Annotated in this window: 54 protein-coding genes (2 of these 54 running past the window's edge); 22 read left to right on the top strand and 32 right to left on the bottom strand. The window is 43.3% G+C overall.

Annotation, left to right across the window (positions count from 1 at the left end; genetic code table 11):
- The 6 genes from F0145_RS02805 to F0145_RS02830 form a co-directional block, all read left to right on the top strand.
- On the top strand, nucleotides 1-25 hold the final stretch of the coding sequence (locus F0145_RS02805) for a PD40 domain-containing protein (protein ID WP_150086622.1). The gene continues 1,961 nt to the left of window position 1, outside the view; the window shows 25 of its 1,986 coding nt (coding positions 1,962-1,986); the start codon falls outside the window, past its left edge; its stop codon occupies nucleotides 23-25.
- A gap of 524 nt (nucleotides 26-549) precedes the next feature.
- On the top strand, nucleotides 550-2,544 hold the full coding sequence (locus tag F0145_RS02810) for an OmpA family protein (RefSeq protein WP_150086624.1): 1,995 nt from the start codon (nucleotides 550-552) through the stop codon (nucleotides 2,542-2,544).
- Nucleotides 2,545-2,675: 131 nt separating this feature from the next.
- On the top strand, nucleotides 2,676-3,398 hold the full coding sequence (gene ubiE / locus F0145_RS02815; protein WP_150086626.1) for a bifunctional demethylmenaquinone methyltransferase/2-methoxy-6-polyprenyl-1,4-benzoquinol methylase UbiE: 723 nt from the start codon (nucleotides 2,676-2,678) through the stop codon (nucleotides 3,396-3,398).
- A 20-nt stretch (nucleotides 3,399-3,418) separates the two neighbouring features.
- Nucleotides 3,419-4,090 (top strand): type IX secretion/gliding motility protein PorT/SprT, encoded by a 672-nt coding sequence (porT, locus tag F0145_RS02820; RefSeq protein ID WP_190277455.1) that lies wholly within the window; start codon nucleotides 3,419-3,421, stop codon nucleotides 4,088-4,090.
- A gap of 3 nt (nucleotides 4,091-4,093) precedes the next feature.
- Nucleotides 4,094-4,843, top strand: coding sequence for an SDR family NAD(P)-dependent oxidoreductase (locus tag F0145_RS02825; protein ID WP_150086630.1), 750 nt, complete (start codon nucleotides 4,094-4,096; stop codon nucleotides 4,841-4,843).
- 12 nt (nucleotides 4,844-4,855) lie between these two features.
- Nucleotides 4,856-5,248 (top strand): VOC family protein, encoded by a 393-nt coding sequence (locus F0145_RS02830; protein WP_150086632.1) that lies wholly within the window; start codon nucleotides 4,856-4,858, stop codon nucleotides 5,246-5,248.
- Between the two features lie 165 nt (nucleotides 5,249-5,413).
- On the opposite strand, the gene cdd is transcribed toward F0145_RS02830, so the two are convergent.
- Entirely contained in the window at nucleotides 5,414-5,905 is a 492-nt protein-coding gene (cdd, locus tag F0145_RS02835) for a cytidine deaminase (protein WP_150086634.1), read from the bottom strand.
- Between the two features lie 119 nt (nucleotides 5,906-6,024).
- Here cdd and F0145_RS02840 point away from each other — a divergent pair, with 119 nt between their 5' ends.
- Nucleotides 6,025-7,356, top strand: coding sequence for a saccharopine dehydrogenase C-terminal domain-containing protein (locus tag F0145_RS02840; RefSeq protein WP_150086636.1), 1,332 nt, complete (start codon nucleotides 6,025-6,027; stop codon nucleotides 7,354-7,356).
- A gap of 21 nt (nucleotides 7,357-7,377) precedes the next feature.
- On the opposite strand, the gene F0145_RS02845 is transcribed toward F0145_RS02840, so the two are convergent.
- From F0145_RS02845 to aroQ, 5 genes are all read right to left on the bottom strand, one after another.
- The gene (locus F0145_RS02845) at nucleotides 7,378-8,091 is read right to left on the bottom strand and encodes a tRNA1(Val) (adenine(37)-N6)-methyltransferase (protein WP_150086638.1); all 714 of its coding nucleotides are present in this window, start codon (nucleotides 8,089-8,091) and stop codon (nucleotides 7,378-7,380) included.
- 5 nt (nucleotides 8,092-8,096) lie between these two features.
- Nucleotides 8,097-8,561: a ribonuclease HI gene (gene rnhA / locus F0145_RS02850; RefSeq protein ID WP_150086640.1), complete on the bottom strand. Its 465-nt coding sequence runs from the start codon at nucleotides 8,559-8,561 to the stop codon at nucleotides 8,097-8,099.
- 40 nt (nucleotides 8,562-8,601) lie between these two features.
- Nucleotides 8,602-9,174, bottom strand: a complete 573-nt coding sequence (locus tag F0145_RS02855) for a MarC family protein (RefSeq protein WP_150086642.1) — start codon at nucleotides 9,172-9,174, stop codon at nucleotides 8,602-8,604.
- A 31-nt stretch (nucleotides 9,175-9,205) separates the two neighbouring features.
- Complete coding sequence (locus tag F0145_RS02860; protein WP_150086644.1) at nucleotides 9,206-10,267, bottom strand: aminotransferase class V-fold PLP-dependent enzyme; 1,062 nt, start codon at nucleotides 10,265-10,267, stop codon at nucleotides 9,206-9,208.
- A 64-nt stretch (nucleotides 10,268-10,331) separates the two neighbouring features.
- Nucleotides 10,332-10,787: a type II 3-dehydroquinate dehydratase gene (aroQ, locus tag F0145_RS02865; RefSeq protein WP_150086646.1), complete on the bottom strand. Its 456-nt coding sequence runs from the start codon at nucleotides 10,785-10,787 to the stop codon at nucleotides 10,332-10,334.
- 142 nt (nucleotides 10,788-10,929) lie between these two features.
- Between aroQ and xerD the strand changes: the two genes are divergently transcribed.
- Complete coding sequence (gene xerD / locus F0145_RS02870; RefSeq protein ID WP_150086648.1) at nucleotides 10,930-11,829, top strand: site-specific tyrosine recombinase XerD; 900 nt, start codon at nucleotides 10,930-10,932, stop codon at nucleotides 11,827-11,829.
- 26 nt (nucleotides 11,830-11,855) lie between these two features.
- Here xerD and F0145_RS02875 read toward each other — a convergent pair whose 3' ends face one another.
- From F0145_RS02875 to F0145_RS02885, 3 genes are all read right to left on the bottom strand, one after another.
- A complete protein-coding gene (locus F0145_RS02875) occupies nucleotides 11,856-12,305 on the bottom strand; it encodes a DMT family transporter (protein WP_150086651.1) in 450 nt (149 codons plus the stop codon).
- Nucleotides 12,306-12,360: 55 nt separating this feature from the next.
- Nucleotides 12,361-13,647 carry an outer membrane protein assembly factor BamD gene (locus F0145_RS02880; RefSeq protein ID WP_150086653.1) on the bottom strand — a complete coding sequence of 429 codons (1,287 nt, stop codon included), beginning with the start codon at nucleotides 13,645-13,647 and terminating at the stop codon, nucleotides 12,361-12,363.
- Between the two features lie 161 nt (nucleotides 13,648-13,808).
- Nucleotides 13,809-14,183: a VOC family protein gene (locus F0145_RS02885; protein WP_150086655.1), complete on the bottom strand. Its 375-nt coding sequence runs from the start codon at nucleotides 14,181-14,183 to the stop codon at nucleotides 13,809-13,811.
- 280 nt (nucleotides 14,184-14,463) lie between these two features.
- On the opposite strand from F0145_RS02885, the gene F0145_RS02890 reads away from it, so the two are divergent.
- From F0145_RS02890 to F0145_RS02900, 3 genes are all read left to right on the top strand, one after another.
- Complete coding sequence (locus F0145_RS02890) at nucleotides 14,464-15,486, top strand: ABC transporter substrate-binding protein (protein ID WP_150086657.1); 1,023 nt, start codon at nucleotides 14,464-14,466, stop codon at nucleotides 15,484-15,486.
- Between the two features lie 46 nt (nucleotides 15,487-15,532).
- The gene (locus tag F0145_RS02895) at nucleotides 15,533-17,059 is read left to right on the top strand and encodes a sugar ABC transporter ATP-binding protein (protein WP_150086659.1); all 1,527 of its coding nucleotides are present in this window, start codon (nucleotides 15,533-15,535) and stop codon (nucleotides 17,057-17,059) included.
- Nucleotides 17,060-17,215: 156 nt separating this feature from the next.
- The gene (locus tag F0145_RS02900; protein ID WP_150086661.1) at nucleotides 17,216-18,196 is read left to right on the top strand and encodes an ABC transporter permease; all 981 of its coding nucleotides are present in this window, start codon (nucleotides 17,216-17,218) and stop codon (nucleotides 18,194-18,196) included.
- 179 nt (nucleotides 18,197-18,375) lie between these two features.
- Here F0145_RS02900 and F0145_RS02905 read toward each other — a convergent pair whose 3' ends face one another.
- The 7 genes from F0145_RS02905 to F0145_RS02935 form a co-directional block, all read right to left on the bottom strand.
- Nucleotides 18,376-18,792 carry a DUF2721 domain-containing protein gene (locus F0145_RS02905; RefSeq protein ID WP_150086663.1) on the bottom strand — a complete coding sequence of 139 codons (417 nt, stop codon included), beginning with the start codon at nucleotides 18,790-18,792 and terminating at the stop codon, nucleotides 18,376-18,378.
- 374 nt (nucleotides 18,793-19,166) lie between these two features.
- A complete protein-coding gene (locus F0145_RS02910; protein ID WP_150086665.1) occupies nucleotides 19,167-20,489 on the bottom strand; it encodes a sensor histidine kinase in 1,323 nt (440 codons plus the stop codon).
- A gap of 138 nt (nucleotides 20,490-20,627) precedes the next feature.
- The gene (locus F0145_RS02915; protein WP_150086667.1) at nucleotides 20,628-21,311 is read right to left on the bottom strand and encodes a response regulator transcription factor; all 684 of its coding nucleotides are present in this window, start codon (nucleotides 21,309-21,311) and stop codon (nucleotides 20,628-20,630) included.
- A gap of 27 nt (nucleotides 21,312-21,338) precedes the next feature.
- Nucleotides 21,339-22,487 (bottom strand): hypothetical protein, encoded by a 1,149-nt coding sequence (locus F0145_RS26070; protein ID WP_190277456.1) that lies wholly within the window; start codon nucleotides 22,485-22,487, stop codon nucleotides 21,339-21,341.
- 82 nt (nucleotides 22,488-22,569) lie between these two features.
- Complete coding sequence (locus F0145_RS02925) at nucleotides 22,570-23,151, bottom strand: hypothetical protein (RefSeq protein ID WP_150086669.1); 582 nt, start codon at nucleotides 23,149-23,151, stop codon at nucleotides 22,570-22,572.
- 301 nt (nucleotides 23,152-23,452) lie between these two features.
- On the bottom strand, nucleotides 23,453-23,878 hold the full coding sequence (locus F0145_RS02930) for a hypothetical protein (RefSeq protein WP_150086671.1): 426 nt from the start codon (nucleotides 23,876-23,878) through the stop codon (nucleotides 23,453-23,455).
- An 88-nt stretch (nucleotides 23,879-23,966) separates the two neighbouring features.
- Nucleotides 23,967-24,446, bottom strand: coding sequence for a hypothetical protein (locus F0145_RS02935; RefSeq protein WP_150086673.1), 480 nt, complete (start codon nucleotides 24,444-24,446; stop codon nucleotides 23,967-23,969).
- A gap of 163 nt (nucleotides 24,447-24,609) precedes the next feature.
- On the opposite strand from F0145_RS02935, the gene F0145_RS02940 reads away from it, so the two are divergent.
- Nucleotides 24,610-27,150 (top strand): M14 family metallopeptidase, encoded by a 2,541-nt coding sequence (locus tag F0145_RS02940; RefSeq protein WP_150086675.1) that lies wholly within the window; start codon nucleotides 24,610-24,612, stop codon nucleotides 27,148-27,150.
- Nucleotides 27,151-27,254: 104 nt separating this feature from the next.
- Here F0145_RS02940 and F0145_RS02945 read toward each other — a convergent pair whose 3' ends face one another.
- The gene (locus F0145_RS02945) at nucleotides 27,255-27,575 is read right to left on the bottom strand and encodes a Rieske (2Fe-2S) protein (protein WP_150086677.1); all 321 of its coding nucleotides are present in this window, start codon (nucleotides 27,573-27,575) and stop codon (nucleotides 27,255-27,257) included.
- Between the two features lie 330 nt (nucleotides 27,576-27,905).
- On the opposite strand from F0145_RS02945, the gene F0145_RS02950 reads away from it, so the two are divergent.
- From F0145_RS02950 to F0145_RS02960, 3 genes are all read left to right on the top strand, one after another.
- Nucleotides 27,906-28,688: a prohibitin family protein gene (locus F0145_RS02950; RefSeq protein WP_150086679.1), complete on the top strand. Its 783-nt coding sequence runs from the start codon at nucleotides 27,906-27,908 to the stop codon at nucleotides 28,686-28,688.
- A gap of 271 nt (nucleotides 28,689-28,959) precedes the next feature.
- Nucleotides 28,960-29,487 (top strand): transglycosylase domain-containing protein, encoded by a 528-nt coding sequence (locus F0145_RS02955; protein ID WP_190277457.1) that lies wholly within the window; start codon nucleotides 28,960-28,962, stop codon nucleotides 29,485-29,487.
- Nucleotides 29,488-29,555: 68 nt separating this feature from the next.
- The gene (locus F0145_RS02960; RefSeq protein WP_150086683.1) at nucleotides 29,556-29,918 is read left to right on the top strand and encodes a TfoX/Sxy family protein; all 363 of its coding nucleotides are present in this window, start codon (nucleotides 29,556-29,558) and stop codon (nucleotides 29,916-29,918) included.
- 193 nt (nucleotides 29,919-30,111) lie between these two features.
- Here F0145_RS02960 and F0145_RS02965 read toward each other — a convergent pair whose 3' ends face one another.
- From F0145_RS02965 to F0145_RS02975, 3 genes are all read right to left on the bottom strand, one after another.
- Nucleotides 30,112-31,386, bottom strand: coding sequence for a cation:proton antiporter (locus F0145_RS02965; protein ID WP_150086685.1), 1,275 nt, complete (start codon nucleotides 31,384-31,386; stop codon nucleotides 30,112-30,114).
- A gap of 133 nt (nucleotides 31,387-31,519) precedes the next feature.
- Nucleotides 31,520-32,017, bottom strand: a complete 498-nt coding sequence (locus F0145_RS02970; protein WP_150086687.1) for a hypothetical protein — start codon at nucleotides 32,015-32,017, stop codon at nucleotides 31,520-31,522.
- Between the two features lie 109 nt (nucleotides 32,018-32,126).
- Nucleotides 32,127-32,504 (bottom strand): hypothetical protein, encoded by a 378-nt coding sequence (locus F0145_RS02975; protein WP_150086689.1) that lies wholly within the window; start codon nucleotides 32,502-32,504, stop codon nucleotides 32,127-32,129.
- Nucleotides 32,505-32,857: 353 nt separating this feature from the next.
- On the opposite strand from F0145_RS02975, the gene F0145_RS02980 reads away from it, so the two are divergent.
- A complete protein-coding gene (locus tag F0145_RS02980) occupies nucleotides 32,858-33,535 on the top strand; it encodes a response regulator transcription factor (RefSeq protein WP_150086690.1) in 678 nt (225 codons plus the stop codon).
- 2 nt (nucleotides 33,536-33,537) lie between these two features.
- Nucleotides 33,538-34,905, top strand: a complete 1,368-nt coding sequence (locus F0145_RS02985; protein WP_150086692.1) for a sensor histidine kinase — start codon at nucleotides 33,538-33,540, stop codon at nucleotides 34,903-34,905.
- A gap of 69 nt (nucleotides 34,906-34,974) precedes the next feature.
- Here F0145_RS02985 and F0145_RS02990 read toward each other — a convergent pair whose 3' ends face one another.
- The 3 genes from F0145_RS02990 to F0145_RS03000 form a co-directional block, all read right to left on the bottom strand.
- Nucleotides 34,975-38,121, bottom strand: coding sequence for an efflux RND transporter permease subunit (locus F0145_RS02990; protein WP_150086694.1), 3,147 nt, complete (start codon nucleotides 38,119-38,121; stop codon nucleotides 34,975-34,977).
- A gap of 171 nt (nucleotides 38,122-38,292) precedes the next feature.
- A complete protein-coding gene (locus F0145_RS02995; RefSeq protein WP_150086696.1) occupies nucleotides 38,293-39,399 on the bottom strand; it encodes an efflux RND transporter periplasmic adaptor subunit in 1,107 nt (368 codons plus the stop codon).
- A gap of 11 nt (nucleotides 39,400-39,410) precedes the next feature.
- Nucleotides 39,411-40,709: a TolC family protein gene (locus F0145_RS03000; protein WP_150086698.1), complete on the bottom strand. Its 1,299-nt coding sequence runs from the start codon at nucleotides 40,707-40,709 to the stop codon at nucleotides 39,411-39,413.
- Between the two features lie 269 nt (nucleotides 40,710-40,978).
- Between F0145_RS03000 and F0145_RS03005 the strand changes: the two genes are divergently transcribed.
- Nucleotides 40,979-41,443, top strand: a complete 465-nt coding sequence (locus tag F0145_RS03005) for a hypothetical protein (protein WP_150086700.1) — start codon at nucleotides 40,979-40,981, stop codon at nucleotides 41,441-41,443.
- Nucleotides 41,444-41,553: 110 nt separating this feature from the next.
- Here F0145_RS03005 and F0145_RS03010 read toward each other — a convergent pair whose 3' ends face one another.
- Both F0145_RS03010 and priA read right to left on the bottom strand, forming a co-directional pair.
- Complete coding sequence (locus F0145_RS03010; protein ID WP_223815781.1) at nucleotides 41,554-42,612, bottom strand: glycoside hydrolase family 43 protein; 1,059 nt, start codon at nucleotides 42,610-42,612, stop codon at nucleotides 41,554-41,556.
- Nucleotides 42,613-43,059: 447 nt separating this feature from the next.
- Nucleotides 43,060-45,591, bottom strand: a complete 2,532-nt coding sequence (priA, locus tag F0145_RS03015) for a replication restart helicase PriA (RefSeq protein ID WP_223815782.1) — start codon at nucleotides 45,589-45,591, stop codon at nucleotides 43,060-43,062.
- A gap of 304 nt (nucleotides 45,592-45,895) precedes the next feature.
- Between priA and F0145_RS03020 the strand changes: the two genes are divergently transcribed.
- Nucleotides 45,896-47,329, top strand: coding sequence for a T9SS type A sorting domain-containing protein (locus F0145_RS03020; RefSeq protein ID WP_150086702.1), 1,434 nt, complete (start codon nucleotides 45,896-45,898; stop codon nucleotides 47,327-47,329).
- A 57-nt stretch (nucleotides 47,330-47,386) separates the two neighbouring features.
- Nucleotides 47,387-48,829 (top strand): T9SS type A sorting domain-containing protein, encoded by a 1,443-nt coding sequence (locus F0145_RS03025; RefSeq protein WP_150086703.1) that lies wholly within the window; start codon nucleotides 47,387-47,389, stop codon nucleotides 48,827-48,829.
- Between the two features lie 89 nt (nucleotides 48,830-48,918).
- Here F0145_RS03025 and F0145_RS03030 read toward each other — a convergent pair whose 3' ends face one another.
- The 7 genes from F0145_RS03030 to F0145_RS26460 all read right to left on the bottom strand — a co-directional run bounded on the left by F0145_RS03030 (nucleotide 48,919) and on the right by F0145_RS26460 (nucleotide 55,048).
- On the bottom strand, nucleotides 48,919-50,943 hold the full coding sequence (locus F0145_RS03030) for a thioredoxin domain-containing protein (RefSeq protein WP_150086705.1): 2,025 nt from the start codon (nucleotides 50,941-50,943) through the stop codon (nucleotides 48,919-48,921).
- Between the two features lie 80 nt (nucleotides 50,944-51,023).
- Entirely contained in the window at nucleotides 51,024-52,001 is a 978-nt protein-coding gene (locus F0145_RS03035) for a GSCFA domain-containing protein (RefSeq protein ID WP_150086707.1), read from the bottom strand.
- A 167-nt stretch (nucleotides 52,002-52,168) separates the two neighbouring features.
- A complete protein-coding gene (rplI, locus tag F0145_RS03040; protein ID WP_150086709.1) occupies nucleotides 52,169-52,612 on the bottom strand; it encodes a 50S ribosomal protein L9 in 444 nt (147 codons plus the stop codon).
- Between the two features lie 13 nt (nucleotides 52,613-52,625).
- Complete coding sequence (gene rpsR, locus F0145_RS03045; protein WP_146898756.1) at nucleotides 52,626-52,877, bottom strand: 30S ribosomal protein S18; 252 nt, start codon at nucleotides 52,875-52,877, stop codon at nucleotides 52,626-52,628.
- Nucleotides 52,874-53,254, bottom strand: coding sequence for a 30S ribosomal protein S6 (gene rpsF, locus F0145_RS03050; protein WP_150086711.1), 381 nt, complete (start codon nucleotides 53,252-53,254; stop codon nucleotides 52,874-52,876). Before rpsF ends, rpsR begins: the two co-directional genes overlap by 4 nt.
- 605 nt (nucleotides 53,255-53,859) lie before the next feature.
- A complete protein-coding gene (locus tag F0145_RS03055; RefSeq protein WP_150086713.1) occupies nucleotides 53,860-54,312 on the bottom strand; it encodes a hypothetical protein in 453 nt (150 codons plus the stop codon).
- 520 nt (nucleotides 54,313-54,832) lie between these two features.
- Nucleotides 54,833-55,048, bottom strand: coding sequence for a hypothetical protein (locus F0145_RS26460; protein WP_223815792.1), 216 nt, complete (start codon nucleotides 55,046-55,048; stop codon nucleotides 54,833-54,835).
- Between F0145_RS26460 and F0145_RS03060 the strand changes: the two genes are divergently transcribed.
- Together F0145_RS03060 and F0145_RS03065 are read left to right on the top strand one after the other, a co-directional pair.
- Nucleotides 55,047-56,141: a cytochrome c3 family protein gene (locus F0145_RS03060; protein ID WP_262719572.1), complete on the top strand. Its 1,095-nt coding sequence runs from the start codon at nucleotides 55,047-55,049 to the stop codon at nucleotides 56,139-56,141. The two genes, F0145_RS26460 and F0145_RS03060, sit on opposite strands and share 2 nt — an antisense overlap.
- A gap of 38 nt (nucleotides 56,142-56,179) precedes the next feature.
- Nucleotides 56,180-57,671, top strand: the beginning of a protein-coding gene (locus F0145_RS03065; protein WP_150086717.1) for a TAT-variant-translocated molybdopterin oxidoreductase. It continues 1,589 nt past the right edge of the window; only the first 1,492 of its 3,081 coding nucleotides appear in the window; the start codon lies at nucleotides 56,180-56,182; its stop codon lies beyond the right edge, outside the window.

Raw genomic sequence — 57,671 nt, forward strand, 5'->3', positions numbered from 1 at the left:
TATAAATTTAGAACCAACCGAGTAGCAAACTAATATTTATTTTGTTTATTTAAACGGGTAATTCAGAGGCGTGAATTACCCGTTTTGATTTGCCCTTAAACATACATTTGTACAATGATACGGCTGGTTTTAAGTTTTTGAGCGGCTGTAAAAATGCTTTCGGGCATTTCAGGTGTAAATAAAATTGACCGGCGGTGGTATTATTGTAGAAATAAAAATTACCCTCAAACTTTTAAATAGCTTTATATAAGCCTTTTCTATATAGATTGGTGTAATATTTTAAGACAGATAATTTAGATAATTTTTTGAATATACTTAAGTTTTCTATCTTAGCGCAGAATTTAAGCCAATCGGGAAATCAGAAACTACAATAATATTGGGATACTAACGGCGGCAAACCATTTTAGAGGGTTAAATTTAGAAGAATAGCTATATCAAACTTTGCTAACTAGCGTATAATTACCGAATATATAATTTTTCTTATGCTAATTCTTCAATCAGAAAATAATTACAAACCTTAAACTTATCTGAAAATAATAACCATTTCATATGAATAATTCAACTACTAGAGTTTTCAGGTTTTCTTTTCTATTCTGTTTTGCGCTGCTGGTGGCCTTTTCGGCTATGGCCCAGAGCAACCGGCAGTTAGTGAAAAGAGGAAATAAGTTTTTTGATGATGAAAATTACCGGTCGGCTATTCCTTTTTACGAACAGGTGCTAGCCAAAGACCCGGATAATGCACAAGCCTTGTTTCGGTCGGGGGTAAGTTATATTTCGTTCGATAAAGAGAAAGCGAGCGAGTATATTTACCGGGCGCAGCGGTTAAACCCCAAAGTAGCCAAAGATGTAGAATATTGGCTGGGCCGCATCGACCATTTAAATTACCGGTTCGATGAGGCCGTGGCCCACTACCGGGCTTATGATGCTACCCTCAAAAAGAACGATGAGCGCAAGCCCGAAATTGCCCGGTTGATGCAGCAAAGCCGCAATGCTAAAGCGCAGTTTAACAACGCAAAAGATATTTTCGTGAAAAACCTGGGTGATGAGGTAAATACTGCTTATTCAGAACACAGCCCGGTTATTGCTACGGATGATAATTATTTGCTGTTTACTTCCCGTTCCGAAAATGTAACCGGCGGTAAAGCCGACCAGTACGGCGAATATTACGAAGATATTTTTGAAACCCGCCGCACTGATCCTACTGCTGCCTGGCAACAACCTAAACCGGTTGCCAATATTAACTCGCAGTTTCACGATGCGGCTATCCAGTTGTTCGATAACGATACTAAACTTTTATTATACCGCGACCAGAACAACGGTGACTTCTTTTTCAGCACCCTCGAAAATGGCACTTGGTCGGCTCCTAAGCCGTTAGGCAATAATATTAATACCCGCGATTACGAAGGTGATGCTTACATTACCCCGGATGGTAAATTCTTATATTATTCTACGAGCCATTATTCCGAAAACGGCGACAAAGATATTTATGTATCGGAGCGCGATGCCAACGGCGGTTGGGGTAAACCCAAAAGCATGGGTACTTTAATTAACTCGCCCGACGATGATGATAGCCCTTACCTGACCCGCGATGGTAAAACCATGTATTTTACTTCCAGAGGCCACAACAGCATGGGCGGTTACGATGTGTTTGTAACCAAGTTCGATTCGGTTTCGCGGCGCTGGAGCCGGCCCGAAAACATGGGCTATCCGATTAACACGCCCGATGATGATGCTTATTACCGTTTAAGCCCCGATGGTTCTTACGCTTACTTATCGTCTTACCGCATGGGTGGCTACGGCGAGAAAGATATCTGGACCATTAATTACATTAAGAATGTGGTTATCCGGGGTCACGTATATAACCTGCGCGATAAATCTATTATTCCGGGTGTAGAGCTCGTATTTAGCGGGCAACAAGCCAATAAACAAGCCATTAGTTACCGCGATGTTACCAAACCAGATTCCGGTACTTATTCGGTAAGTGTGTTATCGGGTCGTAAATACCAGGTTTCAGTTTCTAAAGACGGCAATAATATTGCTACCGAAGAATTTGATATTCCGGTTGTAACCAATGACACTACCGTAATAGAAAAAGACTTTTTTGTGCCGTTTACCGATACTACCGCCGCCGGCCGTTTAGCTTTCGAGAAAATTTATTTTGATACCGACGAATATACCTTGCGGGCCGAATCGGTTACAGAATTAGATAACCTGGTGCGTATTTTGAAAGCTAACCCAGGCATTAATTTATCAATTAATGGCCACTGCGACTCGCGGAACACCGATGAATATAACATTGTATTGGGTGAAAACCGGGCCAAAGCCGCGTACGATTATTTAGTTAAAAACGGCATTGCCCAAACCCGCCTGGTTACCGTAAGTTACGGCGAACGTCGTCCGGCTGCGCCTAACGATTCACCGGAAAACATGCAGCTTAACCGCCGTACCGAATTTATGATCATAGCACGCGAAGGCGAAAACCCAGCCGATATTAAAATTCAGGGAGGTACTAATAATAATGGTACCATTACCCCGAAAAAATAAAAAATATTAAATGGGCTCTAAACCCGTAAAAAAGGCTAAACCCAGGTTTAGCCTTTTTTTTTAAACCTTAATCTGTAATAAAAGTTAAGGGATTATTACTTTTGGTTTTTCGTTTCTACAATAAAAATAGCATGTCGGTAGTTCCTTATAAAAATGACCAAACAGGTAAAAAATCGCAGGTAGCGCAAATGTTTAACAGCATTGCCGGTAAGTACGATTTTTTAAATCATTTTTTGAGCGCCGGCATAGATATTTACTGGCGCAAGCAGGCCGTAAAAATTATGGGGCAAAACCAACCAACCTTGCTGTTGGATATTGCTACCGGTACCGGCGATTTTGCCATTGAGGCTTTAAGCTTAAACCCGCAGAAAATAGTGGGAATCGATATTTCGGAGGGGATGCTGGCCGTTGGGCAGGAAAAAATTAAAAAGAAAAGCCTGACCGATAAAATTGAACTGCAGCTCGGCGATTCGGAGAACCTGGCGTTTGCCGATAATACTTTTGATGGTACCATGGCCGCTTTTGGCGTTCGTAATTTTGAGAACCTGCATAAAGGGCTAAGCGAAATGTACCGGGTACTAAAACCGGGTGGCCGGATTGTGGTACTTGAGTTTTCGAAGCCGCGGAGTTTCCCGTTTAAACAGGTTTACAATTTTTACTTTAAAAATATCTTGCCGGTTTTTGGTAAAATTATTTCGAAAGACCAGGCGGCGTATACATACTTACCGGAGTCGGTTCAGGCTTTTCCGGATGGGCAGGAATTTATTAATATTTTAAAGCAAGTAGGATTTAAAAACACACAATGGCATTCTCTTACCTTCGGCATCAGTTCTATTTATACCGGTTTAAAATAATATTTTCCTTTCTAGTTTTTTTGCTTTTAGTGTTAAAAGGTTTTACGGTTTCGGCTCAGGATAAAAAATACATCCAGAAAAACCTGTCGAACCACGATGACAAACCCATGCACTACGGTTTTTACCTGGCTGGTAACACGGCGCGGTTTACCCTCGAACATTCCGATTATTACGTAGATCGGCTCCGCGACTCCATGACGGTTAATCCGAAGTTTTACCCAGGTTTTGCCATTGGCTTTGTGCTTAACCGCCGTATAACTGATTTTATTGATCTTCGGTTTTTGCCCGGCGTAAGCTTTTACTCCAGAGGGGTAGAGTATAAAACCAGCAGCGAAACTGTTACTCAGGAAATGGGGGCTACGTCTATTGAGTTTCCGCTGTTATTTAAATTTAAATCGCTGCGGCGGAGCAATGTACGCATGTACTTGGTAGGGGGCGCCAAGGCCGGGGTTGATATTGGTAACAAGAAAAAAGCCAACGCAAGTAACCAACTGGAAGTAAATACCCAGGATTTTGCGATTGAGTATGGCGTAGGGCTCGATATGTTTTACCCGTTCTTTAAATTTGCCCCGGAGTTGCGGTTTTCCAATGGCATAACCAATCGCTATGCAGCCGGGGTAAACCCCTACAGCCGCAGTGTGCAGGCGGTAAGGTCTAATACCGTTACGCTTTACCTGAATTTCGAGAATTAAGCCATGAATAAAATAGCTTTAATTACCGGTGCTACTTCTGGAATTGGCAGGGCTACCGCGCTTTTATTGGCCCAAAACGGGTTCGATATTATTGCCACCGGCCGCCGCGCCGATCGCCTGCAGGAACTCGAAACCCAAATTACCACCGCCCGGATTTTAACGTTGGAATTTGATGTGCGGGATAAAGTTAAAGTAAAAGAAGCTATAAGCAGTTTGCCCGAAGATTGGCGCCAGATAGATGTATTGGTAAATAATGCCGGTAACGCGCACGGTTTGGCTCCCATTCAGAGCGGCGATGAGCAGGATTGGGAAATGATGCTGGATATAAATGTAAAGGGCCTGCTGTACGTATCTAAGGAAATAATTCCGCTCATGATAAGCCGGCAACAAGGTCATATCATTAATATTGGCTCGGTGGCGGGCAAAGAAGCTTACCCGAATGGCAATGTGTATAATGCCTCTAAATTTGCCGTTGATGCCCTGTCGCAAGGCATGCGTTTTGATTTGTTAAAAGAAAACATCAAAGTATCGGAAATTAATCCGGGCCTCGTACAAACGGAATTTTCGGAAGTACGTTTTAAAGGCGATAAAGACCGGGCAGAAGCTGTATACCAAGGTTTTCAGCCGCTGGTGGCCCAAGATATTGCCGATATTATTTTGTTTATGGTAACGCGCCCGCCCCACGTAAACTTGGCCGAAATATTAGTATACCCGGCTGCCCAAGCTTCGGCTACCGTGGTACATAAAACCTAACTGGTAGTGCTCATGCAATTCCTGGGAATAAAGGAAACCTGCCTTTACGTTCAGGACTTAGCGCGCACCAAAAATTTTTACCACAATTGTTTGGGTTTTGAAGTTATTGGCGAAGTGCCAGGCCGGCATGTTTTTTTCCGGGTAGGTACTTCGGTATTGTTGTGTTTTATAGCCGCCGCTTCGCAGCAAAGCAAATTATTGCCGCCGCATTTTGGGCAAGGCAACCTGCACCTGGCTTTCGAAACAACTATGCAGGATTACGCCGCCCGCAAAGCCGAAATTAGCGCTATGGGCATTTCCATAGAATTAGAATATGATTGGGGGCGGGGCTTCTACTCCTTTTACTTCCGCGACCCGGATGGCCATTTGCTGGAAGTAGTGATGCGAGGTATGTGGGAAGCATAGTTAGTCATGTCAGCTATTCGCAACTTTCTGGCCCTGTTTAAAAACGTATATTTTCTGAAATATCAGGTTTTATCAGTTTCTTCGGAGTAAAATATTGCCTGGGTAAAACTGCCGGGTGCTTTAAGTCAAATTGCTCAAGCTATTGCAATAAATAAGGCTGGCCTTTTATAAACCCAAATTTTCTTTTGAGAATTGCAGCGGCAACAAAGCACTTACCGAGTCGCAGCGGTAAACCTGGCCATTATCGGCTTGCATTAAAACCATAATAGGCGCTTCCTGTAAATTTTCGTATTCGGCCATTACCTGGCGGCAAGCACCACAAGGCAAAGCTGCTACAAAACCATCAGTACCGTTCCGGTGAGCCGTTACAGCTATCTTAATAATTTTCTTATTTTTATTCTGTGCCCGTAAGCCAAATAAAGCAGTTCGTTCGGCACAAAGCCCGGAAGGATAAGCAGCATTTTCCTGGTTATTTCCCCAATGCGTAGTGCCATCTTCGAGCAGCAAAGCCGCTCCTACCAAAAATCCGGAATAAGGCGCATAGGCTTGGCGCGAAGCTGCCTGGGCATTGGTTAAAAGATTTTGTTCGTCGGGCGGTAATTCCGAAGCAGTGGTAAAAACATCTACTATTATTTTTAATTCTAATTTATGGGCCATTTAACAGGTAAACTAATATTCTGGAGAAGCTAAAAATACAAGATAATGCCGAAAGGCCCTAACCGAAGTTGGCAATCCTGCTAATTCTTAATATTTTAAGGACTAAAGTTTAAATAACGATGCCGCATATTTTGTTGTTGGGTGCCGGCCGATCGGCAACGGTGCTTATTGCTTATTTATTCCGGCAAGCCGGCATTTTAGGCTGGCGCGTTACTGTGGCCGATTTATCGGTGGCACACTTACCCAAACCGGAGCAGGAATATTTACAGATTATTTCCTTAAATATTCAGGACGAAGCCCAGTTAAAAGCCCAAATGCAAGAGGTAGATTTAATTATTTCGCTGCTACCGGCTTTATATCACCCAATTATTGCCCGTTGGTGTTTAAAACTCCGGAAAAATTTAATAACGGCCTCGTACGTAACACCTGAAATACAAGAATTACACGCGGCTGCTAAGGAGGCTGGGCTGTTGTTTTTGATGGAAATCGGGCTCGATCCGGGCATCGATCATTTATCGGCCATGAATTTACTAGATAATATTCGGCAGAAGGGCGGCAATATTCTTTCGTATAAATCCTATACCGGTGGTTTAATAGCGCCGGAATCGGATACAAACCCCTGGCATTATAAATTTACCTGGAACCCGCGCAACGTAGTTTTGGCTGGGCAAGGAACCGCGAAATATTTAGAAGACGGCCGCTATAAATTTATTCCGTATCACCAGCTATTTAACCGTACCGAACCAATTTCTATTCTGGATTTAGGCGAGTTTGATGGCTACGCCAACCGCGATTCGTTGCTGTATCAGCAACCATATGGGCTGCAGGATGTGCAAACAATAATTAGGGGCACCTTGCGGCGGCGGGGCTATTGCCAGGGCTGGCACCTGCTGGTACAATTAGGCTTAACCAACGATTCGTACCAATTACCAGAAAGCGCACAAATAACTTACCGGCAGTTTTTAAAAAGTTACTTACCACCAGTTACCAATACGCAAACCGATTGGGTAAACCGTGTGGCAGCGTATTTAAATATTCCGCCAGCAAGCGAAGCCCTGGCCTTATTGCAATATTTAGAATTTCCGGAAGAGCCGATTAACTTGGAATACGCAACGCCTGCGCAGGTGCTCGAAAAATTATTGTTGCAAAAATGGGCGCTACAACCGCAAGATAAAGATATGGTGGTTATGCAGCACCTGGTTACGTATGAGCTTAACGAAGAAAGAAAAGAGCTTAAAGCTTCGTTGGTGGTTTTGGGCGAAGACCAGCACCAAACCGCTATGGCTAAAACCGTAGGCTTGCCGGTGGGAATTGCCGCTAAATTAATTTTAACCGGACAGCTACCGCATACCGGCGTTGTAATTCCTACGCATCCCAATATTTATATACCTCTCTTGCGCGAACTGGAAACTTACGGAATTTCTTTTGTAGAAGAAGAAAGAACACTATAAGTGGCTAGTGCAACTGTTAATTTAAAATATTAAATAATAGTCACGGAGCAGTTCCTGAAAAGCGGTGGTATAGGTATTGTTGATATTGCGAATAAATAAATTCTCCTCCGGAACAGGGGTAATTTGTTCCCGGCCAAACCCTTGAATGGTCCGGATGTGCTTGCCTCTGGTAAAAGTAAAAATATGTAGTGCCGAAATCAAGTGCAGGTTTTCTGCCTGAGCCAGGCTCGCAAAATTTCGGCTTTCGGTGGGTGGCAGCAAAATGAATAATTTACCGGTAGCGGAGAGAAATCGGCGGCAAAATCTAACTATCTCGGATAACGATAACTCCTGGCTGTGCATGGCCACATTGCGGGCCTGATCGGGTGATAAGTGCGAGGCCGCGTAAAAAGGTGGGTTACAAATAATTAAATTGAATAATTGCTGATTAGTAGCCGAGAATTCTTGCAACGATTGCTGATAGACATTTATGCGGTCGGCCCAGGGGCTGCTGTTAATATTTTCCTGCGCCTGGGTTGCGGCCGCGGCATCTATTTCGATGGCGGTTATTTGGGCCGGAGAACGTTGGGCTGCCATTAAGGCCAGCAAACCGGTACCGGTGCCAATATCCAGAATAGTTGCGGCTTGGGTTACCGGCGTATAAGCCCCCAGAATGCAGGAATCGGTACAAACCTTCATGGCGCACTTATCCTGCTTTACCAGAAATTGCTTAAACTTAAAATAATCGTTGGGCACCCCAATCAGGAATTAAGTTTAACGCTGGCTTCATAGCCCTGGTCTATCAGTAGGTTAGGCGAGAGGGCACTTTGTACAGCTAACTGATCGCAGCGCTCATTTTCGGGATGGCCGGCGTGTCCTTTTATCCAGACAAAACGCACCTGGTATTTGGGATAAATGCGCAAAAAACGGGTCCAGAGGTCGGGATTGGCTTTGCCGGCAAAGCCTTTTTTCTGCCAGCCATACACCCATTTTTTCTCGATGGCATCTACCACGTACTTCGAATCGGAATAAATGGTAACCGGAATACCGTCGGTTTTAATGGCTTCGAGGCCCACAATAACGGCCATTAATTCCATGCGGTTATTGGTGGTAAGCCGGAAGCCGGCGGTTAATTCTTTTTCGTGATGTTTGTAGCGTAAAATGGTGCCGTAGCCGCCCGGCCCCGGATTGCCCCGCGAAGAACCATCGGTAAATATTTGTATCATTAATATCTTTTCAATTCAGGAAAAATATCTTCAAAAAAGATTAAGACTCTATTCGAAGATTGGTAATAAATAATTTAATAGAAATAGCGAGTAAGATAAACCCAAAAACCTTGCGGAGTACTTCGGTACCGGCATGACCCAACTTTTGCTCTATCCAGCCCGAAGCTTTTAGTACAATATAAACAAACACCAGGTTAACCATTATGCCTACCAACACATTGGGTAGGGCATACGCCGCCCGCAGCGACAGCAGGGTAGTCATGGTGCCGGCGCCCGCAATTATCGGGAAAGCCAAGGGCACAATAGAACCGCTGCTAGATTCGGGGTTAGAGTGGAATAAATGAATACCCAGAATCATTTCCATACCAAACAAGAAAATAATAATAGCACCGGCCAAAGCAAACGACTGAAAATCGAGGCCGAATAATTTTAATATTTCCTGACCCAGAAAAAGAAAAAGAATCATGACCACGGCCGCTACCAAAGTTGCTTTGCCCGATTGAATAACGCCTTCGCGTTTGCGTAATTCTATAATTAGCGGAATAGAGCCCAAAATATCTATTACGGCAAATAAAATAAGCGTAACCGAAAGTATTTCTTTAAGACTAAACATAGATGATTTAATAAAACTTTAGCCCAAACCTTTATTCGTAGTTAGACAGGAAAAAGTGTTTTAATATTTTAAATTCATCATCCGAAATAGCCGGGAAGTTGGCGATCCGGAAAGTATTTTTAGCCCAGTTGCCGTAGCCGTTGCCCAATATTATTTCATGGCGCAGGGCGTTGCGTTTAATTTCGTCTACTAGTTTTTCGGAGCCTTGCAGCGTAATTACCGTGTTAGAACGTACTTCGGGGTTGGTAACCAAAGGCGTAAAAGCGGTAAACAAATCGAAAAACTCGTACAAATCCTGGCTCCGTTTTACAATATCGTGGTCGATGGTTTTTATAGGGGCCCGCTGTTCCATAACCTGCTGCATCAGGTAAATATTCAGCACATTGGGGGTATTGGTAGTCTGGAAATTAAGCATTTTCTCGTAAAGCGTTACCAGGCTGTTGTAATGCCCCCGTTCGTTTATTTCTTTGGCCCGGAAAATAGTACGCGGCGAGCAAACCATTATGCCCAAGCCGGCCGGCAAACCAAAGCATTTCTGCACCGAAGCGTACCAAATATCGGCTTTAATATATTTTAAAGAAATACCCGCCATCGAAGACGTGGCATCTACGGCAACGAGTGCATCGCGGTAGCGGTTAAACAAATTCAGAATGGTGGTTTCCTTAATTTGGGTGCCGTTGGCGGTTTCGTTTTGGGTAATGCAAACCAGTTCGGTATCGGCATCGGCGTCCAGGTCTTTCACCGGAATTTCATCGTTTACCCCAAATTTAAAACCTTTTGCTTCGGGCCTGATTTTACGCACGTACTGCAGCCATTTTTCGCCGAACGCACCGTTGTATAAGTGGTAACTTTTTTTGCGGGTAAGGCTTTGGGCAATTATTTCCCAACACTCAGTGGCCGACGAAACAAAGAAAATGTAATAATCTTGCGGAATATTTAATTTTTTACGCAACAGCCCTACTACGTTTCTGCTGAGTTGCACGAAACGGTCGGAGCGGTGCGGAATGCTTAAGATGCCTTCGTCGTAGGCCATAGCCATATAATCCCGCACTTCGGGGTAAACTTTAGACGGTCCTGGATAAAAGGTCAGCATGCTTTAGTTGGGTAAGGTGTAAAAAGAAATTTGGAACGCACGGGTTTAAGCGGGCAAATGGCAGCTACGAATTTTTAAGCGCGAAGCCTACTTTATTCGGCCGCAAACTTAAAAAATATTGCAGCGCCAACCGGTAACTTTCCAGCCCGAAACCGCAAATGCTACCCTGGCAACGAGCAGCAATTAAACTTTTATGACGAAACGCTTCGCGGGCGTAAATATTGGAAATGTGTACTTCTATAACGGGCGTGGTAATGGCACCAATAGCATCCGAAATAGCCAACGATGTGTGCGTATAAGCGCCGGCGTTTAAAATAATGCCTTTGTAGCTGAAACCAACTTCGTGAATTTTATCAATCAGCGTGCCTTCGGTGTTCGACTGAAAATATTCCAGTTCTACATCGGGGTAAGTGGTTTTCAGTTCTTCGAAATAATGCTCGAACGAGCGGCTGCCGTAAACCGATTTTTCGCGTACGCCCAGTAAGTTTAAATTAGGGCCATTTATGATAATATATTTCATCTGCTAAAAAGGCTAAGTTAAATCCATAGTTTTGCAAAGGTACATACCTATTAAATAAACTTAGTAAATTACTAAATATTTATCCAGAATAGTGGAAGGCCTTATTTTGGTTCTTTCCGCTGTACTATAACCCAACATTTAAATGAACTGGTCTGTCCTGATAAAACAATTTGAAGCTTACCTGCAACTGGAAAAATCTTTGTCGGGGAACTCGGTAGAGGCTTATTTGCGCGATATTAGGAAGTTAACGCAGTTTCTGGATTTAAAAGGCTACAAAATGAATCCGCTGGATATGCAGCCGGCTATTATTCAGGAGTTTCTGGAATGGGTAAACGAATTGGGCATGACGCCGCACTCCCAAGCGCGCACCTTATCGGGCATCCGGGCTTTTTACAAGTTCCTGATTATGGAAGATTTAATATCTGCCGACCCGACCGAAACCATAGAAGCACCCAAACTCGACCGCAAACTGCCCGATACCTTAAACGTAGAAGAAATAGAGCAACTGTTTAACGCCATTGATGTTTCTACGCCCGAAGGCACCCGCAACAAAGCCATGCTCGAAACCTTGTACAGTTCGGGTTTGCGGGTAAGCGAATTGGTAGAACTCCGGATTAGTAATTTTTATGAATCGCTGGGCTTTTTAAAAGTAACCGGTAAAGGCGACAAAGAACGGTTGGTGCCCATTGGTCGCGATGCCTTAAAATATATCCGGATTTACCTCGACGGAATTAGGTGCCATTTACAAATAAAAAAAGGTAACGAAGATTTTATTTTCCTGAACCGCCGCGGAGCTAAACTAACGCGCGTAATGGTTTTTACCATTATAAAACAACTGGCTCAGAAGGTTGGGTTAAATAAACAAATTAGTCCGCACACGTTCCGGCACTCTTTTGCTACGCACCTGATTGAAGGCGGCGCCGATTTGCGGGCCGTGCAGGAAATGCTGGGTCACGAATCTATTACCACCACCGAAATATATACCCACCTGGATAGGGATTATTTAAAGCAAATAATCAAAGATTTTCACCCGCGGAGTTAAAATATTCGTCCTGGTTTAGGCTTAAGTTAAAATTTTTGGATGAGGTAAACGCCAGCTAACAGTAACAGTACGCCAGCTACCCGGAGCCAGCTAACCGGGTGCTGCGGGAAACCAATTACCCCAAAATGGTCGAAAATAACGGCAAAAATTAGCTGGCCACCTACAATAAACCCAAAAGTGCTGGCGGCTCCAATACGCGGTGCCACTACAATTACCGAAATAATATAAAATACGCCCAAAGCGCCGCCAATCCATTTCCACCAGCTAATACCCGCAATGGTTTTAACTGAAGGTAATAAGTGCGTAGAAGTAAAAAGTACGTAAGTAACCAGAATGGTAGTACCTACCAGGAAAGAAATCATGGCGGTAATAACGGGGTTACCTACTGCTAATCGTAACTGGGCATTAGCTCCTGCCTGAATAGTTACGGCTAACCCGGCGAGTAAGGCAATCAGGTAAAATATTTCCTTTGGCATAAATCAGGCGTGTTTTCTGGCAAAGGTAAAGAATAGGAGTTGCATAAACGCCTGCTTAATTAAGGGTAAACGCGGTTACTTTTTTATTTTTTTCGTAGCTGTCGCGGGCTTTTACCAGGGTATCTATCCACGACGATAACCGGTACGATTTCTGGTGAAAATACGATTGGTATTTGGTAAGGTAATTAATGCATTTCTGGTACTGGTGGGCATCGAGCCAGGGTTTAATCCGGAGCTTTAGTACCGTAATGGCTTGTTCGGTAGGCGCGGCCAAGGCAATGTAAGCATCTACCTGGTCTTCTTCAAAACCCAGAAAATTAGTGTTCAGCATTTTAGCACCAAACTGCGATAATTCAATATCGTTTTCAAGCTGGTAAGGTTCGCGGTAATTAGGGTAGCGCGCTTTAAAGGCTTCGTACGATTCGGGGGTGCCGCTGTCGTTATACAACACATAAAGCTTGTCCCAGGCATTGCGTACGTTGCGGTTATTGGGGTATTTAGAAATAAAATCTTCGTAATCTTTAATAGACGGAAACGAGGTAAAGCGGGCGTAAATACTGTCTTCGGCCCATTTGCGATACTTGCTGTCGGGGTTTTCGTTTACAAATTTTTCGTAGCCTTCCAGCGAGTTTTCGGTGAGCAGCGATTTAAACTCCAGTTGCTCAAATTTTACAATGGCCTCTTCCAGGTAGGGGCTTTCCTGAAAATTCGCGATAAAGTTTTTGTAAGCTTGTAAGGTGCCGTCGGCGGTAAAAGTTTTGTAAAGCAGCAAATCGTATGTTTTCCGGGCTTCCGGTATTTTTTTCGATTTCGGATATTTTTTCATGTAGTTGGCGTAGGCCTCGTACGTGTTTACTTTCTGCACAATTAAATATTCCAGTTGGCTTTTCAGAATTTCGGCGCTTTCGAGTTGGGGCGAGGTAACATGGGTTTTCATAAACTGCTCCAGGGCCTCGGGATCATTGGCTAATACAGCGTTCTGAAAAGCAACTGAATCGATGTGTTGCTGCAAAGCCAGAATTTTATTTTCCTGTACTTCGGTTTTGCTTAATTTTTTGCGGCCTTTTTCGTCGAGCTGTTTGTACATTTCGCGGGCGTTTACCACATGCACGTAGGCCCGCTCAATATCGTATTGCGCAAAGCTCTTCTGCGCCAATATTTTACTTAAGCCGTAAGAAGCCACCACATCGTTGGGGTTATCGGCCAGCCTGTCGGAGAAAATAGCAAAGGCTTTATCGTATTTTTTTTGGCTTAAGGCTTTTAAACCTTTATCGAGCGCAAATGCCGGGTTTAATAAAAAAGTATAAAGCAATATAAACGCCAGCGGCCTGAGTAAATTCATAATCTGCTAATTCAAATAAAATATATGCCTTTAACGAAAAAAAAGCTTAGTAAAGATATATCATACAGCACAAAAGGGCACGCATTAAATTTAAAGTTACGGATTTTTTAACAACAAAACATTAAGCCGGGCATATTGTAATCAGGTAAACTTAAACCTGGCTAGTCTAAATCCGGAAGCTCGGTTAGTTCTACTACGTGACCATCGGGGTCGCGCACAAATATTTGCCACATGCCATCGGGGCGTTGTTTAGGACCCGCAAACGTAACTTGTTTAGCCTTTAAGTCGGCTTCTGCTGCTCTAATTGATTTTACGCGCACCGCAAAGTGGTTGCCGCGGGGTTCGGCTACTACCGGGTTAGTGCGTTCGCCAATTAAATGCAGTTGCTGAACGGGGCCAATCCGGAACCAGGCCCCCGGAAACGTAAAAGCCGGCCGAGCCATAGGCGGCAAGTTGAGAACATCTTCGTAAAAACGGCAACTGGCGGCTACATCCTGCACGTGCAAGGCAACATGGTTTAAATCTAATATTTCCAAGGCTAGGTTAAAGGTGTTTTAATATTAAACAACTGCTAAATAAATAAATTAATCCTGATTCTCCTGCTATATTTCCCAGGGGAATAGCCAAGGTGTCCGCATAAGCTGGTAATAGAAGCTTTTAAGGAACAAAACTGCCTCAAAGAGCCCGACCAGATATTGGAAAGAATAGCCCGGAAACGCAGCGCCCGAAATAATTTTTCGGTTAAAAATTGTAGAAAGTATATGTTTTCCTATTTTACAGATTAAAAGATACTGTTCACCACAAATTCACCAACTAATGATTAATCACCTGCACGCTCGCTTAACTTATTTAACGGTTTTGCTGCTTTTGGCCGGAATAATATTTACAACTGCCTGTAATCGTTCCGATTCTACAGGACAAAGCGGTGAGGCCGCCGGCGAAAAATTACGCATTGCCGTTATTCCCAAAGGAACTACGCATTTATTCTGGAAATCGGTACACGCCGGGGCCGCCAAAGCTGGCCAGGAACTAGGCGTTGAAATAATTTGGCAAGGTCCGCAAAAAGAAGACGACCGGCAATTGCAGATACAGGTGGTACAAAATTTTGTGAGCCGCGAAGTAGATGGCATTGTGCTGGCGCCGCTGGACGAACGCAGTTTGGTACCGCCCGTGAAAGCAGCGCGTAACCGTAAAATTCCGGTTGTCATCTTCGATTCTGATTTAGCTTCTAAAGATTACGAAAGCTTTGTGGCTACCGATAATTACGCCGGCGGCAAACTGGCAGCCCAACGCATGGCCGAAGTGCTGCAAGGCAAAGGCAACGTTATTGTACTGCGTTACGCCGAAGGATCGGCCAGCACCACCGCCCGCGAAAATGGTTTTATGGATGGCTTAAAAGAATACGCGCCGCAGGTTAAAATAATTTCTTCTAACCAATACGCGGGGGCCACCATGGAAAAAGCTTACCAGGCTTCTCAGAATATATTAAACCGGTTTAGCGAGGTAGATGGTATTTTCTGCGCCAACGAATCGAGTACGCAAGGTATGTACCGCGCCTTACAAACATCTGGTAAAGCCGGTAAAGTTAAATTAATTGGTTTTGATGCCAATGAGACCTTACTAAAAGCTATGCAAGACGGGCATTTGCACGGGTTGGCGGTGCAAGATCCTTTCCGGATGGGTTACGAAGGTGTTAAAACGGCGGTGGCTGTTATCCAGAAAAAACCTTACGAGAAACGCTTAGATACCGGGGTGGTGATGATTACCAAAGAAAACATGGATAGCCCCGAAAACGAAGAATTGCTGAACCCAGACCTGGATAAATGGCTGGAAGAATAATAGCTTTATTTAATTATTAAACACAGCGTTGTTAAGTTAATAAAACATGCAGCAAGATACGGCAGCCGCCGGTAATTGGCTTTTGAGTCTGGAGAATATGGCCAAAAGTTTTGGCCCGGTTAAAGCTTTGCGGCAGGTAAACTTGCAGGTTAAAGCCGGTGAGGTACATGCCTTAGTGGGCGAAAATGGTGCCGGTAAAAGTACTTTAATGAAAGTGCTCAGCGGGGCGCATAAACCCGATAGCGGCAACATGTACCTGAACGGCCGGGAATATAAACCCGGTTCGCCGGCCCAGGGCAGGCTGGCCGGTATTGCCATGATTTACCAGGAATTAATGCTGGCGCCGCACCTGACCGTAGAAGAAAATATTTTATTGGGTCTGGAAAAAACAAAGCTGGGATTTCTGCAAAACCAAAAGCAACAGGTACACGAAGCACTAGCCTGGCTAGGGCAGGAAGATTTGCAACCCAATACCCCCGTAAACCAGTTAAGCATTGGCAAGCAGCAACTCGTAGAAATTGCCCGGGCTTTGGTTACCGATGCCCGCGTGGTAATAATGGATGAGCCAACCAGTTCTTTAACCGCCGCCGATGCCCAGGCCTTATTTGGCGTAATCCGGCGGTTAAAAGATAAAGGCATTTCGGTTATTTATATCAGTCATTTTTTAGAAGAAGTATTTGGGGTTTGCGACCGTTATACTGTGCTGCGCGACGGCGAAACCGTAGCTACCGGTAATCTTACTGATATTTCTACGCCCGGTTTAATCCGGCACATGATTGGCCGCTCCGTTGATGAATTATACCCGGCTATTCCGCACGAGTTAAGCGAAACCGTATTACAAGTAGATAACCTGGTTACCCAGCCTTACCACAAAACAATTTCTTTTGCTTTGCGCCGCGGCGAAATATTAGGCATATCGGGCCTGGTAGGGGCGGGCCGTTCCGAAATAATCCGGAGTATTTTTGGTTTGGAAAAAGTACACCAAGGTCAGGTTAAAATCAAAAATAAACCCGAATTACAAGCCATTTACCTCAACCCAAACCAGGCCCTGAACGCCGATTTAGATTTACTCAGCGAAAACCGCAAGGAAGAAGGTTTAGCTTTAAATTTATCGATTGCTACTAATCTAACGTTATCGGCTTTAGGTAAATACGCCAAAAACGGCTTGCTCAACTTAAAAAAAGAGCAAGCCGGTGCCGCCGACTGGATGCAGCAGCTACAGGTAAAAAGCCAAAGTCCTTTAGCGCCTATCAGTAGTTTGTCGGGGGGCAACCAGCAAAAAGTTTGCATTGCCCGCTTGCTGCACCACGATAGCGATATTTTATTTTTAGACGAGCCCACCCGGGGTATTGATGTAGGCAGCAAAGCCGAAATTTACCGCCTTATCCAGACTTTAGCCGGACAAGGCAAAGCCATTGTGGTAGTTAGTTCGTACCTGCCGGAGTTGCTGGGTATTTGCGATACCTTGGGCGTGATGTACCGGGGGCAGCTATCAAACATTAAACCAGTAAAAGCCTGGACCGAAGATGATATTATGCACTTTGCTACCTCGGGAATGGAAACTGCCAGTTAAAATATTTAAACGCTTTTATTTAAGAGAAAACCAAAAGGCATTTGCTTAGAAAGGTTTCTCCCAAACAGATAAGCGTTTAAATGCTGCCCTGATTAAAAAAAATAAAATCTTTAAAATATATAACCTAAACGCCAGTCGTTTATCGCTCCCCACCACATGAATATTACCGGTAAAAAAGTATTGTCTCAGTTTGGCCCCTTTCTGGGGTTAATTTTTGTTTTTGTATTATTTTCTATTCTTTGCCCGCCGGCTTTTACTTCGGTTTATAATATTAAAACCATTCTTACCCAAAGTGTAATTGTGGGTATCGCCGCCTTTGGCATGACCATGATTATTATTTCGGGGGGCATAGATTTAAGTGTGGGTTCGCAGATTGCCTTGGGTACGGTAGTTATTGCTACGGTCCTGAACATGGGAAATACCGGCGCCGAGATGGGTTTTATGTGGCCTTTGCTGGCTGCTTTGGCGGCTATTGCAGCTTGTGGGGTTTGTGGTTTTATTATTGGGCGGTTTATTTCGCGGTTTACGATTGTGCCGTTTATTGTAACGTTGGGTATGATGCAGATTGCCCGCGGTGTAGCCAAATGGATTGCCAAAGAACAAACCGTAACCACCCCACCCAACTGGCTGCAGGATTTAATGCTCCTCGACCCCCAACCTGAGTGGCTGTTTTTCGGGCCAGGGGTTTGGATAACACTTATATTATTTGTTTTGGTAACCATATTGCTACGGTACACGGTTTTTGGCCGATATGTATTTGCCATTGGCTCCAACGAACAAACCGCCCGCCTGTGCGGCATTCCGGTTAAATATTACAAAACGGCCATTTACACCTTCAGCGCTTTTTTTACCGGTATTGCTTCTATTATGCAGTACAGTAACTTAACCGTAGGCGATCCCACGGCGGCTAACGGCATGGAACTCGATATTATTGCGGCGGTGGTAATTGGGGGTGGCTCGCTGAGTGGCGGCGAAGGCAGTGCTTTAGGGTCTATTATTGGGGCCTTAATTATGGCTGTCCTGCGCAACGGCTGCAATATGTTGGGTTTACCTAACTACGTGCAGGAAATTATTATTGGGGTAATTATTGTGGGCGCTGTACTAGTTGATAGGTTAAAGCACCGGATTAAGGCTTAAGATTAGTTCTGATTCTTAATATTCGCAACCATTTGCTCTGACTGTGTAGGCCTAACTTTGAATTGAAAGGTTTACTAAATGAGGTGAGTAGTTTAAGTTGATTCATAGAATGAATTAGATTTTAGTGGCGCAATTAGAATTTAAAAATGACTCACAGCTTATAACCCTCAGCATCCTGATTATCTTTCCTGTAGCTTCTGATTTTCCCTATCCTCCATATCACTCAACTCAATTTTTAAGGCATTAACCGATATTTGAATTTCCCGGATAGAAAGGGCGAGGGAAGCCATGAGCAAAACCAGGCTAAAGGCAAATAAATATTTGCCAATGGTGAGTTCGCCGGCAAATAGCACGAACATACACAGCACACATACAAACATGCTGCTAATGCCCAAGGTTTGCATGTTCCGGATTAAAATAAGTCGCTCGCGCAAGTTGCTAATCTGGCTCATGAGCAAAGTACTATGCGTACGCACATATTGTTCTTTCAGGTTGCGCACCAGCGAAGCCAGGGCAATAAACCGGTTGGTAAAAGCCAAAAGCAACAACGAAATAGCCGGAAATAATAAAGCCGGAGTAGTTATGGTAATTTCCATAAAAGAAAACTAAAGTTCTAAAAAGCTGCTGCTAATTTAAATCAAAATTATAAGGCTTTCCTGATCCCTCCTCTGTCATTCAGGAGGAACCTATTTAGTTATCTGCCAAATAGGTTCCTCCTGAATGACACAAGTGAGTTACTTAAGCTTTAAAGCCTTTGGCCTGATTGTACAACACCTGATTGCATAATAAAAGCTATGAAATCAGTATGAACGCTAAGACTTGAATTTATTTCTTCTTAAGCAACTTTAATAATTTGCTTCATCCATTTGATGTTTATTATGGAGGAAGAGCAGAGCCGGGAAATATTGCTTAAGCTTGGTCAGCGCCGGATAAACCGAAGTAAAATATAGCTGCAATAATTATTAAACAATTAGCGTGGAAATAAAAGCCTAAAAGTGCTGCCTTCGTCTACCACCGACGATACTTCTATTTTAATTTGGTGGTAGTTGGCAATGGTTTGCACAATAGGTAAGCCCAAACCAAAACTTTCGGCGGTACCGCGACTGATTTTTTTAAACCGGTAAAATATGGCAGAAATTCTTTCGGGCGCAATGCCAATGCCGGTATCGGTAAATTCCAGTTGGTAATGCTCGGTTTGTAATTGCCCGTTTATGCAAATTTTTCCGCCGGTTTTGTTATACTTAATAGCGTTGTTAATGAGGTTGAAAAACATATTAAAGAGCAACGACTTATTACACGGATGACAAATAAAATCATCGGTCAGGTTAAGTGCCAGTTGAATTTCTTTGTCTTCGAGGCGGTAAGATATCTCGTCGATTACTTCGTCGAGCAGCGTTTTTACCGATACGGATTCTTCTTTAATAAATTGTTCGTTTTCGATGCGCGAAATAAGCAGTAGCGTTTTTATTATATTTTTTAACCGGCTAATGGTTTTCTGCATTTCATAAAACTTTACCTGTAATTCCGGTGAAGTTTCAGCGTGGTCGTGCAGGTTTTCGAGTTTGTGTTGCAGAATAGAAACCGGCGTAAGTAATTCGTGCGAGGCGTTGGCAATAAATTCCCGTTCCTGCTGAAAAGCCTGTTCAATCCGCTCCATCATTTCGTGGATGCTATTATCGAGGTGCTTAAAGTCGGAAGTAGAAGTTTTGATGCGCGGAAACTTGAAATCGGCCGGCGATCGGAGGTTCTGTAATTTGGTCCGGACAATAATATTTAAGGGTGTAAGCAGGTATTTGGTAAAGTAAATATCGGAGGCAATGGTAAGCAACACCATGCTGATGAGCAATATTAAGGCAAACCGCTGAATAACCACATTATTTTCCGAAACTGAAGCCAGGCTGTAGCCTAATTCCATCAGGTACCAGTTGTTGCCCACCCGGAAAGTATTCGTTAAAATCCGGAAATCTATCTGAACGCCCTCAACTTCGCGTTTAGCAGTTTCGATAAAATAAGTGCCTTTTTGTGAAGGCGCTATCTGCTCCAGCGTAATGTAATCTTCTTTAGAGAAAATATTATAACTACTAAACACCGAATCCTGGCCCGGCTCAAGGTATTGCGCAATGCCCCCAGTTTTAATGCTTTGCAAAACTTTATCATGCTGTTGCCGCAGCCGCACATCGGTTTGCCGCCTGGCCTGGTAATCAACAATACGCGGCAGCAGCAGCACAAATATTAAAATAATAATGAGCTTGGAGAGCGCATTATAGGAAGCTAACTTGTTTTGTAATTTCACCTGTTAGTGCGTTTGGAGTAGTCCGGAGTAATGGGTTAATATTTAATACCGGTGGTGCGTAAGCATTTAGCTTTGTCGGGCTTTTACTTATTTTGGGTAAGCAATATTTAGATAGCCCAGACTCAGCAAGAATAAAACCTAACTATTGGCTACATTAATGCGATAACCCATACCCCGCACGGTTTCGAGCCAGCTTGTTTCGCCGTAAGCCCCCAGCTTTTTGCGGATATTTTTAATGTGCACATCAATGTAGTTAGAGTCGTAATCGTCTTCCAGAATATTGCCCCAAATGTGTTCGCTTAGTTGCAGACGAGTGAGTACGCGGTTTTTGTGCAACAAGAGGTAAGTTAAAATATCGAGTTCTTTCTTGGTTAAATTAATAGTATCCTGGTTGTGCTTAATGGTATAATTTGTGGTATCTACTTCAAAATTTCCAATGGTAAGTTTGTTTTTTTTCAGACCGAATTTGCGGCGAATAATGGCCTGCATGCGGGCTTGCAGTTCCAGCAGGGAGAAAGGCTTTGGCAAATAATCATCGGCGCCTAGTTCCAGACCTTTTAGGCGGTCGTCGAGTTCGCCGCGGGCGGTTAAAATAATAAAAGCCGCTTCCTGACCAACCTGGCGGGCTTCGGCGAGTAAGTCCAGGCCTTCGTAATCGGGTAAGGTTAAATCCAGCAACACAAAATCGTAAAGGTTAACCGCAATTTTTTCGGAGGCATCTTTTCCGGTTAAGGATAAATCGCAATTATAGTTGGCTTTGGTTAAAAAGTGCTGCAGTTCTTTCGCCAGGTTTATTTCATCTTCAACAATTAATACATGCATAGCTGAATCAGGCTTTATTAGGAATAGTTAGAAGGTGTGGTAATAACTGAATGTGAAAAAGGAGCGGGGCTTAGAACTGAATTCCTGGGTAACGTTGGTAGGTACCAGCAACCGCCACGACAATTCAAAAGAATTATTGCCAAAGCCGTAAATAACCGGCAAGGTAAACCCGTAGTTTAGCAAAGTAAATTTAGATTCCTGAATAATGGTGGTGGTAATGGTAGTAGTTGTGCCGGTTCCGGTATTACCGTTGCCTACATTTCCATTATTGCCATTATTTCCGTTACCGTTGTTCCCGTTGTTACCATTCCCGTTTCCATTATTTCCATTTCCGTTGCCGTTATTACCGTTACCATTTCCATTATTGCCGTTCCCGTTGCCGTTGTTTCCATTTCCATTCCCATTATTGCCATTCCCATTGTTGCCGTTATTTCCATTATTGCCGGAGTTACCATTTCCGTTACCATTATTACCGGAATTGCCATTACCATTACCATTGTTGCCGTTGCCATTCCCGTTGTTGCCGGTAAGAGCTTCTTCTACTTTGGTGGTGTAGCTTTGCGTAAAAAATTGGGTGCCCGCTAAAATATTAATGGCCGGGTCTATGCCCAGGTAATCGGTTTGGCTGAAAATACCTTTCTTCTCGAAATAACGGGAATTGTTCAAGGACAGGAAAGCATCGTTAAACTCGCCGAAAAGGTAATGGGCCGTTAGGCTGGTGTAAAGGTAAGACCAATCGTAGCTGAGGGTAGCCGTAGCCAGGTTAGAGGCCACCGATTGCAGCAACGGATTATCTGAGCCGTAAATATACCGGGTGTAACTTACGCCGCCTTCTAACCGGTCGGATAAGGCAACATCCCAGCCGGCACTCAGGTTGGTTTCGTCCACGTAGTTTTTAACTCCTTTTATGTGGTAAAGCGTAGTGCCTACCCAAAAGCCGGATTTAAACTTGTAACTTAAGTTTGCTGCCAGGTACGGGTAAGCTATATCGGTGCTCCGCCCGAAAAAGTAAGAATTATTGCCAGCCAGCAAACCAACGGTAAAAGTGTTCCGGGTACTGTCAGCGGCTGTGGTTACCGTAGCAGTATCGGTGTTATTTGGTACAACCGGGTTAATACCGGCACTTGCGGTTTGGTAACCAAAAAGAATTAATATAATGCAAATAAGATGTTTCATTTATTGCCAACCCTCCATCGTATTTGTAAATATACAAAAACACCTGCACGAGCGGCAGGTGTTTTGATGATTTTGCAAAAATTTAATCTTTGCCTTTGCCCTTATTGGGGCGTCCAGCATGGTCTGGTCGGCCGCCACCGGTAGGGCGACTGGCCCGGGGTGCCCGGTTTACCTGGCCCGGATTGTTGGGACGGTCAGGTTTAGCGGTGGCTGCATTTGGCCGGGCCGAACCGGCATTACCCCGTTTGGCACTGCCCACCGAAGGTCTTTTGGCGCTGCTTTCTACTTTAGCCGGCTTTTCTACGCGCCGGGCTTTGGGTATGGCCTTCACCTCCTGTGGGGGTTGGGCTGTACGAACATCCGTTTCCGGATTGGCTGGATTCTGCGCCGGGTTTTGGTCTTGTTGGGGAGTATTGGTTTCGGTAGGTTTTTGTTGATCTTTCTTTAATTTTAAGCTTCTCAATAAACCTTTCCGGTTACCGGCAGCTGTATTTACCGTAGCCGATTCATTTAACTGGGCATCCGGTGCATGCAAATTTTCCTCAGAACCCTCATGCGTGGTTTTGGTAACGGGTGTTAAAGCAATGTTCAGAAATGCCAGATGCCGGGCATTGGCCGCTGCAGCTATAAAAATAAAAGCTACTGCAGCTATTAATATTTTCATTTAATTCCTGGGTTCGGCTATTAAGCTAACGGGCTATATAAATAATTGTACTAAGTTATTAAGCCAAGATGAAGAATACATGAATTTTTTCAGATAAACTTTTAAACCTGCGTTTCGCGCTTAAACCTGAATGAATAAAATATTCCCCGCCTTTAAAAATAATATTTAAAACCTGGTTTTGCCCGAAATGTACCCTTATTAATAAACCCGCCGATTTTACGTTGCGCTCTTTATTTTAAAGTACAAAAATAAAATCTCAGCTTTACATTATAACAAAATTACCTACCGATTTTTGTAAATATTAGCCTCGGCCAACCTGGGTAAAACGGGCATGCCCAACCTGGCGGCGTACAGGTGTAGGGCGGTGTACCCGCATTTCGCGGTAATTAGAACTTGCTTTATGTACTACTACCCGTTGCGGTGGCCGAACCGGCTGGCTGGGGTGTTTAACCGGCTTAATTTTAGGCTTGATAGGCTGCGCTTTAGTTAACCTTTTTGCCGGAGCTACTCCCATTTTACCCGCTGGCTTGTTGGTTTTAAGGCGGGCAATGCGGCTGATAAATTTGCCTTTTTCGGTGCGGGCATAAGTTTGGTGCGCGGCGGTGCTCACAACGCGTCCGTGGTGATACTTTTTAGGGCGGTTATCTGGCTGTTTTAGGTTGGGGTGTTGGGCCGAGGCCGTGCTAAAAATAAAGGCTGCACTTAAAGTGGCAATTATTTTAATCATCTGGTTTGTACGTTGGTTTAAAATCAGACTGCCAAAATATTAACCCAAGATGAAGATTTAATGAAAATATTATAGTGTTTAAATATATTTATTCTTTAATTATCTCTAAAAACTTAAGACTCTCATGTATAATGCTATCCATTTCGGCTTTCGACTCGGCGTGTAGCGTTCTTTGGAATAAATCGAGCAGCATTTCGCCATCGTCGTTAATAAAGAGGTCTTGGTATAAGTTATCGAAAGCTTTGGCTTCTTTGGTTATAATAGCATCTATTTGGGCAATGCTGTTGCCTTTGGCGGCCCGTTTCAGAATATCCAGTACTTTTTTGCTTTCGTTGTCGTCGGCCATATCCGAAAATACCTGCATCAAGGCAATAGCTACGCCCAAACGCACTTTCTCAAATTTATAATGCAGGTTATCGCCGGGTTGGGTTTGTCCGCGGTGCGCCCGCTGCCGGGCTTCGGCCAGTTCAAATTCTTTGTAAATAATGGCTTCTGGTTTATCAAACAAGTTCGGGTTTTCCTGTTCTAAAGCTTTTTTAATCAGGGTTTCAAATTTTATTTCCGACATAAAATATATTAAAGTCTGGGTTGAATAAAAGATTAAAGTTTGGCTATAAACATTACCTGAAAATTCTGGCTGGTGTTTACCTTGTTAAACTTGGTAGAATAAAATTTATAAGGCAACTTTAAACTGCTTTCAAAGTAATTTTAAATATCAGTTAATTCCTAGTATGTACGCGAAGGTTAAATTATTACTTATATATTTTCTTACGATTTTTATTTTACCAGGCTACAGCCAGGTTGCGCTGCAAACTCCGGAGCAATTTTTAGGTTATAAACTAGGTGCCCGCTTTACCCGCCACAGCGATTTGGTACGCTACCTCGAATATTTAAGCCGCGAAGCGCCTACCCGCCTGCAACTGCAAACCTACGGCACTACTTACGAAGGCCGGCCTTTATACCTGGCCGCAATTGCTGCTCCCGAAAATATTACGCGCTTAGAAGAAATCCGGCAAAATAACTTAAAACGAATTGGCTTACTCAGCGGCCAGCCTACGGCCAACCAGCCGGCTATTGTGTGGCTGAGTTATAATGTACACGGCAACGAAGCGGTATCGTCGGAGGCGGTATTACAGGTTTTGTACGATTTACTTAACCCCACTAACGAGCGCACCCAAACCTGGCTAAAAAATACAGTGGTTTTAATAGACCCGAGTGTAAACCCCGACGGGCGAGAGCGCTACGTGCAGTGGTACAACCAGGTAGCCAACGCGGTGCCTAATGCTAACCCCTGGGCGCGCGAGCACCAGGAACCCTGGCCGGGCGGCCGCTTTAACCATTATTTATTTGATTTAAACCGCGATTTGGCCTGGCAAACCCAACAAGAGTCGCAGCAGCGCATAGCGCTTTACAACCAATGGATGCCGCAATTGCACGCCGATTTTCATGAGATGAGCGGCGAAGCCACTTATTATTTTTCGCCGGCGGCCAAACCATTTCACGAAGATATTACGCCCTGGCAGCGCGAGTTCCAGCAGATAATTGGCGAGAACAACCGTAAATATTTCGACCAGAACAACTGGCTGTACTTTACCCGCGAAACTTACGACTTGTTTTACCCGAGCTACGGCGATACCTGGCCCACCTTTAACGGTGCTATTGCCATGACGTACGAACAAGGCGGCTCCGGGCGCGCTGGTTTGGCTTTTGCCCGCACCGACGGCGATACGTTAACCTTAAGCGAACGCATTGCGCACCATTATACCGCCAGTTTAGCCACCATCGAAACCGTAGCCCAACGGAAAGACAAAGTATTGCAGGAGTTCGATAAATATTACCAGCGCAACCGTACCAATCCGCCTGGGCCGTACAAAACCTACGTGCTGAAAACCAAAAACCAGGAAGCCAAAATAAAAGATTTAACTACTTACTTAGATCGGCAGCAAATTAAATACGGCTATGTTACCGGCAACGCCACGCAGCGGGCTTTTAATTACACCACTGGCAAACACGAAAGCGTAAAAATAGAACCCAACGATTTAGTTATTAGCATGTACCAGCCCAAGTCTACGCTGATAAAAGTTTTGTTTGAGCCATACGCCAAGCTCGAAGATTCTTTGACTTACGATGTAACGGCTTGGGCGCTGCCGTATGCGTACGGGTTGCAGGCTTATGCTTTAGCGGGCAAAATAAACCAAACCAAAGCCAAACCCCAGGCCCTGAGCCGTACCGTTACCAAACCAGCCATTCCGCAACCGTACGCTTACCTGGCCCGCTGGAACAGCCTATCGGATGTGCAATTTTTAAGTGCTTTGCTGCGGCAAAATATTAAAATCAGGTATTCCGAAAAAGCTTTTGCAACCGATGGCGAAACGTATGCCCCCGGCACCTTAATTATTACGCGGGCCGGCAACGAAGCTATGGGCGAAACTTTCGATACAATAGTAAAAGCCGAAGCCGAAAAAGCCGGCGTACAAGTTACGCCTACGCCAACTGGTTTTGTGAGTACCGGCGTTGATTTTGGTTCGGGCAGTGTGCGGTATTTGCGTAAACCCAAAGTGGCAGTTTTAGCCGGACCAGGTGTTTCGGCGCCGGGTTTTGGTGAAGTCTGGCATTTTTTTGAACAGCAAATAAAATACCCGGTTACGGTGCTCGATGCGCAATATTTCGATCGCGTACCGCTCAGCAACTTCGACGTACTTGTTTTGCCGGGTGGTAATTACCCCGATATTTTAACCGAAAAAGTTTTAAATCAGGTAAGAGACTGGGTAGCGGCCGGCGGCAAGTTAATAGCCCTGGAAAGCGCCACCAATTTTCTGGCTGGTAAAAGGGGCTTTGCCTTAACCCATAAAAGTACCTCTGATTCGTCGAATGTAAGTAAAAACCCTTACGCCTTGCTGAAACCTTACGGCAACAGCGAGCGCAGTGCCATTTCGGATGCGGTGCTGGGCGGCGTATACCGGGTAAGTCTCGATAATACGCATCCGCTCGCTTTTGGCTACGGCGATACTTATTTTGCTCTGATGCAGGATGTAAATAATTTCGGGTTTATGAAAGAAGGCTGGAACGTAGGCGTACTGAAAAAAGATATTTATACCAGCGGTTTCGTAGGCGCGCGAGCCCGCAAAAAATTACAGGATACGCTGGTGCTGGGCCATCAAACCCTAGGGCGGGGCCAAGTAGTGTACATGGCCGATAACCCGCTGTTCCGTGCTTTCTGGCACAACAGTAAACTGCTTTTTGGCAATGCCGTGTTTCTGGTGGGTAATTAGGTAATGTGCTAATTTTTTAATGTGCTGATGTGCTAATTGGTTAATGTGTTGGTTTATTAATGCAGTTGCGTGATTAATTAAAGAATATTTTAGGGTGTAAATATTTAAACCTCAATATACAGGCCGTCGGCTTCTTGTTTGGTAGGGTAAGTTTTCACCGAGCGGGTGCGGTATTTGCACTCGGCACCGTTGGCCAGGCTATACCGGTAGCTGTGCCAAGGGCAAACCACTTCGTTTAAATAATTGGTGGTGCCTTTACTCAGCGATTCGCCCAGGTGCGGGCATTCATCATCTACGGCAAAAAAGCCGGCGGCTGTGCGGGCCAAACAAATGCGCTGACCTTCTATAATAAATAGTTTGGGTTTATTCGTGGGTATAGCAGCCATTGCTTCTGCCGTAGAATTAAATATTTTGTGCCAGGCCATAAACAAATTAATATGCGTGCACGCGCGTGCGAAATCTCTTTACGCGAAATAATAAAATTTTCCTCTCCCGCATAAAGGAAAATATATAATTCCTGCTTCAGTTGCTTTGGTATTAGCGTGCTTTAGTTATTCCCGCCGTTTAAGGCAGCTTGTTCTTTAAATTTTATTCTCGGTACGCCTTTGCTTTTCCTTTTTCAATTTAGCCTTCATAAAAAAGCCAAAACAGGCAAATATTTGCCCGGGAGCGCACAGGCCTGGTAAATAATAATATAGGAAAAATTGGTTATATTCCGCCATTCTATTTTAAACCAATTTTAAAACTTATCTAACATGAAAAAATTAATACCACTTATATTCTTCCTGATACTACTTATTGTTGGGTTTTCTTTTAGCTGTACCCGCATTGATGCCGGCCACGAAGGCATTCTGGTAAAAATGTATGGTTCCGATAAAGGCGTGCAGGATGTATCGCTGGTAACCGGCCGGGTTTTCTATAACCCTTTATCCGAAGATGTGTTCGAATTCCCGATTTTTATTCAGACCGCCGATTACGAAGCCTTTAATGTTAATGCCAAAGACGGTTCGGTGTTTACCGTAGACCCCACTATTTCTTTTGCTGTAACACCGGGCAAATCGCCGCACATTTTTTCGAAGTACCGCAAAACCATCGACGAGATTACCAAAACCACGCTTTATAATTATGTAAAAGATGCTTTCCGGAACCAGATGAATAAATATTCAACGGACGAACTCATCAGCAACCGGCAGAAGTTTGAAGCCGATGTGCAGGCAACTTTGGCTTCTACCTTAGAAAACGACGGCTTTAAGCTGGAGCAATTAACCAGCGGTTTGCAATATCCGGATGCGATTGTACGCGCCATTGATGCCAAAAACAAAGCGGTGCAGGAAGCCATGCAGGTAGAAAACGAATTAAAAGTAGCTGAAGCCCAAGCCAAAAAATTAATCATCCAGGCCGAAGCCGAGAAGAAAGCCAACGAACTAAAACAACAAGCTTTAACGCCCTTGCTTATTCAGCAGCAATTTATTGAGAAGTGGGATGGCCGGACGCCTTTGTATGGCAATGCCCCGATGATGTTTAAAAATGTGCAATAGGTGTGTTTTGGGGAATAATTTGGTTTATACGCTAATCAGAGATTAGCTATCCGGAAAGTGCGTAGAGCGCTTCGCTAACGCTACGCACAACGGAGCAACATGAGGCAATCCATTAAGAACGTTTACAGGAATTAAAATGAAGATAGCAAAGAGAATCTTACTATTTATTGGTCTCCTATTAGCAGCAATTTTAATTTATTATACGGCGGTGGTTTTAAACGCCCGGGCAAAAACACCTGCCATTGTTCAAGGCGTATTAAATTCCGGAAGAATGAAACTGGAACTACATGATTTGACTAATGAACAAGTACAAGCGTTGCTAAAAGTTCAGGACCAGAATTTCTACAACCATCAAGGTTTCGATATTTCGACACCCGGAACCGGCATTACAACCATTAGTCAGGGCTTAGTTAAATTTTATTATTTCGATAAGTTTAAACCAGGCATTCAAAAAATAAAACAAACTTTAATTGCCAGGTTTGCTTTCGACCCCATGACCCCCAAAGACACTATTTTAAAATTATTCATTAACGAAGTTTACCTGGGACAACACAATGGTAAAGAAGTTAAAGGGTTCGAGAATGCTGCTAATGCTTATTTAAACAAATCGTTTAAAGATTTAACCTGGGATGAATATTTAGGTTTGGTAGCCATGATTCGGTCCCCGAATAATCTCCACTACATTAAGGACAAAGAAGTTAACCAGGAGCGGGTTGACAGAATTAAAAAGCTGCTGTCCGGCGAATATGTACCGGTTGATAACAGTGATTGGCTATACGGGCAGAAAGTTAAGCTATAAGGCCATGATGCGGATTATATTGCTGTGAGAACTTTTAGGGAAAACAGATAACCCAACAAAATAATTATATGGCCTACGACACTGAACTGGCAGATAGAATTAGAGAATATCTGGTGAAGTTTCCGGAACTAAATATTGAAGAAAAGGAAATGTTTAGCGGACTTACTTTTATGGTAAACGACAAAATGTGCGTTTGTGTAAGCGACGAGAATCTGATGTGCCGTTTCGACCCGGATTTGCAGGAGGAAATTGCCGAGAAAAACGGTTTTGAGCCGATGATTATGAAAGGCAAAGAGCTAAAAGGTTACGGATATGTTGACCCGGTGGGCTTTCGGTCGAAAACTGATTTTGAGTACTGGGTTAATTTATGTTTAGAATTTAACCAAAAGGCAAAAGCATCGAAAAAGAAAAGCAATAAGCGTAAATTATAAGCTTAGAATATTTCTTTGGTCCATAAGTTTGGTTATTGAATATAATTGAGCGAAAAGCCGATAAAATATTAAAAGAATTGTCCGGCTCCGCGCTTTTCCCCACAAACCAGAAGAAAGCCTTAACGAAAGCTAGTCTCAGGTTTGTGGGGTTTGCGTTTAAGCATAAAATTCAACTGGTTTCGAAGCAATCCGGTTAAACCGGTTCCGAAACAGCAACTTTCCGGTTTGGCTTTTGTAAAACCCGGTTCGATACTTTGCTTACCGTAAGGCCTTGCACCACTATAGAAAATACCACTACAAAATAGGTCATTTCCAGCAGCAATTCGTTATAAGCGCCCTTCGGGATTGATATTACCAAAGCAATGGAAACGCCGCCCCGGAGTCCGCCCCAAACCAGCATGGTGAGCGAGCCCCGGCTTAATTTTGGCTTAAACGGTACAATTAAAGATGGTATCCAGATAGAAATAAACCGGGCGAACAGCACTACCGCAATAGTGGCAACCGAAATAAGCCAGTAAGTTTCAAAATCCGGTATCAGTAATAATTCAAACCCGATAAATAAAAACAAGATAGCATTCAGGATTTCATCAATCAGTTCCCAAAATTTGGCCAGATAGTCTTTGGTAAGCGCCGACATAGCTACTTTTTTGCCGTAATTACCTATTAAAAGCCCGGCGGCTACCATGGTAAGCGGCCCGGAAATGTGAATAGCATGCGCAATAAGGTAACCCCCCATTACCACCGATAAAGTTATTAGTACCGACACAATGTAATCGTCTATACTTTTTAAGGCTTTAGAAGCCGTATACCCCAACAAAGCGCCCAATATCAAGCCACCCAAAGCTTCTTTCGCCAATAACCAGGAAATATTCCCTAATGAAATATGGGCATCGTCGGTTTGGGTTAGTTGCACTAGTACCGCAAATAATACCACAGCCACGCCATCGTTAAAAAGCGACTCTCCCGTAATTTTTGTTTCCAAAGCCTTGGATACGTTGGCTTTTTTTAATATTCCTAAAACCGCAATAGGGTCGGTGGGCGATATTAAAGCCCCAAATAAAAGACAATACAGAAAAGGTAAATGAACTCCAAAAAAGGGTGTTAAATAGTAAAGTATACCGGCTATGGCAAAAGTAGAAATAATAACACTAATGGTAGAAAATGTAAGTACCGGTAAGCGTTGCTGCTTCAGATCGGCAAAGTTTACGTGAATGGCTCCAGCAAAAAGCAGGAAGTTAAGCATGGCGCCCATCAGTACCTCGGTAAAATCAACTTCGGAGATAAGTTTAAACAAGCGGGTGGTGGTTTCGGGAAATATTTGATACCCGGCAAAACGGATAATAAGGGAAACAACAATGGCCATGAGCATAATGCCAATGGTAGAGGGCAGCTTTACAAACCGGTAATTTATATAAGCAAAAAAAGAAGCTAAAACAATGAGTACTGAAAAAGAATAATACAACTCCATAGGCTACGTGCGACAAAATATTTAATTTATCTTTTTGTATTAAATAAAGCCTACCCCAATGAGTAGGCTTTAGGTTTAGCGGTTACTATTAAAAGCACCAGGACTTGGTCCCGGTGCCTTTATTCTTAATATTTTATGCGTTCTTGGCCAAAATAGCGCCATTAATAATTCCTGACCACTTTTCGGCTAATAAAAGTTCTCCTTTCAACATCAAGCTGTCATGGTCAACATTAAAAAACTCTAAAGCAGTTGCTTGCTTACTTTTGTCGTGGTACGTAAGGGCCAATGCTACCTGGTCGGTTACTTTGTGGTTGCCATCCTTGTTGCTAACCGTTCTGCTAGTATCTATAACCTGGCATTTTTGTATTTCAGCCAGAACTACTTGCCTAGTAGTCTCCGCATCCTTTACTTTTCTTATAAAGAAAACCTTATTTTTATTATCGTCTATGCCTATCAGGGAGTTGTCCCAGAGGTCATGCCGGGTAATTTGGCAATTTTTTGATTCGGCCAGGTTTAAAAGACCTTGTAATAAATTTTTTTCCTTTTTACTATTATTTATACGCATCAAAACAATAGGTATAATACACAGGAGTATCACCACTATACCGGTGATGGTTGTTCCTAAATCCATTTTTAATTAATTAAATTTTTACAATACAATATTGGTGTAGTTATGGCCGGGAATGCCGCAACAACAAAAAACAGTGGCTTACTTTAATAAAGCCGGCGTAAAAAATTAACTACCAGAAATAATGGAAAGGAAAAATAAGGTCGGTTTGTTTTAACCGAATAAGTACATTTTGAGAGTAAAAGTAATATTGCGAGAAAATACGGAATTGTATATGCTCTGTGGCTTTTACAAAAGCTAAAAACGCTTTAAAAGGATTTTTTAAAGGTCTAAAAGGAAGGTTATTGAAAGCGGTAACGTAATTTACCGTTTCAACGGGGTGGGCATGAAGTTCTGGTGCTTTTAAAGAACCAAAATGCTGCTGTTCGGAACGTTTAATATTGGAAAAAGCAAATTTATTAACAAAGGCTTGGCCATTGTATAAGCCTGTTGTTAAGCTAAATAGCCCAACAAGCATTAACAACGAAAATATCCAAAGTGCCTTTTTCACGCCGCAAAGATAAGAAATTTAGGCAATTTTTTACGCCTTCGTATAAGCAGAATGCTGTTTCTTTACAATAATATTGGCCGAAAAGCTGGCTGCTAGCCTTTCTGTATGGCTAAAAATATTGCTTTTAAGTAGCTATAAACACTTGATTTTAAATAAAGTAACTTGTAAAAGCTAATACTTGCCAGCATATAGCAAAAGGAAAAAACGTATAAATTAGTTAAAATTCGGACCTTTGCTACCGTTGGCGGAATAATACCAAAGTTTAAAAGACCAATACCGGTAGTTTAAAAAATTATAATTAGCTTACTCGTGCAGGTTTTCTTTTGCTTTATAAAACTAATAATATTAAAATAATGAATATTTTATTGGTAGAAGATGAACCGAATGTGGCCGCCTTTATAAAGAAAGGTTTACAGGAACAAGGCTATGAAGTAGAAGTAGCTTACGATGGCACTACCGGTAAAATGTTGGCTAGCCGCAACCTGTACAACCTTATTATTCTGGATATTATAATGCCCGGCATAAACGGTTTAGATTTATGCAAAGCCATTAGAAGCTACGATAAAAAAACACCTGTTCTGATGTTAACGGCCCTGGGCACGACCGATGATGTCGTGACCGGTTTAGATAACGGCGCCGATGATTATATTCCCAAACCGTTTAAGTTTAAAGAATTATTGGCTCGGGTCCGGGCGCTTACCCGCCGCAATGCGGGCAGCGAAGCAGCCGTTAACATGTCTATTGCCGATTTGGAATTAAATTTAGACACCAAAACCGCCAGCCGGAGCGGCAAAGAAATTATTCTAACGGCTCGGGAATTTGCTTTGCTCGAATATTTTATGAAAAACAAAGGCAAGGTTTTATCGCGGCTGGATTTGCTGGAAAACGTTTGGGATTTTAACATGGATTTGGGTTCTAACGTGGTAGATGTTTACGTGAACTACCTGCGTAATAAAATAGACAAAGACTTTCAGCCCAAGTTAATTCAAACGGTAATTGGCATGGGTTATTCTTTAAAAGAACCGGCCTAAGCATGACCATCCGCAACCGCCTTACTTTTACTTTTACCGCCCTTATTGCTATTATTATTTTTATTAGTGGTTTAGCGGTTTACCTGCTGGTGGCCGATTTCACGGAGCGCGATTTTTACAACCGCTTAGCCGATAGGGCTATTCTGGCGGGGCAGTTACAACTGGAGCAAGACGAATTAAGTGCGGCCTCTATGGCTAAACTAAAACAAAAATCGCGACACACGCTCATGAGTGAGCAGGTTGAAATTTACGCCAAAGAAAAGCAAGCCTGGTTAGCGCGGCCTCCCCAGGAAGCGGCTTTGCTGCAAAAAGTATTGCCTCGGCTTAAACCTAATGAGTTTAAAAATTTCATTCTTAACCAAAACCAGGCAGTTGCTTATTATTACACCGATAATCAAGGCGATTTTTACATATTGGTTGCGGCTAATGATTTATCTGGTAAAAGAAAGCTGGGCTATTTGCAATTAGCGTTGTTGGTTAGCTTTATCGGTAGTATTTTACTGGTTATTGTGGTAGGAAGATTGGTGGCAAATCAGGCTTTAGACCCTATTGCAACCATTATAAAACAGGTAAATACAATAAGAGCCACCAATTTGCACCTGCGCCTATCCGAAGGAACTGGTAAAGACGAAATTGCTAACCTCAGCCAGACGTTTAACCAAATGCTCGACCGCCTGGAGCATGCTTTTGCCTCCCAGAAAAACTTTATTTCCAATGCCTCGCACGAACTGCAAAACCCCCTCACCGCCATTGCCGGCGAAATAGAAGTTACCCTTACCCGCGACAGGAGCCCGGCGGAATACAAAGCCTCGTTGGAGCGTTTGCAAAGCGAAACCGAGCGCTTGGAAAAATTAACCAAAGATTTACTACAGCTTGCCCAAGCCGACCAACAGGAAGCAGAAAGCCAGTACGAACCCTTCCGGATAGATGAATTAATCTGGGAAGTTTTAGAAGATGTAAAGCGGCAGGGGCCATGTGCTGCCGTTCGGTTAATATTAGAAGATTTACCGGAGAACGCCGATAATCTGATATTTTCCGGCAACAAAGCTTTGCTGGGTACGGCATTAAAGAACCTGCTGGAAAACGCCTGTAAATTCTCGAATCAGAAGCCCGTTAGTTTAAACCTAAAGGCTGATGAAAAAGAGATTAATATTTTAATCCGGGACGAAGGAATAGGTATTCCGGCAGCGGACTTGCGCAACATTGCCGAACCATTCTTCCGGGCCCGGAATGCGCGTGGTATACCAGGAACCGGGGTAGGATTAAATTTGAGTACTAAAATTATAAAGCAGCACGGCGGTACTTTAAGCATTAAATCGGAAGAAGAGCAGGGTACAGAAGTAATGATTACGTTACCAATTGTGGCTTAAAAGAAAGAAGGTAGCCAAAAGCCACCTTCTTTACCCAGTCAAACAACTTAACAGTAATCCAAAACAATATTAATTTACTTCCAGCTTTTCCCACTTTACTTTTCTGAGCTGCTTTTTAACTTTCCGCACTTCGGCCCGCCGGTAGAAAACATCGAATATTAACGGGAAGACAAACAAGGTAAGAATAGTGCCACTCACCAGACCGCCAATAACTACCACGGCCAAGGGTTTTTGGGTTTCGGAGCCAATGCCGGTAGAAAGGGCAGCCGGAACCAGACCAATGGCAGCCATTAAAGCGGTCATGACTACGGGCCGCACCCGCGTTAATACACCATCTTTAATGGCGTTAATCATTGGCATATCCTGGTTCAGGTTGCTTTTGAACACCGAGATTAAGATTACCCCGTTTTGAATACAAATACCAAACAAGGCAATAAAACCAATACCCGCCGAAATACTGAAGTTAATGCCCGTGAGCAGCAGGGCTGCAATGCCCCCAATAATGGCAAAGGGTACGTTTATTAATACCAAACCGGCATCGCGCATATTGCCAAACAAGCTGAACAAAATAAAGAATATTAAAAGTAAGCTAATGGGTACCACCTGGGTAAGGCGGTCTTCGGCGCGGCGTTGGTTTTCAAAGTCGCCGGTCCATTTCATTACGTTTTCTTTTGGTAATTTTACCGCCAAGTTTACTTTTTCCTGGGCCTCTTTCACGGCACCACCCATGTCACGGCCGCGCACCGAAAATTTCACCGCAATAAAACGCTGGTTATTATCTCTAAAAATTAAAGAAGGACCCGTAATGGTGCGAATATTGGCAATTTCGCTGATAGGAACCTGCGCGCCGTTTAAGGTAGGCACCATTAATTTGGATAGCTCTCTTTCGGTTTGGCGGTAAGCCCCTTGGTAGCGGATGCGGAGGTCGAATTTGCGTTCGCCTTCGTAAATTTCGGTAGCCGCTTTCCCGCCAATCGCCATTTCTACTACACTCTGCGCATCGGCAGTGGTTACGCCGTACAAAGCCATTTTGTGTTCGTCGAGTTCTACCCGCATTTCCGGCTGACCAATATTTTTGAGGATACCCAAATCTTCTATGCCCTGCACGGTGGCTAACTGGTCGTAAACTTCCTGAGCTTTCTTTTCCAGAAATTCTAATTCCTGCCCGTAAATTTTTACTGCAATAGAACCTTTTACGCCCGAAGCCGCTTCTTCTACGTTATCCGAAATAGGCTGGGAGAAACCAAAATTAATACCCGGATAAACGGCCAGCTTATCTTTCATGCGGTCGATGAGCTCATCTTTCGTTTGTTTTACCGCCCACTCTTCTTTGGGTTTAATATCTACGTGAAATTCAATATTATAAAAGCCGGTGGGGTCGGTGCCGTCGTTGGGCCGGCCGGTTTGGCTCATTACCTGGTTTACTTCTTCAAATTCCAGAAAAGATTTCCGCATCTCAGTACTCAACCTAACCGATTCATCTAAAGAAATACTCATAGGCAAACTGGCCCGCACGTAAATAGAGCCTTCGTCGAGTTGCGGTAAAAATTCGGTCCCTAAAAATTTAAAGCAGAATAAACCAAGGGCAACAGAAACGGTGGCCAATAAGATAGTCGCTTTTTTGCGGGCGTAACCAAAGTTAAACAGGCGCATGGAATTGCGGGTAATAAACTCCACGAACACATTGTGTTTTTCGCGCACGTTCTTTTTTAAGAGTATACTAACCAGCACCGGCACCAGCGTGAGGGTAAATATTAAAGCGCCTAGCAAGGCAAAACCCAGGGTAAAAGCCAGCGGCGAAAACATTTTACCTTCTACTTTCTGGAAAGCGAAAATGGGCAGTAAACAGGTAATAATAATGAGCTTCGAGAAAAATACGGCTTTCCCCATTTCGGTACCGGTTTTCCGGATTAAGCCCAGCTTCGACATGCGGTTAAATTTTTCCATGCCGACTCGCTTGGCCAGGTGGTCGAGCGAGACAAATATTCCTTCCACCATTACCACGGCCCCATCTACAATAATTCCAAAGTCGATAGCCCCCATGGAGAGTAAATTGGCCGACATACCGCGCAACCGCAAACAGATAAAAGCAAACAACAACGCCAGCGGAATAACAATCGAAATGGTAACCGTTGTGCGCCAATCGGCCATAAATAAAAGCACAATAAACGATACCAATACAATGCCTTCTACCAGGTTGCCCGATACGGTATGGATGGCATAGTCTATTAGGGTTTCGCGGTTATAGAAAATATCTATTTTAACATCGGCGGGTAAAATGCGGGTATTCAGTTCTTCTATCTTGTCTTTTATGCGGTCGATAACTAGCTGGGCATCTTCGCCTTTTCGCATTACTACTATGCCTTCTACCACATCGTTCTGGTCGGCGCGGCCCACCTGGCCCATACGCGGCATCGCCGATTCCTGCACATCGGCCACGTTTTTCACGAAAATGGGCGTACCATTAATATTGGTCAGAATAATATTTTCGATGTCTGAAATATTATTCAGCAAGCCAATTCCGCGCACCACATAGGCCTGGTTATTTTTGGTAATGACATCGCCGCCCACGTTAATATTGCTCTTCGAAACCGCCTCGTAAACTTCTAAAGGTGTAATTTGATATTTGAGGAGTTGGTTGGGGTTAACGCTGATTTCGTAAGTTTTTACTTCGCCACCAAAGCTCACAATATCGGCCACACCGGCCACACTGCGCAAATTTCGGTCGATAACCCAGTCCTGAATGGTTTTTAAATCGCGGGCCGTTCGGTTTTTTCCGGTAAGTGTGTAGCGGAATATTTCGCCGGTGGGGCCGTAGGGCGGCTGCACTTCCGGATTAATGCCGGCCGGCAAATCCACGTTCATGAGCATGTTGTTTACCTGGATGCGCGCGTAATCGTCGGTCACTTCATCCTCAAACAATATTTTAACCACCGATAACCCAAATAAGGTTGTCGAGCGCACATCAGTTTTCTTCGGCACCGAGTTCATGGCAATTTCCACTGGAACCGTCACGAATTTTTCAATTTCTTCGGCGCTGCGGCCCGGCCACTGGGTAATAATGGTTATCTGGGTGTTGGTTACATCCGGAAAGGCTTCAATGGGCGTGTGGCGGTACGAGACTACCCCGGCGATTACCATGACGGCCGTTACCACAAAAATAAACCCTTTGTTCTTCAGCGAGAACCCAATCAGGTTTGATATAATTTTTTTCATGAATTAAATATTTTACAACTCTAAAGGCCAAAGCCAAGAGAGTAGGGAATAGGCAAAGGTTAATCCGGCCGGTTTGCTTTTTAAAAGAAAACCAGCCGGTTTTTCTTAGTTTTTATTTTGACGGTTGGCGGTAAAATCAAGGGAAATTGCCAGTTGGTGCGGGCGTTCGGGTTAACTATTCAGGGCGTTGTACACGAGTAATTGGTTCTGGGAAATTAATTTTTCGCCTTCCTGCAACCCATTTTTAATATAGGTTTGGCTGCCCGATGTTTTAAATATTTCTACTTCCCGGATTTCCAGGTCGCATTTTTTGCGGTAAACCACCACAAAGTTGCGGCTCTTATCAAAAATAATGTCCTGCGAAGCCACGGTTATCATTTGTTCGTTGCCGGGGTAGCCGTATTTAACCCGCACGGTGGCAAACATTTCGGGCTTCAGTAAATAATCAGGGTTTTCCATCCGGATGCGTACTTTCATCACGCGGGTTTCCGGGTCAATAATATTCATGGATTTGTCAATTTTACCGCGGAAAATTTTATCGGGGTAGCTGAGGGTGGTTACTTCTACCTCCTGGCCACTTTCTATTTTGGCAATATCGGTTTCGTACACATTGGCCATTACCCAAATCTGGTTCATGCTGGAAATGGTAAAAATATTGCCCGCATCGTCGGAGCGGATTTGAGTATCGCGGTTAATATTTTTTTCGGCAATAAAACCGGCAGCCGGCGCTTTTACCACGTATTCCGAATTGCGGGTAATATTATATATTTTAAATATCTCCTGGATTTTCTGAATATCGGCCTTCGCGTTCTGGTGTTCTTTTTTGGCGGCCAGTAAATCGCGCTCCGAGGTTAAACCAGCTTTAAACATGTCCTGGGCTACATCCAGATTTTTCTGCGCCAGTTGTAAATTGGCGCGGGCTTCAATCAATTGTTTCTCGTAATCGGCTATCTCACCACTTTTGATTACGGCTAATATCTGACCTCTCTGCACAAATTCGCCTAATTCTACTTTAACATCTAGCACGTGGCCGCCGACCAGCGGGAATATTTTAAAAACACCTTTCTCATCAAAAGTAACTTTACCCGATAAGGTAAGCTCATTTTGTACCGGGCGCGTTAGGGCGGTATCTAATTTAATATTGGTAGCTAATGAGTCGCTGAGGCAAAAAGAACTGGTAGCTGGCTCAGTAGTTACAGTTGGCGCGGTTTGGCAACTGCACAAGGTATAACTGCCTGTAATAAATGCGATACAGGTAAATATTAATTTCTTTCTCATAACGGTTCGGATTATTGATATTGAATGACTGGCGTGCCCACGGCAAAATTTATTTCTTCTAAAGCCCGGATGCGGTTGGTTTTTAGTTGCAGCATTTGAGTAATGCTTTCGGTGTAGGTTTCGTAGTAATCGACAAACTCAATCAGGCTGATATTTCGCTTGCTGAAACTTTCGGTAATGCCATCGAGGAGCTTATCAAAGTCCTGCGAAAAATTAGTGTAGAGGCCAGTATATATTTTATCGGTTTCGCGCACCTTGTTGTAAGCAGCCATCACTTCCTGTTCTACCTGGTTCTGGTAATGCTGCAGGTCGGTTCTGCTTTTATCTACCAATATTTTGGCGGTTTTAATATTGCCTTGGTTGCGGTTAAAAAAGGGCAAACTAAACTGGGCCTGTAAACCCACGTAGTCACGGATAAAAGAACCCTGCCGGTCGTAAATAGCACCTAAACCTACATCTGGCACCGCCAACGCTTTCTGGTAATTTAATTGGGCTTCTTGTAAGGCAATATTAGTTTGGTAAAGCTTCAGGTCGTACCGGTTTTCGGTGGCCGTTTCGAGTAACTGGTTATAAACAATAGTGGTTGAAGCCGTGTTTAACCGCGTTTCGTCGAGCACTGGTAGTATAAAAGTGGTAGGTTTGGCGTTTAGTAGGAGACTGATGGCAGCTTCGCGGTCGTTTACCTGGTGTACCAGTTCCAGACGTTCGTTTTCCAAGGAGAATATCAGGGCTTTCAGACGCGTCACTTCTTTTAAAGAAACATTGCCTTTTTTCAGTTGCGCTTCGTAGGCTATTACCAGTTTGCGAATGGGCTCCGTTTTGCTCTCGTAAATAGCCAGGTTCTGGATTAAGTAAGAAAGCTCTACCAAAGAAGTCCGTAACTCAAACCGGAGCGAACGTAATAAATCGAAATATTGGAATTCCGTAAGCTTGGTGTTAATTTTTTCTATCTGAATTCGTTTGTTGCGTTTTCCGGCCAATTCAATCAGTTGCTGAAGCTCCACAATATTTTGCCCCGATTTACCGGCATCAAAATATTTGTTGTTAGTGGGGTTGTATAAATTCTGTTCCAGCGCCAGGGTTGGGTTGGGGAACAACCGCGCCTGAATAATAGCCGCCTTGGCTGCATCAATATCCAGCCGCTGGGATAATAAATTCAGGTTATTTTTAATAAATAATTCTTCGGCCTGAACCATGTTCAGCTGCAGGGTATCGATACGGGCATTTATTAAACTTTCCGGTTGGTTTTGGGCCAATACCCGGAAATGGAATAAAAAGGATACAAAGAGTATAAAAAGAAATCGCTGCATGGCTTAGGTAATATTAAGTGCAGCAAAGGTAAGTCAGCCGTATTAGGCCGGGGTTAGAGGGAGATTAGAATAGGATTAGAATTGAGGTTATAAAGAATTTATATAAATTTTCAAGCTCCTGGTTTGTACCCCAACAAGCTGAAGAATTCTTTTTATTATTACGCTTAAGTAAGCTTGCTGCGGGTACAGGCTTAGATTAAGAAAGTAGTATAAGTTAGCTGGCCTGCATCGCTTTATTTTACCAGCAATTTATTAATAAAACAAAATGTATGAAGCGCAGAATTGAACTCCTATTATTTAGCTTAATGCTCCTGTCGTGCGGCAGAGGAGCGGTGGAAAATACCGCCAAGCCAGTTGCAAACCAATTAACCGGAACCTGGCAATTGGTTAAAGCAATTTTAATAGAGAAAGGAGATACCACGGTAACTGATTACACCAAAAATATATCTTTTATAAAAATTATTAATGGTACCCATTTTGCCTTTCTGCAACATGATTTAAATAAAGGCAAGGATTCTGCTGTTTTTGTTTCCGGGGGCGGTACTTATTCTCTTAAAGATAGCGCGTACACCGAACATTTAGAATATTGCAGTGCCAGGGAATGGGAAGGCAATAATTTTAACTTCACCCTTAAATTTAGCGGCGATACCCTTATTCAAAGTGGCGTAGAAGAGGTGGCAAGTGCCGGGGTAAACCGGTTAAATATTGAAAAATATATTAAAGTAAAAAGATAACTGCTTATTACCCTTGCCGGGTTTATTTCCTCACTTATCCTAAAAAAAGCCATTAATTAAGCAATTTTAAGATTTGCGAAGTCATAAACCTGGCTTGGGTTGAAATGCTATTATTTTTTAGCCTTTTTTGCTGGTGTTAAGGCCATTTCATTATCGCTTAAATCCTGGCCAAAATCGGGCATGCCGTCTTTGGTCCACCGCAATACCCGGGCGCGGGTATGCCGGTTAGGGTCGTATAAGGGTTCGCCTTTAATTTCTTTGTAGTCGCGGGCGTGGTAAATCATAATATCGGTTTTGCCGTCTTCTGCTTTAATAAAGCTGTTGTGCCCCGGCCCGAAACGCTTCAGGGCTTCGTTGGTATAAAAAACCGGCTCGGGTAATTTGTGCCAGGAGGCTGGGTCGAGCAAATCGGCATTTTCATCGGCCCATAATAAACCCAGGCAGTAGTTAGCATCGGTAGCGCTGGCCGAGAAGGTCATAAACACTTTGCCGTTGCGGATAATAACAGCCGGCGCTTCGTTTACCCGGTGACCTTTAATTTCCCAGGGTAATTCTGGTTGCGAAATAACTACCTGTTTTTCGTCAAGGGTGGTGGGGCTGGTCATTTTGGCAATATACAAGCCGGTGTTAATTATCTTGTCGCCGGCCCGGTCTACCCAAACCATGTATCGTTGGCCTTTGTGCACGAAGGTGGTTTCATCCAGCGTGAACTCATTCCGTTTACTCACAATCTCACCTTCTTCTTTCCACTCGCCTTTGGCAGGATCTGCGGATGGGTTAGATAGGACATATTTGCGGATTTTCCATTTATCTTCGGCGGAACCGGCGGCAAAATAGATGTACCATTTCCCGTCTATCCGGTGAATTTCCGGTGCCCAGATGTGGTTGCCCATTGGGCCTTTTTCGTGCTTGCGCCAGATTACTACCGGTTTGGCTTCTTTTATGCCGTTAATAGTTTTGGAGCTGCGCATTTCAATGCGGTCGTATTCCGGCACGGTGGCAATAAAGTAATACGTACCATCGGCCGCTTTCCAAACATGCGGATCGGCGCGTTGCAAGGCCAATGGGTTATTGAATTGGTTCTTTTGTAGTTTCTGGGCTTCTACTATTAACCCGCTGAGAACGAGCATTAAGGCCAGGGTAAGTTTTAAAAGTTTGGTGGGCATCATATGGTTAATTTTGGCTGATAATATTTATAACGAAATGATTATCTGAACTGATTTGTAAATAAATGTAAAAATTACATTTATTTACAAAAATAACAAACCAATATTTTTTGTTCGTTCTTTTTTGAGAAAATTGAGTTGAAGAATAGCAAGGAGACAGCTTTTTATTTACGAATAGAATTGGTAAAAATAAACGTCAAGCTTGGGATAGACTATACCCTCGGTTTGTGCCCTCACAAACCGAAAGAAAGCCTTTAATTCTGACATGCCTAAAGGTCTGTGCCCTCACAAACCTTGGTTAATTTATTTAGTAATAATCAAACTAAGTAAATGAACAAAATTAGTTTAAGCTATAATTTATTTTAAATTATTGGTATTCAATATATTATACAAGTTTTTATATTGATTTAATTATGTTCTCTTACTTATTACCCAGTCTGTAAACACAACTTACATCGGATCTACATCGGCTACTACCCGCAAACCTTTGTATTCTTTTTTAAGGCTTACCTGCGTAATAACTTCCGAGATAAATAGTTTGGCCGATTTTAAGCTGGTGTGTTCCCGGTCGAGTTTGATGTGAATTTCGTTCAGAAATAAATTGCGAATTTTAAAAATATAAGGTACTTCGGGGCCGAGTACATGGTTCTGGCCCAAGCCGTCGGTAAGGAGTTTGGCTAACTCTATGGCTGCAGCTTGACTAATTTTTTCTTCGAGGTGCTTTACTGTAACCCGGATAACGCGCACAAACGGCGGGAAGAAATATTTATGCCTCTCGTTAATTTCGTGCTCGTATAACGCCAAGTAATCGTTGTCAATTATCTTCTGGAAAATGGGTTGGTCTGGGTTAGCCGTCTGAATCATAACGGTGCCCTTTTTGCCTTTTCGGCCGGCCCGCCCGCTCACCTGCACAAATAATTGGTAAGCCCGCTCGTGGGCCCGAAAATCGGGGTAGTTAATAATGCTGTCGGCGTTAATAATGCCTACTAAGCTTACGTTTTCAAAATCGAGACCTTTGGTAACCATTTGGGTACCTACCAGTACGTTGGTTTTATTCTCTTCAAAATCCGCAATAATCTGGCTGTAAGCGTTCTTCGATTTGGTCGTGTCCAGGTCCATGCGCTGCACGTTGGCATCCGGCAATAAATATTTCAGGTCGTCTTCTATTTTTTCGGTACCAAAACCCACGGTTTTCAGCGCGGTAGAACCGCAAGCCGGGCAATCGGCAGGCATTTTTTCGTGGTAACCGCAGTAATGGCAGCGTAGCTCGTTGCTGAATTTATGGTACGAAAGGCTTACCGCGCAGTTCTGGCATTTCGGAATCCAGGCGCAATCGTGGCAGCTAATGTAAGGCGCATAACCCCGGCGGTTCTGGAATAATATTACCTGTTCGTTTTTTTTGAGCTTTTCTTCAATGGCGCCCAATAACTGTTGCGAAAAATGGCTGAACATGTTTTTTTTCAGGCTCTCGCGGCGCGTATCAATTAGTTCAATATCGGGTAAGCCGGCCTCGCCGAAACGCTGGTTCATGGTTACCAAACCCCACTTGCCGTTGCGGCAATTATAGTAGGTTTCTACCGAAGGAGTAGCCGAGCCCAGTAAGGTTTTAGCGCGGTGGTAAGTAGCCAGCATGAGCGCCACTTCGCGGGCGTTGTAGCGCGGCGAAGGATCGTATTGCTTATAAGACGACTCGTGCTCTTCATCTACAATAATGAGCGAGAGGTTATGGAAAGGCAGAAAAATAGCCGAACGTACACCCACCACCACCGAAAACCGGCCTGATAAAATTCCGTTCCAGACTTCAGCCCGTTCGTTATCCGAGAACTTAGAATGGTACACGCCCAGCCTATTGCCAAAAACCTTCATCAACCGGATTACAATCTGGGCGGTAAGCGCAATTTCGGGTAAAAGATACAGTACCTGGCCGCCGCCTTCCAGCGCTTTCTTAATTAAATCAATATATACCTCAGTTTTCCCGCTACCCGTAATGCCGTGCAGCAAAACAATATCTTTCTGGGTAAACAACGTTAATATTTCGTCGCGGGCGGTAACCTGGTGGCCCGATAAAGCCGAGGGCATATTCTTTTGCGAATCATCCGTCGGGAACCGCGATACAATTACATCGAACTGCTCCAGAATACCTTTGCGAATCAGGGAATTTACGGCGCTCGGCGACAAATGCGGGCTATTAACCACCGCCGATTTATCTAGCCCTTTGTCGTTTAAATGTATATTTTGGTATACCGGCACTTGCTGCAAATAATACATTACCACATCCAGCTGCTTGGGCTTGGTAGCAAGTTGCGCCATTAGTTCTTCCAGCAGTTCGGCCTCGTGTATAAAGTGCGGCGACAGCTTCAGGCGTTTAACTATTTTGGGGGTATATTTTTCGGCAATTTCTTCAAAAATAATAATGGCCTGCTTTTGAATGAGCGACTTAATTATTTTATGAAAATGCGTAATCTGCAGCAGGTTGCCTACTTCGGTGAACGTGAGGGCGGCATTTTGCTGCAAGGCAAATATTATTTTTTCTTCGTGCGTCGAAAAAGGAAACGTGCTTTCTTCGGGGTTAAACTGCGGGTGCAACTGAATGCGCGATTCGCTGCTTAGTTTTAAAGCCGAGGGTAAAGCGGCATTTATTACCTCGCCAATGGTACACATGTAATATTCGGCAATCCAGTTAAAAATCCGGAGCTGCTCGTGCGTAACCACTGGTTTTTCATCAATTACTTCCAGAATATATTTAGCCTGGTAACCTTGCGGCGGGTTCTGATGCACAGCCGCCACAATGCAGCTCAGCACTTTCTTCATGCCAAACTGCACAATAACCCGCACACCCACCATTACCTCGTCGTTCATCTCGAACGGAACGCGGTAGGTATATAATTTAGGCAAAGGCAGGGGCAGAATTACATCGGCAAACAAGGTTATTCGCTCGGCGGGCAGTAACTCGGCTGGGTTAAATTCTAATTGGTTGTTCAAGGGTAAGCTAGTTTAGCCAAAAACACAAGGCTAAACAAAGTTCGCAAACAAGCCGGATATTTCACAATTAGTTTTAGGGGATTAGAATCTGCTTGTCCGGGCGGGCTGATTCTTAATGGTTAAAAACCGAGTGTAAAAGTGTGATCATGAATCGCTAAGGCGCCTGTTTAACCAAAAAACAGTTTGCTGATAGTGCTTCTCTAAAAATTAGCTAAATAATAGAAATAAAATTAGCAAAGTACATGTGCGCTTACAATTAAAACCCGTTATATTACTTTTGTAACCAGCTAAATATCTCCCGCTTATGAAAATATTCCTTACTTTTCGTTTTTGGTTGCTGAGTTGCTTTTTAGGTTTGATTTTTTTAAGTAACCCCGTTCGGGCATCGCACTTGGTGGGCGGAGAATTAACCTTTCACGCCGATACCACTAATATTTCTCCGCTGCGTTATTTTTTTAAATTAGTGTTGTATCAGGATTTTGGTAATTCTAATGCCGATAACCCTACCGCTACGTTAAATTTTGGTGACGGAACTACGGGAGTAGTAGATAGAAATAGCAGGACCATCTTAGCGGCTAATAAAAATATTTATCGTAGTGTGTATTACTTTCAGCACGATTACTCAACTAGCGGTAATTTTATAGTTTCTTTTACAGATTTAAATAGAGGAACGGCCTTTCTGAATGTAACTGGCTCAGAAAATATTCCATTTTTTATTCAAGCTACAGTTATTATTGGTTTACAGGCGGCAGCTAATCCTTCACCGGTTTTTCTAGCGCCGTTTATTCTCTCAACCACTATCGGTCAACCTTTTCGCCACAATGTTACCGCATATGACCCTGACGGCGACAGCCTCGCCTACAAATTAGTACCCATCCTGCAAGATGGCGGCCAGGCGGTAGCTTCATATCAGTTTCCCGAATCTACTACCATTAATAACCGGACGGGTGAGATTCTATGGCAACAGCCAGATAAATTGGGACGTTATGCCTATGCGGTAGAAATTCGGGAATACCGGCAAGGACAGCTAATAGGCAAAGTAATGCGCGATTTTATAGTTACTACCCTGGCGGCAGCTACCAATCCGTCCTTGCAGATCCGGAACAGGCGTGAACTCCCGCTAAATGACCAAAACCAGCTTTTTATTACGAATACAAATGTGCCTTTAAAAATTAGGGTGGTTGCCAACAATGCGGTTAGTCTGGATGCTTATTCGGAATTATTTCGCCGCAGCAATATTATTACGGCCTTCCCAACTGCCGATAGTCCGCCCGAAATAGAATATACCATTCGGCCAGAAGCAATATTGCGGCGCAGCTTGCCTTATATTGTTACCTTTCGGGGCACGGGCGCTACTACGGCTACCGGTACGCCGCAGCAAGATTTAACGCTGGCAATATATTTCCGGCCAGAGCGGGCTACCGACCAGGAAGATACCACAGAACCCGGCGAACAGCCGCCCCCAGTAGAACCAGAACCCGACAATGATACCGAACCCTGGGTTTTTAAAATGTATCCTAATCCGGTACATGCTTACTTTAAAGTAGATAATAACACTAATTCTCCGGCTAAGCTGCTTTTATATAATGCTAGCAGCCAACTGGTACTGATGATGCCCTTGAATTTACAACAAACTACTATTCGGCGAAGTCGCTACTTAAAGCCCGGTATCTATTTTTATGTGATTTTATCGGAGCAGGATAAAATTGAGCAAACCGGAAAGCTGGTTTTTTTATAGTAAATAGATATTAATTTATTAGGCAAAAATTTGGTAGCCACTAAACTGCTTGTGCTTATGAACACATTTGTTACTTCTCGCAGTCTAATTTTGATTTGCCTTTTTGTTACGCAATTTTTTGCGTTACCTGCCAAGGCATTTAACCCCGAAAGCGCAGAATTAACCTTCCATTCCGATACCACCAACACCTGGCCGTTACGGTATTTCTTTAAGCTGGTTTATTACACGCCCAAAGCCCTAACTGTTCCAGACGCGTTGCCTATTGCTCGTATTAGCTTTAGCGACGGAACTCACGAGGAATCCGTAATCCGGTCCAGCAGGGCGGCGTTAACCGATAATCCGGAAATGTACCGGGAAGTATATTATTTTGAGCACCAGTTCCCGGCTACGGGTACGTTTACAGTTTCTTTTAAAGAAATAAACCGCAGAATTGATTATGCCAATATTGCTAACCGGGAAGATATTGCTTTTGTGATTCAGGCTACCGTTAAAATAGATCCGAACGTTACCGCCAATCGATCACCTGTTTTTATGTCACCGGTTATATTTACCGGTATTTTGGGCCAACCTTACCGGCATAATATTACGGCCTACGATCCCGACGGCGATAGTCTGATTTATAAACTAGTACCGGCTATGCAGAACCGTAACGCATACATTCCTTCTTATCAGTTTCCGGTGGGCGCTACTATTAACAGCCAAACCGGAGAATTTATTTGGCCAGCGCCGGATAAAGCAGGGCGGCACAGTGTGGTGGTAGAAATCTGGGAATACCGTCAGGAACAATTAATTGGAAAAGTAATGCGCGAAATATTAGTGTTAATTTTGCCAGCCGGCGTTAACCAGCTAGTAGAAATACGTAACCGCATCCAGGTACCCGTTAATAACCGGAACCAGGTTTTTATTACTTCCGACGAACCCGTAAAAATAAGAGTAGCGGCTACCCACGCCAATACTTTAACTGCTTATTCAGAATTATTTAGATGGGCTAACAGCATTACCACTTTTCCAACTTCCGATAATCCGCCCGAAATAGAATATACCATTAAGCCCGATGCATCCTTACGCCGAAATTTGCCTTATATTATTACTTTCCGGGGCACCGCGCCTCCTGTGGTAACGGGTATTTCGCAGCAGCAAGATTTAACCTTAGCCGTTTATTTCCGGCCCGAGCAGGTAACCGACCAGGAGCATGCCAATAAATTTGGGGAAGTACCAATATTTGCGCCTGATACAGAACCTGATAATGTGGATGAAACTTTAACTTTTAAAGTTTACCCGAACCCGGTTGAATTTTATTTCTACATCGATAATAAAAAGAATATTCCGGCTACTTTGTCTCTTTATAACGCTCAGAATCAATTGGTACTGATGCAGCCTTTAAGTTTAGCGCAGACTTTTATTAGCCGGAGTAGCACGTTGGTAGCAGGTATGTATTTTTATACCATTATATCCGAAACAGGAAAAATTGAACAATCCGGCAGACTGGTATTCCGTTAAAAAGCATTTTGGTTAATATTAACGCAAAGCCAATCCTGAGTAAGCCAGAAAATATTGCTGCTTAATGTTACCTTTATTTCTATATTTATTTAAATCTGATTTAACTGTTCTAATGCTTCGGCTACAGTGTGCACCGGTAACTGGCAGGCTTTGTTGTAGCAAACAAAAATGGTAGTTTTGCCGTTAATCGGTTCCCGATCCTGGAGCAGCGGCAAATCACTTTCGCTGGTAGTACCAACCAACACCGCATTAGAAATATATTGCTGAGTGAGTTCTTGCTGAATATTTTTAGCTTCAGGGCCAACTATGGCTATTTCAGCGGTTGGTTTTAGCTTGAGCGCGTAGAGCGAAGCCCAATTTGCCAGGTGCGAAGGCTCTTTTACCACCAATGGTTTTACTTGCGCCAACATAGCATCCGATATTTCGAGGTAGCGGGGCTGGTCGAATATTAAACTCAGAAAATGCAGGTTAACGGCCATTACGGAATTAGAAGCCGGCACTACATTGTCCATTATTTCTTTCTTGCGGGCAATTAATTTCTCACCCGTCTGGTCGGTAAAAAAGAATAATTGCTCTTGGTCATCGTAGAAATTCCGGATGACGTAATCGGTTAATTTTTTCGCTTCGTTCAGCCAGCGTTCCTCAAAGGTAATCTGGTAAAGCGCAATTAAGGCTTGAATTAATAACGCGTAATCTTCTAAAAAGCCGTTTATAGTAGCTTTGCCGTTTTTGTAGTTGTGAAACAAGGCTTCGCCCTGGCGGAGGTTCTGCAGCAGAAATTGTGCGTTAGTTAAAGCTAAATCCAGAAACTGGGGCTCGCCAAAAACTTTGTAAGCATCGGCTAATCCTTTCAGCATTAAAGCATTCCACGAAAGCAATATTTTATCGTCTAAACCGGGGCGGACACGTTTTTCGCGCACGGCCATAATGGTGCTTTTCCAGGCAGTTACTTTGCTTTTGAGTTCATCTATGGTTAAGTTATTATCTTGCGCAAATTCCGCATCGCTGGTTTTGCGGTGCAGAATATTTATGCCGTGTTCCCAATTGCCTTCGCCGGTTACGTTGTAATATTTAGAGAATAAGGGCTCCTCCGCACCCAGAATTGCCGGCAATTCTTCTTGCCGGAAAACGTAAAATTTACCTTCCTCGCCTTCGCTATCCGCATCTAGCGAAGAATAAAAACCACCTTCCGGGCTCATGAGTTCGCGTTGCACAAACCCAATGGTTTCGTAAACTACTTCTTTAAACAACGGATTTTTAGTAACAGCATAAGCTTCGGCGTACAAACTAATTAACTGGCCATTATCATAAAGCATTTTTTCGAAGTGCGGCACCAGCCAGTCGGCATCTACGGAGTAGCGGGCAAAGCCACCGCCGGCCTGGTCGTAGATTCCACCGTAAGCCATTTCCTGTAAGGTAAGTACCGCTTGGTCCAGGGCCGCCTGATTTTTTGAATATTGATAATAACGCAGCAAAAAAGCGTAATTTACTGGCATCGGGAACTTAGGCGCTTGTCCCATACCGCCCCGTACTTTATCAAAACGCGCACTAAAATTACTGTAAAGCTGCTCAAAATCTTCTGCAGTAAAATCAGATTCGCTTTGCTGCAGGCCATACTTGTGCAAATCGCTTAAGTTCAGGTGTTCGGCAAATTGCTCTGCCGAACTATCCAATTCAGTGCGGTGGTCGCGGTAAGCTTCGGCAATATTTTGTAATATTTTTACCCATTGCTGCGGCGGAAAATAAGTGCCGCCGTAAAAAGGTTTGGCTTCGGTATTTAAAAAAACATTTAACGGCCACCCGCCCTGAATGCCCATGGCATGGATGGCATCCATGTAAATCTGATCCACATCGGGCCGTTCTTCGCGGTCTACCTTAATACAAACGAAATTTTCGTTCATTACTTCGGCAATATTTTCTTGCTCGAACGATTGGTGTTCCATGACGTGGCACCAATGGCAGGCCGCGTAACCAATGCTTACCAATATTGGTTTGTTTTCGGTGCGGGCTTTGGTTAAGGCTTCTTCGCCCCAGGGGTACCAATCTACGGGGTTGTAGGCGTGCTGCAATAAATATGGGCTGGATTCCTGAAGGAGGCGGTTTGCTTTTTTCATAGTTTTAGGTTTCTGGTCGGGCAGTTGGTTCGGGTGTTTGGTTAATCCTGACTTACGCAATTAAGCCGGAAAAGCTTTATTTATATGAGCATACTTTTTACTTGCGCAATTTCGGCGGAGCAGTCGGTTTGTTGGTTTAGCGCTTGTAATTGCCCTAATAATTTTTGTAAAACCTGCTGGTGGGCCGCCGATTCGGGCTGAAAAGGTTTGTGTGCCAGGGCCTGTTGTATTTTATCCCATTTAGCCGCAAAGTTCTGAAAATCCTGGTTAAAGTAAGCCTGGCTAAATTTCTGCCAGATATAATCTTCGGCTACTTCGGTGGGGTGCAGCATATCGGCTTTGTAAAACCGGTAATCGCGCAAATCATCCAGCATGAGTTCGTAAGCCGGAAAATATTGCACACCCGCAAACGCCTCGCTAAGTTCTTGGCAAGCCACCCGCAAGATTGATTTACTTACGCTGTTTAATTCTAAGGTTTCTTTTAGGTGGCGCACCGGGCTTACGGTAAATAATATTTTAATATTCGGGTTTAAAGCTTGTAAGCTGGCATAAAGCGGGGCAAAAGCATTGGTAATGGTTGCGGTCGAAATTAATTTTTTTTCAAACGCCTGCTGCGGTACTTTGTGGCAATTGGCAACCAACGTATTGCTGGCTTTATGTATATAGCCTACGGCCGTACCCAACGTTAGAATCAGTAAATCTGTGTTCTTCAGAAATTCTTGTGTTTGTACTAACTGGGTTTGAATACGCGAGATTAATAAAGTGCGGGAAGGGGCGGTAAAGGAAGAGTGCAGATCGTAGGCGTACCAGTAACCATCGCGTTCCAGCAGTTCGCCGGTAAATTCCGGTTCTGGTTGTAGGGCGGTCGCCAATAATTTAAAAAGCGATACCGGATTAAAAATAGTGCCAAAAGGATTTACCAGACTTTGTACTTTGTAACCGGCCACTTTATTCCCCATCACTTCGGCAAAGCAAGAGCCGGCGGTTAGCACACGGGCATTTAAACCTAGCTGCTGTTCAATTGGTTTAATATTAATTTCGGTGCGAAATAAGGTCATTTTTTATCTGGTAAAGAAATTATATAGCTTACGTATTTATAGGCACGCAAGAAACAGCCTGCAGGTTTAATTAAATCAGGCTTAAGCCCGCTGAACCTTTGCGGGGTACAAAATAAAAAAAGTCCTGCCGTTACCAGCAGGACTTTTTAATAAAGTAATAGTTAAGCTTACTCCGCTACTACGTTAAAACGTACGGTGTGCTTCACTTCTTTGTGCAGCGCAATAGAAGCAGTGTATTCACCGGCAGATTTTACTTCCTGGTCGAAAGAAATTTTCTTACGGTCTACTTCAATGCCTTTGGCCCGCAGCGCATCTGATAACTGGGTAGTGGTAACGGCACCAAATATTTTACCGCTTTCACCTACTTTAGCTGGCAGGTCAATGGCTGTGTCGCCAATTTGGTCGGCAACGGCTTGCGCATCCATTTTCACCTTCTCGGCTTTGTGCGAAGCCTGGCGAATATTTTCCGCTACAACTTTTTTGTTTGATTTATCGGCAATTACGGCAATACCTTGGGGTATTAAATAATTGCGGCCGTAACCTGGTTTTACGCTTACAATATCGTTTTTAAAGCCTAAGCCTTTAACGTCGTCTTTTAAAATAACTTCCATTTGCTATACCTCCTTATTTTAATGAATCGGTTACATAAGGCAAAATAGCCAAATGACGAGCCCGGGCTACGGCTTGCGACACCCGGCGCTGAAATTTCAGGCTGGTACCGGTTAAGCGGCGCGGAAGAACTTTGCCTTGCTCGTTTACAAATTTTAATAAGAAGTTACCATCTTTATAATCGATGTACTGAATACCGTTTTTCTTGAAGCGGCAATATTTTTTGCGGGTATCCTGCTTGTGGATTTTTTCGTTAACTAAACTCATGATGCTTGTGCCTCCTTTTCTTTTTTAGCTTGCTTTTGCTGGTTCATTTCCCCGTTGCGGCGACGCTCGTTGTAAGATACAGCGTGCTTGTCTAAGGCAGTGGTTAAGAACCGGATTATTTTCTCGTCGCGGCGATAAGCAAGTTCCAGCGGGTTAACAATAGTGGAAGGAGCTTTAAACTCTACCAGCACGTAAAAACCAGTTGATTTTTTCTGGATTGGATAAGCCAGTTTCCGTAATCCCCAGTTTTCTTCGTGAATAATTTCGGCGCCATTTTCCTTAAGCACCTGTCTGAACTTCTCGACCGTTTCTCCTACCTGTACCTCGTTCAGCAACGGGGTCAGGATAAAGACCGTTTCATAATTTCTTAATTCCATTAGGTTGTCGAATATTTTTTTAAATGAGGGTGCAAATATAATAATTAAATATTTGTAACACAAACCTATAAAAGGTTTATACCGGAAGTTAGTTCAAGCTTTTTTATAAATTTATAGCCCATTAACTTATTAGCTAAGCATGAAAGCATTAAAGTCTCGGAACTCGCTTGCAATTATTTGTTATGTTGGCGCGGTGGTTAAAACCAGATTGTAAGTAAGGAAGCCGTTGTTCTGCTTAAAAAAGCTGACTGTTAATGAAGGTGTATAAGTGTTATATATTATATAAAGTAAACTGCCTAAAATAATATGGCCGATAGGCGAGCGGCGAGTATTTTAATCAATTTATATCGGCTTTAAAATTCTATATAAATATGGCTTCCGCAAAAAAGAGCTGGTGCTGTATTGAGCGCAGCGGTAAAGTGAGCCTAAAATAATGGTCAGTTTCCAACTGGCCGGTTGTCCAAACCTTCCTTTTATAAAAACACCCCAACTACAAGCTTGCGCAAGCCAATGTAAATTATGCTAAAATATTCCTTAGCCTGCATGCCTATGGTTAAAACACACCGCTAGGGCAGCTATTGCGAAAGTCCTGATTAATTTAAAAATTAGAGTTTGCCGTATATTACAGAACTGCCCGGAAAGGCTTTGGCCAGTTTATTTATTTCCTCAAAAGCGATTCGTTCATTTCGGCGCAGTAAATTATTATTAAAATTGGCACTACCCTGGTATTGTTCTTCCCCATTTTTTGTATTGTACGCGCCAAAAAAATAAAGATTAAGATTGCCGTTCTCTTTTTCACGAATGTATGCATTCACTTTTATTTCCAGGCTATGCCAGGAAGTAGTTCGCTTCGTAGCTATTATATTAAGTAACTCCTTATTATAATCTTCAATAAAGTAACCTTTCTCTTGCATTACCAAGGCCAATTCTTTTAAAACCATTACCAACTCTCCTTTGGTTTCTACTATAATTAAATCTGCTTCGGGCAAAGGTTTTTCATCTTCCTGCGCTAAGGCATACAAGGGGAGAAGGAATAAGAAAAGTAGAATCTTTTTCATAGCGTTGATTTTTATGGTTACCCAACTTACAGAAGGTTTATTAGCAAAGAAACACCTAAATCATAGAAGGTAAAAACGACAGAAATCAAACCCATTTTAGCAATATTTTAGATTAAGAAGCTCGTGCCAGAGAGTCTGCAATTAAATTATTGGGCCGGAAATAATATGATTAAATATTTTATTAAGGAGGGAGTTATAAAATAAATAGTAATATTCTTAGGATTAAAGTTAGCTTAAAGCATATTCGTAATAAAGAATATAGGAATATAATTATCTAAAATTTAGAAATTAACAATATAATTGTTTAATAGCCGCTTCATCTATTGCTGGATAATATAATTTAAAAATATTCTAAATAAGATGTTTTTGACACCTTTGTTATTGAAAACCAGTATGTTGTATGTGGTTGCTCTGCTAAGGCTTTTAGCACTCCAAAAATATGAGATATTATGTTTGAATAATAAAAATCGCATAGTAGATTTGTGCCCGTAATGTAGTTTCACCTTACTAAAAAAGCGATCTAAGCAATGATTAGCTGTAAATCAAACAAATTATACCCATTTTTACTAACTCTACTTCTTACTTTTTTTACTGTTTTTTCTTCTTTCGCGCAAGGTGAAGAAGCCTCTGTGAGCCAGGATGGGCAAACAGCAGGTGCAGCTACAGCAGGAGGGGATGCACAGGTGCAGGCAGGCGCAACATTATTTAAAAATAACTGTGCCAGTTGCCATGCCATGAACGAAAAGCTGGTAGGGCCTCCTTTAAAGGATGTACATAAAAAACATCCGCTACCTTGGTTAATCAGCTGGATTCGGAATTCCAGCAAAATGGTGCAAAGTGGCGATAAAGCGGCTTTAGCTATCTTTAATGAATATGACAAGCAGCAAATGCCCAGCTTTGCTTTGTCTGACGAGGAAATTACTTCTCTTGTAAAGTACATTGAGGTAGAAAGTGCTAATGTTACTACTGCCCCAACCGGTACACCAGCCAATAACCAGGCAGCAGCAGCGGCTACTGATGGTCCGGGCGGTGAAGGTGCCGGCGCGGCCAGCAATTACCTGCATATTATATTAATAGCCCTGATTGTGGTATTAATAGTAATGGTAATTGTGCTCCTGATTATTGCCAACTTAATGAAAGATTACCTGCGGGGTAAAAAAGATTTAGATGGCAACGATCTGGAATTAATAGAACAACGTTTCGACTTTTCTAAAATATACAAATCAAGAGCGGTTCAGGTAATTGTAGGGTTAATATTTGTAGTGGTTTTAACCGACATTGCGATTGAAGAAACTTACGGCGTAGGTTTACAACAAGGCTATCAGCCGCGCCAGCCTATTGCTTTCTCGCACAAATTACACGCCGGCGAACACCAGATAGATTGTAATTACTGCCACACCAGTGTTTACAAAAGCCGGAGTGCTAATATTCCATCGGCAAACATCTGTATGAACTGCCACAGCCAGATTAAGAAAGAATCGCCGGAAATTAAAAAAATATACACTGCTATTGAGAAGAACCGGCCTATTGAGTGGGTGCGTGTACATAATTTACCTGACTTGGCTTACTTTAATCACTCACAACACACCAAAGTAGGTGGCATTGAGTGCCAGACCTGCCACGGACCTATCGAGACCATGGATGTGGTTTATCAGTTCTCGCCTTTAACTATGGGCTGGTGTATAAACTGCCACCGGGAGCAGCCATTAAATACCGAGGGTAATAAATATTACGATAACCTGGTAAAAATACATGACGAAGTAAATAAAGGTGCTGCCTTTACCGTGTCTTCGAACGGCGGTACTGAGTGCTCTAAATGTCATTATTAATCTAATTTTCCAAAGCATCTGAGTTTTCTATTCATAATATGCAAGAAACAATTAAATACTGGAAAGGGCTGGAAGAGCTCGAAAACACTCCGGAATTTGTAAAAAATTCACAAAACGAGTTTGCGGAGTTTCTGCCGGTAAAAGATAAAAGTAGTTCAGGCAAAAATGCTGAAGTTGCTCCCCGTCGCGATTTCCTGAAGTTATTAGGATTTAGCGTGGCCGCAGCTACACTGGCTTCTTGCGAAGCGCCGGTAAGAAAAGCAATTCCTTATTTAAACAAGCCCGAAGAAATAGAGCCCGGTATTGCTAACTGGTATGCCTCTACTTACTTCACCGATGGCGATTATAACAGTATTTTAGTAAAAACCCGGGAAGGTCGCCCCATTAAAATAGAAGGTAACCCCCTTTCTAGCCTGACCCGTGGTGGTTTAAGCCCCAGAGGCCAAGCTACCGTACTGAGCCTGTACGATACCACCCGCCTGCCAAACCCGGTAAGCAAAAGAGGCGAAAAGCATATTGATGCCGATTGGGAGCAGATAGATCAGGAAATCAGAACAAAGCTGGGCCAGGTAAATGGTAAAGTGGCTTTAGTTTCAACCACCGTTATCAGCCCATCTACCAGACAAGTAATTCGGGAGTTCGGTGCTAAATATCCTGCGTTCGAACACGTTGTTTACGATCCGTATTCTGTGTCAGGCTTGTTAAAAGCCAACGGCGGTGTTATTCCGGGTTACGATTTCAGCAAAGCCAAAACCATTGTAAGTTTCGGTGCCGACTTTTTAGGTGCGTGGTTAAGCCAGGTAGAATTTGCCAAGCAATATATTACCAACCGTAAGGTAACCAAAGATAACCCGAATATGTCAAGGCATTATCAGTTTGAAGCTACTTTAAGCTTAACTGGTGCTAATGCTGATGTTCGCGTACCCATTAAACCATCTGAAGAAGGAGTAGCTGTAGCTGCCCTTTATAACCGTATTGCGCAGGGCACCGGCGGCCAGGTTTTAAATACGCCAGCCTTCGCCCAAACCAAACAATTAGATGCGGCTGTTAAAGATTTATTAGCTAACCGTGGTGCTTCCTTAGTAGTATCGGGTTCTAATGATGTAGCGGTACAATCTTTGGTACGCGAAATTAACCGGATGCTGGGTAGTGAAGGAACTACCATTAACACAGCGGCTCCTATCTACATCAAGCAAGGCGATGATACCCAAATGATTCGTTTCATTAACGAAATGAATGCTGGTACTGTAGGCGCGGTAATATTTTATAATGCTAACCCGGTTTATAACCATCCGTTAGCTGATAAAGTAGTAAGTGGTTTGAAGAAGGTAGGTGTAAAAATTTCCTTCGCCGACCGGATTGACGAAACTGCTGCGTTAGCCGATTATATTACTCCGGATCATCACCCATTAGAATCCTGGAACGACTTTGAGCCCAGAAAAGGCTACCTGAGTTTATCACAACCAACTATTTCTCCTTTATTTAAAACCCGCCAGGCACAAGACAGTTTATTAGCCTGGAGCGGTAGCC

It is taken from the genome of Adhaeribacter rhizoryzae (assembly GCF_008629685.1).
In the GTDB taxonomy this organism is placed as follows: domain Bacteria; phylum Bacteroidota; class Bacteroidia; order Cytophagales; family Hymenobacteraceae; genus Adhaeribacter; species Adhaeribacter rhizoryzae.

Excerpts from the sequence above, each read along its gene's own strand:
- F0145_RS02810 (WP_150086624.1), top strand. The coding sequence starts at position 550 with ATGAATAATTCAACTACTAGAGTTTTCAGGTTTTCTTTTCTATTCTGT.
- ubiE (WP_150086626.1), top strand. The coding sequence starts at position 2,676 with ATGTCGGTAGTTCCTTATAAAAATGACCAAACAGGTAAAAAATCGCAG.
- F0145_RS02825 (WP_150086630.1), top strand. The coding sequence starts at position 4,094 with ATGAATAAAATAGCTTTAATTACCGGTGCTACTTCTGGAATTGGCAGG.
- F0145_RS02830 (WP_150086632.1), top strand. The coding sequence starts at position 4,856 with ATGCAATTCCTGGGAATAAAGGAAACCTGCCTTTACGTTCAGGACTTA.
- cdd (WP_150086634.1), bottom strand. The coding sequence starts at position 5,905 with ATGGCCCATAAATTAGAATTAAAAATAATAGTAGATGTTTTTACCACT.
- F0145_RS02840 (WP_150086636.1), top strand. The coding sequence starts at position 6,025 with ATGCCGCATATTTTGTTGTTGGGTGCCGGCCGATCGGCAACGGTGCTT.
- rnhA (WP_150086640.1), bottom strand. The coding sequence starts at position 8,561 with ATGATACAAATATTTACCGATGGTTCTTCGCGGGGCAATCCGGGGCCG.
- F0145_RS02855 (WP_150086642.1), bottom strand. The coding sequence starts at position 9,174 with ATGTTTAGTCTTAAAGAAATACTTTCGGTTACGCTTATTTTATTTGCC.
- F0145_RS02860 (WP_150086644.1), bottom strand. The coding sequence starts at position 10,267 with ATGCTGACCTTTTATCCAGGACCGTCTAAAGTTTACCCCGAAGTGCGG.
- aroQ (WP_150086646.1), bottom strand. The coding sequence starts at position 10,787 with ATGAAATATATTATCATAAATGGCCCTAATTTAAACTTACTGGGCGTA.
- xerD (WP_150086648.1), top strand. The coding sequence starts at position 10,930 with ATGAACTGGTCTGTCCTGATAAAACAATTTGAAGCTTACCTGCAACTG.
- F0145_RS02875 (WP_150086651.1), bottom strand. The coding sequence starts at position 12,305 with ATGCCAAAGGAAATATTTTACCTGATTGCCTTACTCGCCGGGTTAGCC.
- F0145_RS02880 (WP_150086653.1), bottom strand. The coding sequence starts at position 13,647 with ATGAATTTACTCAGGCCGCTGGCGTTTATATTGCTTTATACTTTTTTA.
- F0145_RS02890 (WP_150086657.1), top strand. The coding sequence starts at position 14,464 with ATGATTAATCACCTGCACGCTCGCTTAACTTATTTAACGGTTTTGCTG.
- F0145_RS02895 (WP_150086659.1), top strand. The coding sequence starts at position 15,533 with ATGCAGCAAGATACGGCAGCCGCCGGTAATTGGCTTTTGAGTCTGGAG.
- F0145_RS02900 (WP_150086661.1), top strand. The coding sequence starts at position 17,216 with ATGAATATTACCGGTAAAAAAGTATTGTCTCAGTTTGGCCCCTTTCTG.
- F0145_RS02905 (WP_150086663.1), bottom strand. The coding sequence starts at position 18,792 with ATGGAAATTACCATAACTACTCCGGCTTTATTATTTCCGGCTATTTCG.
- F0145_RS02915 (WP_150086667.1), bottom strand. The coding sequence starts at position 21,311 with ATGCATGTATTAATTGTTGAAGATGAAATAAACCTGGCGAAAGAACTG.
- F0145_RS26070 (WP_190277456.1), bottom strand. The coding sequence starts at position 22,487 with ATGAAACATCTTATTTGCATTATATTAATTCTTTTTGGTTACCAAACC.
- F0145_RS02925 (WP_150086669.1), bottom strand. The coding sequence starts at position 23,151 with ATGAAAATATTAATAGCTGCAGTAGCTTTTATTTTTATAGCTGCAGCG.
- F0145_RS02930 (WP_150086671.1), bottom strand. The coding sequence starts at position 23,878 with ATGATTAAAATAATTGCCACTTTAAGTGCAGCCTTTATTTTTAGCACG.
- F0145_RS02935 (WP_150086673.1), bottom strand. The coding sequence starts at position 24,446 with ATGTCGGAAATAAAATTTGAAACCCTGATTAAAAAAGCTTTAGAACAG.
- F0145_RS02940 (WP_150086675.1), top strand. The coding sequence starts at position 24,610 with ATGTACGCGAAGGTTAAATTATTACTTATATATTTTCTTACGATTTTT.
- F0145_RS02945 (WP_150086677.1), bottom strand. The coding sequence starts at position 27,575 with ATGGCCTGGCACAAAATATTTAATTCTACGGCAGAAGCAATGGCTGCT.
- F0145_RS02950 (WP_150086679.1), top strand. The coding sequence starts at position 27,906 with ATGAAAAAATTAATACCACTTATATTCTTCCTGATACTACTTATTGTT.
- F0145_RS02955 (WP_190277457.1), top strand. The coding sequence starts at position 28,960 with ATGAAACTGGAACTACATGATTTGACTAATGAACAAGTACAAGCGTTG.
- F0145_RS02960 (WP_150086683.1), top strand. The coding sequence starts at position 29,556 with ATGGCCTACGACACTGAACTGGCAGATAGAATTAGAGAATATCTGGTG.
- F0145_RS02965 (WP_150086685.1), bottom strand. The coding sequence starts at position 31,386 with ATGGAGTTGTATTATTCTTTTTCAGTACTCATTGTTTTAGCTTCTTTT.
- F0145_RS02970 (WP_150086687.1), bottom strand. The coding sequence starts at position 32,017 with ATGGATTTAGGAACAACCATCACCGGTATAGTGGTGATACTCCTGTGT.
- F0145_RS02980 (WP_150086690.1), top strand. The coding sequence starts at position 32,858 with ATGAATATTTTATTGGTAGAAGATGAACCGAATGTGGCCGCCTTTATA.
- F0145_RS02985 (WP_150086692.1), top strand. The coding sequence starts at position 33,538 with ATGACCATCCGCAACCGCCTTACTTTTACTTTTACCGCCCTTATTGCT.
- F0145_RS02990 (WP_150086694.1), bottom strand. The coding sequence starts at position 38,121 with ATGAAAAAAATTATATCAAACCTGATTGGGTTCTCGCTGAAGAACAAA.
- F0145_RS02995 (WP_150086696.1), bottom strand. The coding sequence starts at position 39,399 with ATGAGAAAGAAATTAATATTTACCTGTATCGCATTTATTACAGGCAGT.
- F0145_RS03000 (WP_150086698.1), bottom strand. The coding sequence starts at position 40,709 with ATGCAGCGATTTCTTTTTATACTCTTTGTATCCTTTTTATTCCATTTC.
- F0145_RS03005 (WP_150086700.1), top strand. The coding sequence starts at position 40,979 with ATGAAGCGCAGAATTGAACTCCTATTATTTAGCTTAATGCTCCTGTCG.
- F0145_RS03010 (WP_223815781.1), bottom strand. The coding sequence starts at position 42,612 with ATGATGCCCACCAAACTTTTAAAACTTACCCTGGCCTTAATGCTCGTT.
- F0145_RS03020 (WP_150086702.1), top strand. The coding sequence starts at position 45,896 with ATGAAAATATTCCTTACTTTTCGTTTTTGGTTGCTGAGTTGCTTTTTA.
- F0145_RS03025 (WP_150086703.1), top strand. The coding sequence starts at position 47,387 with ATGAACACATTTGTTACTTCTCGCAGTCTAATTTTGATTTGCCTTTTT.
- F0145_RS03030 (WP_150086705.1), bottom strand. The coding sequence starts at position 50,943 with ATGAAAAAAGCAAACCGCCTCCTTCAGGAATCCAGCCCATATTTATTG.
- F0145_RS03035 (WP_150086707.1), bottom strand. The coding sequence starts at position 52,001 with ATGACCTTATTTCGCACCGAAATTAATATTAAACCAATTGAACAGCAG.
- rplI (WP_150086709.1), bottom strand. The coding sequence starts at position 52,612 with ATGGAAGTTATTTTAAAAGACGACGTTAAAGGCTTAGGCTTTAAAAAC.
- rpsR (WP_146898756.1), bottom strand. The coding sequence starts at position 52,877 with ATGAGTTTAGTTAACGAAAAAATCCACAAGCAGGATACCCGCAAAAAA.
- rpsF (WP_150086711.1), bottom strand. The coding sequence starts at position 53,254 with ATGGAATTAAGAAATTATGAAACGGTCTTTATCCTGACCCCGTTGCTG.
- F0145_RS03055 (WP_150086713.1), bottom strand. The coding sequence starts at position 54,312 with ATGAAAAAGATTCTACTTTTCTTATTCCTTCTCCCCTTGTATGCCTTA.
- F0145_RS03060 (WP_262719572.1), top strand. The coding sequence starts at position 55,047 with ATGAACGAAAAGCTGGTAGGGCCTCCTTTAAAGGATGTACATAAAAAA.
- F0145_RS26460 (WP_223815792.1), bottom strand. The coding sequence starts at position 55,048 with ATGGCATGGCAACTGGCACAGTTATTTTTAAATAATGTTGCGCCTGCC.